The sequence below is a fragment of the Marinospirillum insulare DSM 21763 genome, from assembly GCF_000686905.1.
In the GTDB taxonomy this organism is placed as follows: domain Bacteria; phylum Pseudomonadota; class Gammaproteobacteria; order Pseudomonadales; family Halomonadaceae; genus Marinospirillum; species Marinospirillum insulare.
The window spans coordinates 55,912-111,139 of the sequence record NZ_JMLW01000008.1; the positions used below are offsets into that span (position 1 = coordinate 55,912).

Below are 55,228 nucleotides of genomic sequence, written 5' to 3' on the forward strand. Positions count from 1 at the left end.
TTGCAAACAGGCTAAACAACCCAGCTGCTAACAAGCTAAGCACTTGTTTTTATTGTAGAAAATATACTTATGAACAGTTTTGTGGATAGCTAATAATAGTAATAGTAGTTAAAGATCTTTTAAATACTTATATATAGTTATTTTTTGTGGGACAAAATCATAATACTTCAAGGAACAATTGCGCTTTGGTGAAGAAGGCTTTAAAATCGCCAGTCTTGTAACAAAAAAGTTTCTCTAGGGTCTCCAACCCATGGAGATTCCTTAAAACCTGCAACACCATGTGGAAGTAAATAAAATGAAACGTACTTTTCAGCCCAGCGTTATTAAACGCAAGCGTAATCACGGTTTTCGTGCTCGTATGGCCACTAAAGCTGGTCGTCAAGTTCTGGCTCGTCGTCGTGCCAAAGGTCGTCAGCGTCTGTCTGCTTAAGCACCAGTCGAACGATGAAGAACTTCGGTTATCCCCGGCAGCTTAGACTTCTAAAACCTGGGGATTTCCGTAATGTTTTTGAAAACACTCGTTACAAAGTCTATTGTCCGGGCTTTTTACTGCTTGCGACACCGAGCAAACAAGCCGCAACACGACTAGGTTTTGTAATTGGCAAGAAAAATATCAAACTTGCAGTTAATCGAAATAAAATTAAACGGATATTTCGAGAATCTTTTCGATTAAATCAACACCAACTGCCTAATATCGATATTATTGTTCTTGCTATCAAAGGTGCCAGCCAAGTCACTACTGAAGAGCTCAGTAAAAGTTTGACAGAAGCTTGGCCACAACTCGGTAGGCGCGTTAACAAAGCGACTGCAAAATTATCCTCCTCGATTAAGCGACAATGATCCCATGGACGTAAAACGCATAGTGCTCTTTTCATCCCTGGCGGTAGTCGCCTATCTGCTGATGCTTCAGTGGAATAAAGACTACCAGCAGCAAGATGTACAAGTTCAGGCACCTCAAGTACAACAAACACTATCCAACAATGATTCAGTGACTGAAGAAAACGAAGTCCTGAAGCTAGGTGCACCCGAAAAAACAATTCAAACCGATCCTAGCAGTGCACCGAAGATACAAAACTTAATTAGTGTTAAAACAGATACTTTTGATATCCGAATTAACCCTAAGGGTGGCGATATTGTTTATGCTGCTTTGCTAAACCATAAAACTAAGGTTGATTCAGACCAGCCTTTTGTACTACTACAGGATGACAATTTACGTCATTACGTGGTGCAAAGTGATCTCAGTGGTTTAGGCAACAAGCAGCGTTTAATGCTGTCTAGTCCTAAAAACGCTTATGTGTTATCTAAAGGTCAAGATGAACTAGAGGTTCATTTAACAGCTGAGGTTGAAGGGGTTGAATTAACCAAAACCTTTACCTTCGAACGTTCTAGCCATTTAATCAAGGTTGACTACCAGCTTAACAACCAATCAGATCGCACTCTAGCTACCAGCTTTATAGGTTTGATTAAGCGAGATTCCAGCGCAGACCCTAGTAAAAGTGAGTCTATGGGTATGCAAGCCTACCTAGGTGGTGCCTTTTCAACAGATGAAAAACGCTATCAAAAAATAGATTTTGATGACATTAAAAGCAAAGGTTTCCAAGCAGACTCTGTAGGTGGTTGGGCAGCCATGCTGCAGCACTACTTTATTACTTCGTGGATACCTCCACAAAATGAAAGCAATTTCTTTAGTACTCGTACAGATAGATCTGGTAACCATATCGTTGGCTTTACTGGGTCTGAATACCTAGTTGAACCAGGTAGTAGCACTAACTATTCTGCAGGTCTTTATATTGGCCCAAAAATTCAGAAAGATATGGAAGCTATAGCACCTAACCTAGATTTAACCGTAGATTATGGTTGGCTTTGGTTTATTGCACAGCCTCTATTTTGGTTACTGAATTGGTTCCACAGCTTTATTGGTAATTGGGGTTTTTCGATTATCCTAGTCACTGTGGTTATTAAGATTGCCTTTTATAAGCTCTCAGCTACTGCCTACCGTTCTATGGCTAACATGCGTCGTGTAGCACCTAAGCTAGCGCGTATTAAAGAAGAAGCTGGTGATGACCGTCAAAAACTTTCACAGTCAATGATGGAGCTATATAAGAAAGAAAAAATCAACCCTATGGGGGGTTGCTTACCAATTCTAGTGCAGATGCCTGTATTTATTGCGCTCTACTGGATGCTAATGGAGTCAGTTGAACTGCGTCATGCTCCCTTTGTTTTGTGGATAGCTGACTTATCAATGAAAGACCCCTACTTTGTACTTCCAATCATAATGGGTGCGAGTATGTTTGTTCAGCAGCTACTTAACCCTACGCCTCCAGATCCAATGCAGGCAAAAATTATGAAGATGCTACCTATCATTTTCACCTTCTTCTTCCTCTTCTTCCCAGCAGGACTCGTGCTTTACTGGGTAGTTAACAATATCTTGTCAATTTTACAGCAGTGGTATATTACTCAAAAAATTGAAAAAGAAGATAAAGAAAGAGATAAATTAGCAAAAACTTGATTTAAACAGACCCCCTCCTAGTGAGGGGGTTTTGCTATCTAAGAGTAAAAGCCATGAGCCAGCAAGACACCATAGCCGCAGTTGCCACACCACCTGGTAGAGGAGGTGTAGGAATAGTAAGAGTATCAGGTAGCTTATGCCTAGCTATTGCGAAACAACTATTGGGTAGATCACTCAGTCCTCGACATGCTCACTATTTACCCTTCTATGATGCTCAAGGTGAAGTTATAGATGAGGGGTTAGCTATATATTTTCCAGGACCTAACTCTTTTACAGGTGAAGATGTTTTAGAGTTTCAGGGTCATGGCGGCCCAGTTTTATTAGATAGATTATTAGAAAACCTGTTACAGCTTGGCGTAAGACTTGCTCAGCCTGGTGAGTTTTCACAAAGAGCTTTTTTAAACGACAAGTTAGATTTAGCTCAGGCTGAAGCTATCGCCGATATGATTGATGCTAGTTCACGCCAAGCAGCCGAAAATGCACTGAAATCATTACAGGGTGTTTTTTCGCAAAAAGTACATGGCCTTGTAGATAAGTTAATTCATCTGCGTATGTATGTTGAAGCAGCCATAGACTTTCCTGAAGAAGAAATCGATTTTATAAGTGATGGTAAGGTTAAAGAAGATTTATATTCGATTATTGAGCAGCTAGAGGCTGTGAAAAATGAGGCGCAACAAGGCTTTTTAATGCGCGAAGGCATGAATGTTGTGTTAGCAGGCAAACCTAATGCTGGTAAATCGAGTTTAATGAATGCTCTAGCAGGTTACGATAAAGCTTTAGTGACCGAAATTGCAGGTACCACACGAGACGTTTTGAAAGAACAAATTCATATTGATGGAATGCCCCTGCATTTAATTGATACAGCAGGTTTAAGAGAAACCGATGATCTAGTAGAGCAGCTTGGTGTAGAACGAGCTTGGAAAGAAATAGAGCAAGCAGACCGTATTTTATTAATGGTAGATGCACAAGAGACTAAAAGCCTGAACCCACTAGATATTTGGCCTGAGTTTGTTAAACGCCTACCTCATCCTGAACGCTTAACCTTGGTTAGAAATAAAATAGACTTAACTTCTGAAGTAGCAACGGCTGATTTATCCACAAGCCCTCCGGTTATTCGTATTGCTGCTAAGCAACTAGTTGGTGTGGATAACTTAAGAAAGCACTTAAAAGAAATAATGGGATTTCAAAATACTACGGAAGGTGGGTTTTCTGCTCGACGAAGGCACCTAGATGCCTTACAAAGAGCGAGTCACGTCATTCATAAGGGTAAGTTAGAATTAGAAATAAACGGTGCTGGTGAGCTCTTAGCAGAAGACTTACGCAGCGCACAGGAAAGCTTATCAGAAATCACTGGTCAGTTTTCAGCCGATGATTTACTAGGTAAAATTTTTGGTGAGTTTTGTATCGGAAAATAAGTCGAACTTACCAGTCATTAAATTCGTGCATATAACAAGGTGATGAACTAGGTTCATTACCTTCACTTAACCAATCCTCTCTTTTTAAGCATTGCAACAGCTTGTTTTTTAAAACAGGAAGGTGGGATACTTCAATATCTTTTACACTTGTTAACAAGGTTAATCTACCTTTGCGGGCAGCAATCATTAGCGGCAACAAGTCATCTTCTAGTTGATCCAATTCTTGAGTATAGGCTTGCTCAAACTCCGCAAATTTAAGCTCTCCTGAATGCCAGCTTTTCCTAAGTTGGTTGCTTGGGCATATTTTTGGCAGCCATAAATCTAAATGCAATGCATCCCGCTTAAAACCTCTTGGCCATAACCTATCTGCTAGTAAGCGAAAGCCATCATCTGGATCTATTTCTTGATAAATACGTTTCATGATTAGGTCATAAACCATTATATTTCTCCAAAAAATCAGTTTTGGCTGTGGTTAACTAAAGAGTTTAGCAGTCTATAACTTGGGTTTAACTTAGTGGATAATCTATGCTTGTGGATAAACCTTGCAGTTATCAACAGGCTGTTTATAGCTTTAGTACATCTTCTCCCAAGCATTAACACCAAGTTATCCAGTTCTATAATGCCGATACTAGCTGGCTTTAAGTGAGTTATCCACAGAAACTGTCCACACTAATAATAACAGTAGTAATAGAACTACTTTAATAATATTTATAGTTATTGTCTAAAGTGGATAAAACAGATTTGTGCTGTAGTCCGCTTGTATTCAGGCTATAATCGCCTGCTTAGTTAAAAGAAAATTTTGAGGTGACTTGTGGATTATCCAACCCGCTTTGATGTGCTTGTTATTGGCGGTGGCCACGCAGGAACGGAAGCTGCACTAGCTGCTGCACGTATGGGCTGTAAAACCTTACTGTTAACCCATAACGTGGAAACCCTAGGGCAAATGTCCTGTAATCCTGCGATTGGTGGTATTGGAAAAAGTCATCTCGTTCGTGAAATTGATGCGCTGGGTGGCGCTATGGCTAAAGCAATTGATTTAGCCGGTATTCAGTTTCGTGTATTAAATTCACGCAAAGGACCAGCGGTTAGAGCAACTAGAGCGCAAGCAGACCGTGTACTTTACAAAGCAGCGATTCGTGAAATTTTAGAAAACCAGCCTAATTTACAAATTTTTCAACAGGCTGCAGACGATTTAATTGTTGAGGGAGACAAGGTTTGTGGTGCGGTTACTCAAACTGGCATTAAAATTTATGCAACCAGTGTCGTATTAACCACTGGTACATTTTTAGGTGGTGTAATTCATCTAGGCTTAGAAAATTATTCAGGTGGTCGTGCGGGTGATCCACCTTCAACATCTCTAGCTAAGCGTATGCGCGAATTACCTTTACGTGTTGGTCGCCTAAAAACAGGAACGCCACCTAGAATTGACGCACGTAGTGTTGATTTTTCAGTTATGGAAGCCCAGCCAAGCGATGAAAGACTACCAGTTATGTCATTTATAGGTAAGCCAGAAGATCATCCACAACAAATTAGTTGTTACATTACCCACACCAATGAACGTACTCATGAAATTATTCGTAATAACCTAGATAGGTCACCCATGTATGCGGGTGTGATCGAGGGAGTAGGCCCACGCTACTGCCCTTCTATTGAAGACAAAATACATCGCTTTACGGATAAATCTAGCCATCAAATATTTATGGAGCCAGAAGGGCTAACAACGCCTGAGCTATATCCGAATGGAATATCCACCTCGCTACCTTTTGATGTGCAAATAGAATTAGTGCGCACCATTCGTGGGCTAGAAAGTGCACATATAACGCGCCCTGGCTATGCCATTGAATATGACTTTTTTAACCCACAAGATTTGCAGCCCAGTTTGGAAACTAAAGTTATCCACAACCTGTTTTTTGCTGGACAAATTAATGGAACTACAGGTTATGAAGAAGCTGCAGCTCAAGGTTTATTGGCAGGCATGAACGCTGCACGTCGAGTTCAAGAAAAGGAAAGTTGGAGTCCAAGGCGAGATGAAGCCTACCTTGGGGTGTTGGTAGACGATTTAATTACACTAGGTACCTCTGAACCTTATCGAATGTTTACTTCTCGAGCAGAATATCGCTTATTGCTGCGTGAAGATAATGCAGATTTGCGTTTAACTGAAAAGGGTCGAGAGCTAGGTTTAGTTGATGATTTACGTTGGGCAGCCTTCCAAACTAAGCGGGATGCGATAGAACTTGAAAAGGCACGCCTCAAGGGAACTTATATTCATCCAAACACGCCAGCTTCTACTAGCTTAGCTAGCAAGCTAAGCCAGCCTTTAAATAAAGAGTATCCTTTATTAGATTTACTAAAAAGACCTGAGCTAGACTACTGGGACCTTGCTCATCTAGCACCTGGAGATTTACCGCAAGACCCACAGGTTCAAGAACAGGTACAAATACAGGTTAAGTATGCAGGCTATATTGATAGGCAGGCAGAAGACATACTTAGAGTAAGGCGACAAGAAGATACTAAGCTACCACTAGATTTGGATTACACTCAAGTCAGCGGTTTATCCAATGAAATTAAAAATAAGCTAGCCAATGTAAAACCAGCAACCTTGGCTCAAGCGGGTCGTATTCCAGGTGTAACTCCTGCAGCAGTATCTATGCTTTTGGTGCATTTGAAAAAACGTTCTTTGTTGGTTAACTAGTATGAATACTGATGCAAAACTTGAGCAGTTATTGCGGTCTGGCCTTAAAGAAATGCAAATTGATGCCAGTGAATTGCAGCTAAGCCAGCTGCTAAGTTATTTACAACTGCTGATTAAATGGAATAAAGCTTATAACTTAACTGCAGTTCGTGATCCTATAGAAATGATTTATAGGCACCTGCTAGATAGCCTTTCAATTTTACCCTATGTGCAAGCTGGTGAATTAACCGATGTTGGTTCAGGTGCCGGCTTGCCAGGTATTCCTTTGGCTATAATGAAACCAGATTTACAGGTATTATCTTTAGATTCAAATGGCAAAAAAACACGCTTTCAATTTCAAGTTAAAGCAACATTGAACCTAACAAACTTTGATGTGCAGCAGGTTCGTGCAGAAGCTTTGCAACTTAGTACAAGAAGTAAACAGTTGGTTAGTCGAGCGTTTGCTAGTCTTAAAGACTTTGTAAATTTAACTAAACCTTTAGCAGCTAAAGATGCGCGTTGGTTGGCAATGAAAGGCTTATACCCAGAAGATGAGCTAGCCGAACTACCAGAAGGATATATTTGTGAGCAAGAACATCTGCTCCAAGTACCTAGGGAAGAAGGACAGCGACATTTGCTGGTTTTAGTTAAGCAGATGAAAGGATAAAGCTGTGACAAAAATATTTGCAGTAACTAACCAAAAAGGCGGTGTAGGAAAAACTACTACCTGCGTAAACCTTGCCGCATCCTTGGTGGCGACTAAACGCAGGGTGCTTTTAGTTGATATGGATCCACAGGGGCATGCAACCTTAGGTAGTGGTATAAACAAAAAAGACTTAACGCTCTCGGTTTATGATTTATTAATGGGTGAGGCTTCGGCTGAAGATGTACGGTTAAAAACTGATCCTGCTGGGTATGATCTGTTACCAGCAAATGTTGATTTAGCCGGAGCAGAGGTTAATTTAATTAATGAACCGCATAGAGAAAGACGCCTAGCAGATGCTTTATCTACAATAAAAAAAGACTATGATTTTATTTTAATTGACTGCCCACCTTCCCTAAACCTACTAACCATTAATGCCTTAACTGCAGCACGCGGTGTTTTAGTGCCCGTACAATGTGAATATTATGCCTTGGAAGGTTTAGCCTCTTTGCTAGACACTCTAAAGCGAGTAGCTAGTACTGTTAATCCTGGTCTTGAGGTTATGGGAATACTGCGTACTATGTACGATCCGCGTAATAGCTTAACGCAAGATGTTTCAAACCAATTAACAGAATATTTTAAAGACCAAGTCTTAGGTACCGTTATCCCGCGTAATGTGCGCTTAGCAGAGGCACCCAGTTATGGTATGCCAGTGTTAAGCTACGATGCTAAATCTAAGGGAAGCTTAGCTTACTTAGCCTTAGCGGGTGAAATACTTAGACGTAACTCCCTATAATTTTAATTGTTAGCAAGAGCTTATGATACCTGCGAAAAAAAGAGGTCTTGGTCGAGGGTTAGATGCCCTGCTCAGTGATGCCACCCAAGAGCCTACCCAAGTAAGTGCTAGCCCTTCAACAGAGCAAGGCTTAAAAGAAGGCGAGCTTAAGAAGTTAGCTGTAGAAAGGCTTAGGCCAGGAAAGTATCAGCCACGTCGTGATATGCACCCTGAAGCTTTGGAAGAATTAGCAGCGTCTATACGACAGCAAGGGGTGATGCAGCCGGTTGTTGTACGTCCTATAGCGGGTGGTCAGTATGAAATTATTGCAGGTGAACGTCGCTGGCGAGCTGCTCAGTTAGCTGAGTTAGAGTTTATTCCAGCTTTAGTAAGAGATGCAGAAGATAGAGATGTTATTGCACTAGCATTAATAGAGAATCTTCAGCGTGAAGACTTGAATCCGCTAGAAGAAGCCCTTGCATTGCAACGTTTACAAAAAGAATTTGAGCTAACCCAACAGCAGGTAGCAGAAGCGGTAGGTAAATCACGTAGCTCTGTCACTAACCTATTACGCCTACTGCAATTGCATAAAGATGTACAACGTATGCTTGAGCATGGTGATTTAGAAATGGGTCACGCACGCGCATTACTGGGATTACCAGAAGCTAAACAATTAATTGTAGCTAGACAGTTAGTTGCGAAAGGAATGTCGGTTAGGCAGGCAGAGGCCTTGGTTAGAAAAGAGCAAGAAAACCCAACTGAACAAAAAGCTAAACCAGAGAAAGACCCAGATATAGCAAGGTTGGAAGCACAGCTAGAGGCTAGTCTAGGTGCTAGCGTGAAAATTCAGCACACTAATAAGGGTAAGGGAAAATTAGAAATTGGCTATTCAAGTTTAGCTGAGTTAGATGGGATACTGCGACATCTACGTTAGTGATAAACCTAGACATTGGTCGCATCTATTTAACAAAGCGACCGAGTCTTCTTGAAGCTAAGCAGCTAAGTCTCTATAATCCCGTGGCTTTTAGATAATTTGTAGCAGATTAAAGATGGAAAGCGGTTAACAGGCTTATACAAAATTATGGCAAAACTTCCGCGGCCCCCCTTGTTTAAATTATTTTTTAAACAATTTGTGATTGCCAGTTTAGTCTGTCTACTAGCTGCAGTAATTTGGCCAGGAAGCTTGTTAGATGCATTGCTCGGAGGTTTTATAGGTTTTTTTCCGCAGCTAGTGTTTGGTTATATGGTTTTTATTTATCAGGGTGCTCGGCAGCAACACAATCTGATAAAAATGATGTTTGCAGCCGAAGCTGTTAAGTTTGGTTTGACGGTGGTACTTTTTGTAGCAGTGTTTTTGTTAGTGCAACCCTCAAACCCAATTTCACTTTTAAGCACTTATGCAGCAGTTGTATTACTTCATTGGCTGAACTTCTGGCTAATAAAGTAAAATCAATTGTAAATTACAGTTTGAGGTAGATCATGGCTGGTACACCTGTAGAGTATATTAAGCACCACCTGCAAAACATGACTTATGGGCAACACCCAGAGTTAGGTTGGAAAATGGCAGAAACAGCACAAGAAGCCGCAGAAATGGGCTTTATGGCTATCCATCTAGATACTATGGCTTGGTCCATAGGTATGGGGCTAGTGTTCTTATTCCTTTTCCGCATGGCAGCTAAAAGAGCTACATCAGGTGTGCCAGGTGGCTTACAGAACTTTGTTGAAGTCTGTGTTGAGTTTATTGACGGACTCGTTAAAGAAACCTTTCATGGTAAGAATGCTTTAATTGCTCCTTTAGCTTTAACAATTTTTGTGTGGATTTTCTTAATGAACAGTCTTAAATGGCTGCCAGTAGACTGGATTCCAAGTTTGGCTCAAGCTATGGGCGCAGAATATTTCAAAATAGTACCCACCACCGACCCTAATGCTACCTTTGGCATGTCAATCGGCGTGTTTATCTTAATTGTTCTTTACAGTATTAAGGTGAAAGGTCTAAGCGGCTTTGCAAAAGAACTATCTTTTACCCCTTTCAACCACTGGTTATTGATTCCCGTAAACTTAATTTTAGAGCTAATTGGTCTATTCACTAAACCAGTCAGCTTAGCCTTGCGTCTATTTGGTAATATGTACGCAGGTGAAGTTGTTTTCATTTTGATTGCTCTGATGTACGGTGCAGGCCTATTCTTAGGCGCGCTTGGTATTAGTTTGCAATGGTTGTGGGCAGTTTTCCACGTGCTTGTAATACCTCTGCAGGCCTTTATATTTATGGTGTTGACTGTAGTTTACCTCAGCGCAGCACACGAAGAGCATTAACCAGTAACCAGCCAACTTGCCCTAGGGCAGGTTGGTGAGTTTTAGCAGTAAAACCTTAACCGACCTTTAATCAACCTTTAGTAACCTTAGGAGTAACTCATGGAACTCGTATACATTGCAGCCGCTATTATGATTGGTATGGGTGCACTGGGCACTGGCATTGGCTTCGCACTTTTAGGTGGCAAGCTGCTAGAGTCTACAGCACGTCAGCCTGAGCTTGGCGGTCAGCTACAAGTAAAAACCTTCCTGATGGCTGGTCTACTTGATGCTATTCCAATGATCGGTGTTGGTATGGCGATGTACCTGATTTTTGTTGTTGCTGGTTAAGACAGAGTGCTAGGGCGTTAGTTTACTAACACCCTAAAACACTTTTCGAAACCTTAAAAAATGACAAAAGGTGTATCGCAATGAATATGAATATGACTCTTTTGGGTCAATCTATATCCTTCGCGCTCTTTGTTTGGTTTTGCATGAAGTTCATATGGCCGTTTATTACAACAGCCATGCGCGAACGCCAGAAAAAGATTGCTGAAGGCTTAGACTCAGCAAGTCGTGCACAGCGTGATTTAGAGCTAGCACAAGAAAAGGCGACTCAGCTTTTGCGTGAAGCAAAAGATCAGTCAGCCCAGATTCTGGAACAGACGAACAAGCGTGCCAGTCTGTTAATTGAAGAAGCCAAAGAACAAGCTCGTGCTGAAGGTGTAAGACTAGTTGAAGCAGCTAAGGCTGAAGTTAGTCAAGAAATTAACCGTGCTAAGGATGATTTACGCGCTCAAATGTCTGATTTAATTATTCAAGGCACAGAGCAAATCCTAGAAAGTTCGGTTGATCCTAAAGCACACAGCAAGTTGGTCGGCAAGCTTGCCGAGCAGCTCTAAGCGAGGTGTCTATGGCAGATTACAACACGCTCGCTAGGCCCTATGCGAAGGCCGCTTTTGAGTATGCGTTGAGTGAAGGTAAGCTGGCAGAGTGGTCCACTATGTTGGGTCTAGTTGCTGAAGCGGCTTCTAATAAAGAAGTAACCGCATTTTTACTCAACCCCTCGCTAAACAGTGATGCAAAAGCAGAACTCCTGCTCGAAATTTGCCAAGCAAAAATCGATGATCAGAGTCGTAACTTTATCAAGCTGTTAAGTGAAAAAAGCCGTTTACCATTAATTCCAGTCATAGCTGGAATGTATGAGGCCTTTAAGGCCGAGCAGGAAAAGTCTGTTGAAGCTTTAGTCACTTCAGCTTTTGAGCTAGAAACTGAGCAACAGCAACTGCTAGTAGATGCATTACGCAAGCGTTTAAACCGTGAGGTAACACTCAAGGTAGAAATAGATAAGCGACTCATTGGCGGTGTAGTTATTCGCACCGGTGACCTGGTGATAGATGGCTCGATTCGCGGAAAAATCGCGAAACTAGCCGAGTCATTGAAATCCTGATTTTGAGGGACAAGGCATGCAGCAACTGAATCCATCCGAGATCAGTGACATTATCAAGAAGCGCATCGGTAACTTGGATGTCACTTCGAAAGCCCAAAACGAGGGCACCATAGTAAGCGTTGCTGATGGTATCGTGAAAATTCACGGTCTTGGCGATGTTATGTATGGCGAGATGATCGAATTTGAACAGGGCGCCTTTGGTATGGCCCTGAACTTGGAGCGCGACTCCGTAGGTGTGGTAGTACTAGGTGATTACCTCGGCTTAGCTGAAGGTCAAACCGCTCGTTGTACTGGACGCATTTTAGAAGTACCTGTGGGTGATGAACTCTTAGGTCGTGTAGTCGATGCTCTAGGTAATCCTATCGATGGTAAAGGCCCCATCGAAGCTAAAGAAACAGACGCAGTTGAAAAAGTTGCACCAGGTGTTATTTGGCGTAAAAGTGTAGATGAGCCTCTACAAACTGGTTACAAGGCTATTGATGCCATGGTTCCAGTCGGTCGTGGTCAGCGTGAGTTGATTATCGGTGACCGCCAAATTGGTAAAACGGCAATTGCAGTTGATGCCATCATCAACCAAAAAAACACTGGCGTTAAATGTGTTTACGTTGCGGTAGGTCAGAAACAATCGACCATAGCAAACGTAGTACGCAAACTAGAAGAACACGGTGCATTAGCGCATACAATAGTAGTTGTTGCCTCAGCTTCTGAAGCAGCAGCACTACAGTTTATTGCGCCTTATTCTGGTTGCACCATGGGTGAATACTTCCGCGACCGCGGCCAAGATTCACTCATTGTTTATGATGATTTAACCAAGCAAGCTTGGGCTTATCGTCAAATTTCACTCCTGCTTAAGCGCCCACCTGGCCGTGAAGCTTATCCTGGTGACGTTTTCTACTTACACTCCCGCTTACTTGAGCGTGCATCACGCGTAAGTGAAGAATACGTAGAGAAGTTCACTAACGGTGAAGTAAAAGGTAAAACGGGTTCTTTAACCGCTCTACCTATTATCGAAACCCAAGGTGGTGACGTATCTGCTTTCGTACCAACTAACGTTATCTCCATTACCGATGGTCAGATCTTCGTAGAAACCAACCTGTTTAACTCTGGTATTCGTCCTGCGATGAATGCGGGTGTTTCGGTTTCTCGTGTTGGTGGTGCAGCTCAAACTAAAATCATTAAGAAACTGGGCGGTGGTATTCGTCTAGCTCTTGCTCAGTTCCGTGAGCTAGAAGCTTTCTCACAGTTTGCATCTGATTTAGACGAAGCGACTCGTAAGCAGTTAGAACATGGTCAGCGTGTTACTGAGCTAATGAAGCAAGATCAGTACTCACCTATGACTATTGCACAAATGGGTATTTCTCTATTTGCTGCAGAAAATAATTTCTTAGATGACATCGAAGTTCGTAAGATTCTGCCTTTTGAAAAAGCTTTACACGCCTACATGGCGAGTGAATATGCAGATTTGATCGATCAGATCAACGAAAGCGGTGATTACTCTAAAGATATTGAAGCGGCCCTCAAATCTGCTGTAGAGCAGTTTAAGGCAACCCAGTCCTGGTAAGTTGCTTAGAGTTGGTTGATTTAATTCATCCAACTCAAGCACTTGTTGGCTAAGAAGGCGAAAGCGTATGGCAGTCGGTAAAGAGATCCGCTCCCAAATAGGGAGCATAAAGAATACGCAGAAAATCACCAGCGCTATGCAAATGGTAGCTGCGTCGAAGATGCGTAAAGCTCAGGATCGCATGGCAGCCAGCCACCCTTATGCCACGCAGATCAGAAACGTGGTCAGTCATCTTGCTGAGGCTACCCCTGAGTATCGTCATGTATATATGCAAGAACGTGATGTTAAAAGGGTAGGCTTTATTGTTGTTTCATCCGACCGAGGTCTTTGTGGTGGTTTGAACATTAACTTGTTTAAAGCTGCTGTTAAAGAAATAGTTGAGTGGAAAGACAAGGGCGCAGAAGTAGATATTTGTGCTATCGGCAGTAAGGCTGGCAGTTTTTTCCGCCGTTATGGTGGAAGTCTGGTGGCTGCCAAGAGCGGGCTGGGCGACACTCCTAGTGCTAGTGAGCTAGTGGGTAGTGTTAAAGTCATGCTGGATGCCTATGAAGAAGGCAGAATTGATAGGCTTTTCGTGGTTTATAATGAATTTATTAACACCATGTCACAAAAGCCATTGGTCCAGCAGCTGTTACCCCTGGAAGCTGAAGCAAAACAGGAAAGTGACAAGAGTAAGGTAGCCGGTTGGGATTACCTTTATGAGCCCGACCCAAGAATCCTATTGGATACCTTGTTGGTTAGGTATATAGAGTCCCAGGTTTACCAAGCTGTAGTCGAAAACATTGCTTGTGAGCAGTCTGCGCGTATGGTTGCAATGAAAAGTGCAACAGATAATGCAGGTGACTTTATTGATGAGTTACAGCTTATCTATAACAAAGCGCGTCAGGCAGCAATCACACAAGAAATCGCCGAAATTGTTGGCGGAGCTGCAGCGATCTGATGAGTGCTTCTATATTTAAAATAGAAGTTAAAAGGGTAGCAGATTTTATTTGCAGGTTTGAGAGGAACCAAGATGAGTAGCGGACATATCGTACAGATCATCGGTGCCGTTATCGACGTAGAATTTGATCGGGCAGACGTACCCAAAGTGTACGACGCCCTGACAGTCGACGGCAGCGAAATGATACTCGAAGTTCAGCAACAGCTCGGTGACGGTACCGTGCGTTGTATTGCAATGGGTTCCACCGAAGGTCTTAAGCGTGGCCTGGTGGCGAATAACACTAATGAACCAATTCAAGTGCCAGTGGGCGTTAAAACCCTAGGTCGAATCATGGATGTTCTAGGTCGTCCAATCGATGAAGCAGGTCCAATTGGTGAAGAAGAGCGTTGGGGTATCCACCGTAAAGCACCTTCTTATGATGAACAGTCTAGCTCTGTTGAACTGCTAGAAACTGGTATCAAAGTAATCGATCTAGTTTGCCCCTTTGCTAAGGGTGGTAAAGTAGGTCTGTTTGGTGGTGCGGGTGTTGGTAAAACAGTAAACATGATGGAGCTGATTCGTAATATCGCGATTGAGCACTCAGGTTTCTCTGTATTTGCGGGCGTTGGTGAGCGTACTCGTGAAGGTAACGACTTCTATCACGAAATGAAAGACTCTAACGTACTCGACAAAGTATCCCTAGTTTATGGTCAGATGAACGAACCACCAGGCAACCGTTTACGCGTAGCCTTAACTGGTTTGACCATGGCTGAGAAATTCCGTGATGAAGGCCGTGATGTTCTCTTCTTTGTTGATAACATCTACCGTTATACTCTAGCGGGTACCGAAGTATCTGCACTGCTAGGTCGTATGCCTTCTGCAGTTGGTTATCAGCCTACACTAGCTGAAGAAATGGGTGTTTTACAGGAGCGTATTACCTCCACTAAAACAGGTTCTATCACATCGGTACAAGCCGTTTACGTACCTGCTGATGACTTAACTGACCCTTCTCCAGCAACCACCTTCTCTCACTTGGATGCTACGGTTGTATTATCACGTGATATCGCTTCGCTAGGTATTTACCCAGCAGTTGATCCACTGGATTCTACTTCACGTCAGCTAGACCCTTTAGTGGTTGGTGTAGAACACTACACAGCTGCTCGTGGTGTACAAACAGTTCTTCAGCGTTATAAAGAACTAAAAGACATCATCGCCATTCTGGGTATGGATGAGCTTTCAGAAGAAGATAAATTGTCAGTATCACGCGCTCGTAAAATCCAGCGTTTTCTGTCACAACCTTTCTTCGTAGCAGAAGTATTTACTGGTTCACCTGGTAAATATGTTTCTCTGAAAGATACTATCCGTGGCTTCCAGGGTATTTTGGACGGTGATTACGATCATCTGCCCGAACAAGCTTTCTATATGGTTGGCTCTATCGAAGAAGCAGTCGAAAAAGCTAAGGATATGAAATAAGTTTGTCGGGATAACCCAAGGGGGATAACCCATGGCGATGACAATGCATTGCAATGTTGTCAGTGCTGAGAAAAAACTGTTTGATGGCCGTATAGAGTTTCTTGTGGCCTCAGGTGTAATGGGTGAGCTAGGTATATTGCCTGGCCACGCCCCTTTACTATCTGAGTTAAAACCAGGAACAATAAAGCTGACCAAACAGGGTGGTGCTGAAGAGCTAATTTATGTTTCTAGTGGTTTTTTAGAAGTGCAGTCTTCTACGGTAACCGTTTTAGCAGATACTGCTGAGCGTGCTGGTGACCTAGATGAAGCTGCAGCTAAAGAAGCCTTAGAAGCGGCTAAACGCGCTGTCGATGATGAAAGTGTTGACCTGAGCTATGAACAAGCTGTTGCTCAACTCCGCACTATTCAGCTACTGAAAGGTATACGTAATAAGTAAGTAATTTACTTCTTGTTAGCGTAAGGTGCAGTTTACTGCATATTCAGAAAAGGCGGCTTAGGTCGCCTTTTCTGCTTTTGACTGTTAACTATTATAGGCAGGAGAAGGCAGCTAATGACTGAACAAAATGAATCAAAGCCTCTAGAGCTTAATCTTGTCAATGAATTGCCTTTGCCAAGTGATGTTAGTTGGCGATTTGCACAAGCTAACTTTCAGCCTGTTGATGTAGCGGATCAACTGACTGCCCTTTTAACAGTAGAGGAAATTGCTGCTTGCTTAGAATTACTTCCATTAATTCGCCGCACCGAAATATTTGATTACCTACCCGATGGTATACAAGAAGCAGTGGCTGGAGTCGTTAGTTTAGACTCATTAATGGAGTTGCTAGAAGAGCTACCCTCAGACAGTGCTGCAGATTTATTTAATTACCTTAGTCCAGATCAACAAGCAGATTTATTAAAAGACCTACCCGCTCGTAATCGAGCCACTATTCAACACTTGTCTAGTTACCCCTCAGGAACTGCAGGCGCATTAATGACCTCAGAAATTTCATTGCTGCCAACGGGCATTAATGTTCAGCGTGCTTTAGAAATTTTACGTCGAACCGCGACTGGTTCAGAAACTATTTACCATACTTATATAGTTGACCCTCGTCATAGGCTAGTCGGGGTTGTTTCTCTGCGTGAGCTTATTCTTGCTCCACCTAAAGCCAGTTTAGACAAACTAATGACTGAAGAACTAGTCACTATTTTGCCAGATGAACACCAGCAAGAAGCAGCAAGGTTAGTTAGCCGCTATGACTTACTTGCCCTACCAGTGGTAGATGAAAGCCAACGGTTACTTGGCATTATCACCTATGATGATGCAATGGATGTGGTTGAAGAAGAAGATACTGAAGACATTCATTTAAGTGCCAGTGTTGCCCCTTTAGAAACAGGTTTATTACGTACTAGCTTAGTTAACCTTTATCGTAGTCGGGTTATGTGGCTGATATTACTTATTTTTGCCAACTTGGTTTCTGGTGTAGGCATTGCATTTTTTGAAGACACTATCTCAGCGAAAGTGGCTTTGGTATTTTTCCTTCCTTTGCTGATAGGTAGTGGTGGTAATGCAGGTGCTCAAGCCTCTACTTTAATGGTACGTGGTTTAGCTGTTGGTGATGTAGGCTTGGGTGACTGGACTAGGTTGTTAGGGCGTGAGCTATTAGTAGCAGGTGCTTTAGGTTTAACTATGGCTATCGCAGTATCGCCCATAGGTATGTTTCGAGGTGGAACAGATATAGCCTTGGTTGTGGGTTTAAGTATGGTTGTCATAGTGTTGTTTGGTAGTTTGCTAGGAATGAGCCTGCCTTTTCTGCTACATAGGCTTAAATGGGATCCTGCCACTGCGTCTACACCCTTAGTAACCACCCTGGCTGATGCTGGAGGTGTGGTAACTTATTTTGCTTTGGCAACCTGGTTGCTAGGATTACATTAAGTGATAGTTATTTTAGTAAAGTAAAAGAGAAAAAAATGTTTAAAAAACTCAATCTAATGATGAAACTAGGCTTGCTACTCCTTCTATTCACCCTGACTGCCTGTACAGAGCAGTCAACACAGCAACCGGTACGCCTTCAGGGACAGATCTTTGGTGGCTTTTGGTTAGCAACCCTGCCAGATGAATGGACAGGTGAGCAAGTAAAGGCAATACAGGCAGGAATTCAAGGCGAGTTAGATAAAGTTGATTTAGCTATGTCTACTTATAAGCCTGACTCTGAGCTTAACCGTTTTAATCGTGAACCCTTAAATGAATGGGTGCAAATTTCGCAGCCTTTATTTGAAGTGTTAAACATCAGTCAATCAGTTGCAGTAGCTAGTCAGGGAGCCTTCGATATAACCTTGGGTGGGTTAGTAAACTTATGGAGTTTTGGACCAGAAGCAAGACCAGAAACCATTCCATCCACTCGCTTACTAGAAGAGCGTTTAGCTGAGGTAGGCTATAAAAACTTAGAGCTAGACTCAGCCAACCTAGCAGCACGTCGTTTAACTAATAGCTATGTAGACTTGTCGGGTGTTGCTAAGGGTTATGCTGTAGATAAAGTAGCTAGGTGGTTAGAGCAGCAGGGAGTTAAAAATTTTTTGGTTAACGTAGGTGGTGAAATTATCGTTGCTGGTTACAGAGCAGAGGAACAACCTTGGCGAGTCGGTGTAGAAGTGCCCGATGGTAGCCAGCAAACAGCGCACCATATTCTCCCTTTAATCAATAATTCAATTGCTACCTCAGGTGACTACCGTAATTTTTATGAAGTTGATGGTCAGCGCATGTCGCATACCCTCAGCCCTAAAACTGGTTGGCCTATTAAGCATAACTTAACGTCAGTAACTGTTATTCATCCTAGTAATGCAGTAGCTGATGCTTGGGCAACTGCATTTATGGTGCTAGGAGCAGAGGCTAGTTTAAGCTTGGCTAATCAAGAAAATATCAAAGTTTTATTGATTAGCAAAAAAGCAGAGGGTTGGTCTACGCAAATATCTAACAGTTTAAAACAGACATTAGGTGAAGAGCTAACCAATAAAATACTTCATTAAGCTTTAATGATTGAGTTTAGGAAAAAAGCATGATTAGTGTCGAGCAAGTCGCTAGTTTACATAAAGCCATGGCAGAAGATGACACGCTGGTACTTGAACAGCTGGTCATAGATATTCAGCCAGCAGATTTAGCAGAGTTTGTTCGCAACCAACTACCTGAGCTGGGTCTTAAAATTTTAACCTATCTACCCCTAGAGGCACGAGCTGATGTTTTTGGGTATTTAGGTGTGGCAAGCCAGTGTGCGCTAGCTGAAGAAATGACAGAAAAAGGTCTGTCTCAGCTTTTTGTTCATATGAACTCAGATGAACGAGCAGACTTGTTTAATGGCTTATCAGAAATTAAACGCCAGAGTATTCTTAGGCGACTAGCAAAAGAAGAGCGTGAAGATATACGCCGTTTGGCTAGTTATGAAGAAGGTACAACGGGTTCAGTGATGTCGAGTGACTATGTCACTTTAATGGCAGGTACAGATGTTGCTCAAGCTCTAGAAGTAGTGAGGCATACCGCTCCTAATGCTGAAACTATCTATCAAATATTTATCTTAAATGAAAAAAAACAACTGGTAGGAGTGCTTTCTTTACGCCAGTTAATACTCGCCAAGCCAGAAGCTCTGATAGACAAAGAAATGACTAAAGAGCTGGTTAGTATTCACGCAAATGAAACTCGAGAAGAAGCAGCAAGGCTGATTAGTCGTTATGATTTATTAGCTCTACCAGTGGTTGATGATAACCAATGTTTGGTAGGTATAGTAACCTACGATGATGCTATGGATGTTGCAGAAGCTGAAGCCACTGAAGATATGCACAGGGGTGCATCTATAGGCCCTTCAAATGAAGGTTTCGGACAGGCAAGTATACGTAGCCTTTACACGCGTCGAGTGAATTGGTTAGTACTATTAGTTTTTGCCAATATTTTGTCTGGTGCTGGTATAGCTTTTTATGAAGAAATGATCGAAGCCTATGTAGTACTGGTTTTCTTTTTACCGCTACTGGTTGCTAGTGGCGGCAACGCAGGTTCGCAAGCATCCACTTTAATGATTCGAGGTTTAGCCACCGGTGATATAGCTATAAAAAACTGGGGGCGACTTTTTATCCGCGAGCTAATAGTCGCCTCATTTTTAGGCTTAACTATGGCAGTTGCTATTATTGGAATAGGTTTTTGGCGAGGTGGTATAGAAATAGCTCAAGTAGTGGCTTATAGCATGTTAGCTATAGTTTTGGTGGGCAGTTTAATTGGCTTAACTCTACCCTTTTTATTACTTAAAGTAGGTTGGGATCCAGCCACAGCGAGTGGACCTTTAGTTACCTCTATTGCAGATATTATTGGGGTGCTTATTTATTTTGCTATAGCCACCTCTATATTGGCATTTTAATGATAATCAAATTTGTGGAGTTGTTATGTCGCTTGAAGTCGTAATTCTAGCTGCAGGGCAAGGAACAAGAATGCGCTCTTCCTTGCCTAAAGTGTTACATCCTATTGCTGGCAAACCTATGGTTAGCCATGTAGTTACTAGTGTTCGTAGTTTAAAGGCCAGCAGTATTTACCTAGTGGTAGGGCATGGTGCCGATAAAGTCCGTGATGCATTGGCAGCAGATGACGTAGCTTTTGTTGAGCAACTAGAACAGTTAGGAACAGGCCATGCCGTTACACAGGCTCTGCCTAAATTAAGCGAAAATAGCCAAGTGCTGATTCTTTATGGTGATGTACCGTTAATTAAAGCCGCTACCCTAGAAAAACTACTTACTCATGCCACAGAAACCAGCCTAGGCTTGTTAACGGTTAAGCTAGATAACCCCAGTGGTTATGGACGCATTATTCGTGATGAGCAACAAAAAGTAGCGGCAATTGTTGAGCAAAAAGATGCGAATGAACAAGAGTTAGCTGTACAAGAAATAAACACGGGTATTTTAGCTGTCACCAGTCAACAGCTTAACCGTTGGCTGCCTAAGCTTTCTAATGCTAATGCACAGGGTGAGTACTATTTAACCGATATTATTGCTATGGCTTACCAAGAAGGTACTTTAATAGAAACGGTGCAACCAAGTTCAATAGCAGAGGTTGAAGGCGTTAATAATCGCTTGCAGTTGGCAGAGTTAGAAAGGGTGTATCAGTTAGAGCAAGCCGATAATTTAATGACTGCCGGGGTAAGCCTAGCCGACCCGGCACGCATAGATGTGCGTGGTGAATTAAGTACTGCCCGAGATGTTTTTATCGATGTGGGTTGCGTTTTTGAAGGTCAAGTTGAGCTAGCTGAAGGGGTGGAAATAGGCCCTTATTGTGTCTTAAAAAATGCCCGTTTAGGGCCAGGGGTTAAGTTAGCAGCCTTTACCCACTTAGAAGATGTAACCCTAGATGGTGATAACCAAGTAGGGCCTTTTGCACGCTTACGTCCAGGAACGCACTTAGAAGCCGGTGCCAAAATTGGTAATTTTGTTGAAACCAAAAAAACTTATGTAGCTAACGGCGCTAAAATTAACCACCTAAGTTATATAGGTGACGCAGAAGTTGGAGCCAATGCCAATATAGGAGCAGGTACGATTACTTGTAACTATGATGGTGTGAATAAGCATTCTACCAAAATAGGTTCAGGTGCATTTATTGGCTCTAATAGCAGCCTAGTTGCTCCAGTAGAAGTGGGTGCAGGTGCTACCGTAGGTGCTGGCTCAACCATTACTCGTAATGTTGATGATCATGCACTAGCAGTTACTCGTGCCAAGCAGTTACAAAAAGCTAACTGGCCAAAGCCGGTAAAAAAATAGGAAAACAAATATGTGCGGTATTGTTGGTGCAGTGGCTGAGCGTAACGTTAGTGCTATTTTATTAGAAGGTTTAAAGCGGCTAGAGTATCGGGGCTATGATTCGGCTGGGCTAGCCATTATCAACACCGGTCAACAACTAGAACGCTGCCGTGCCCAAGGTAAGGTCGCTGAAGTTGAAAGAAAACTATTAGAAAAACCCTTGTTAGGTCATTTAGGTGTAGCTCATACTCGTTGGGCTACCCATGGGAAACCTAGTGAAAGCAATGCTCACCCCCACCTTTCTAGTGATGAAATTGCTTTAGTTCATAATGGTATTATCGAAAATCATGAAGCCCTAAAAAACCAGTTACAAGCCGCTGGTTATCTATTTACTTCAGAAACAGATACAGAAGTTATTGCGCACCTAGTCCACCAAACTTATCAGCAAACCCAAGACTTGACCGAAGCGGTTAAGAAAACACTAGCACAGCTCGAAGGCGCTTATGCTCTGGCAGTTATTCATCAACAACACCCTAATGAACTGGTTTGCGCACGTAAGGGCAGCCCTTTAGTTATAGGCGTTGGCCTAGGTGAAACTTTTTGTGCTTCAGATCCGCTGGCTTTGCTGCAAGTCACCGATCGCTTTATTTACCTAGAAGAAGGTGATTTAGCAACCCTGACGTTGAATGAACAACGCATTGTTAACCAGCAAGGTGAACAGATCAAGCGCCCTATTTTACAGTGGGAGCATGGTAATCAGGCAGCAGAAAAGGGTGAATACCGCCACTTTATGCTGAAAGAAACTTATGAACAGCCATCCGTTATAGCGGCTACCCTAGAAGGACGGTTAGCAGATAACCGAGTGTTGCCTCATGCTTTAGGTGCAGCAGCAATGGAGCTATTACCTAAGGTTAAGCAAATACAAATTATTGCCTGCGGAACTAGTTATCATGCTGGCATGGTGGCACGTTACTGGATAGAGCGTTTAGCAGGTTTACCCTGCCAAGTAGAAGTAGCCAGTGAATACCGTTACCGAAAGGTGGTGGTTGCCGAAAACTGTTTGTTTGTAACCCTTTCCCAGTCGGGCGAAACGGCTGACACCCTTGCTGCATTACGCTTTGCTAAAAATGCTGGTTATTTAGGCTCTTTGGCTATTTGCAATGCACCTGGCTCCTCTTTAGTTCGAGAGTCTGATTTAAGCCTAATAACTCAAGCTGGGCCTGAAATAGGTGTCGCTTCAACCAAAGCTTTTACTACCCAGCTAACCGCTCTGTTGTTACTAACTTTGTCTTTACGCCGTGCTCACTTGCCAGATCCTCAAGCTAAAGATGTAGTAGAAGCCGAGCTAGTTGAAGCGCTAAGGTCTTTGCCACGTATTGCTGAGGCAACACTAAAACTAGATACCCAAATAGAAGTGATGGCACAAGACTTTGCCGAGAAAAACCATGCTTTATTTCTAGGTCGTGGCAGCCACTACCCTATAGCAATGGAAGGTGCTTTAAAGCTTAAAGAAATTTCTTATATTCATGCTGAGGCTTATCCAGCGGGTGAGTTAAAGCATGGTCCTCTAGCTCTAGTCGATGACACTATGCCAGTTATTGCTGTAGCACCTAAAGACGACCTAGTGGATAAATTAAAATCAAATTTACAAGAAGTGCGAGCACGTGGTGGCGAGCTGTTTGTTTTTGCAGATCCAGACAGCTTTTTAGAGCCAGAAGATGGCATGAAAGTTATCCACTTACCAGCCATACATGATGTATTAGCACCCATTATTTATACCCTGCCACTACAGCTGCTGGCTTACCATGTAGCTGTATTAAAAGGCACCGATGTTGATCAACCGCGTAATCTAGCTAAATCAGTTACAGTTGAATAAACACTAATAATTACCTAGTTTAAATTTGGAGTTACTGTGTCTCAGTTAAAAATTGCCACGCGTCGTAGTCCACTAGCCCTTTGGCAGGCAGAACACGTTAAAGCTCGTTTAGAAGCTTTACACCCTAACTTAGAGGTGGTGTTAGTTCCCATTAAAACGCAAGGCGATATTATTTTGAACACGCCCTTGTCAAAAATTGGTGGCAAAGGTTTGTTTGTTAAAGAGTTAGAAGCCTGCATGTTAAATGGTGAAGCAGATATAGCCGTTCACTCCATGAAAGATGTACCTATGGAATTTCCAGAAGGTTTAATGCTAGGACCCATTCTTGAGCGACATGCGCCAACTGATGCTTTTGTATCGAATAACTATAACTCTTTTGATGACATGCCAGCAGGCAGTATTGTGGGCACTTCAAGTCTACGCCGTAGTTGTCAAATCTTGGCTAATCGTCCCGATTTAAAAGTGGAGTGGCTACGTGGCAATATTCAAACCCGTATGAGCAAGCTAGATGCGGGTGATTACGATGCGATTTTATTAGCCACTTCTGGTTTGCAGCGCATGGGTTTAGGTGAGCGAGTGCGCTTAGATATTCCAGCAGAAATTTCTTTACCCGCCTGTGGGCAAGGTGCTTTAGGTATTGAGCTGCGAGAAGATGATGAGCGCTGTGCTGCTTTGGTTGCACCCTTAAATGATGAGCTTTCAGCGAGCTGCGTATTAGCAGAACGAGCCATGAATACTCGTTTGCAGGGCGGTTGTCAGGTACCGATTGGTGGCTATGCTATTTTGGAAGGTGATCAGTTGTGGCTACGCGCGCTAGTGGGTGAGCCAGAAGGCACGCTAATTTTACGTGCTGAAGCTAGAGGCCCAGCCAGCGATCCTGTTGCTTTGGGAGTGAAAGTTGCTGAAGACCTTTTAGCTCAAGGTGCAGGTGAAATTTTATCTAAAGTTTATGGTTTTAAGGTAGATTAAACTTTGCCCATTAAAATATTAACTACCCGCCCTGAGGCTATGGCAGAGCGGGTAGTTTTGCCCTTGCAGGCGGCGGGTTATCAAGTCAGTAATGTGCCTCTACTAGCAATAAAGCCACTGACATTACAGCCAGCACAAAAACAATGGTTATTAGATTTAGACCAATTCCACCGTGTCGTGGTTATTAGCCCTAGTGCTGCTGATGTTTTGTTAGAAACACTTGAAGACTATTGGCCACAATGGCCCATAGGTGTGAACTGGTACACTGTGGGTCAAGGTACTAAGCTGAGATTGCATAAAGCCGGTATTGAAGCTGAGTGTCCAGCTAAAGGCGATAAAAGTGAAGACCTTTTGCTCCACCCAGAGTTACAAGCGTTAGCAGGAGAGAAAGTTCTGCTAGTGAAAGGTTTGGGCGGTCGAGACTTGCTAGCTGAAACTTTAACCGCCAGGGATGCTCAAGTTAGTGTTTTATACCTTTATGAAAGGGTTAAGCCAAAACTCAACCCACAGCAAATAGAGCAGTTGCTAACTGGAAACCACCAAGCTCTAGTAGTAACCAGTGGTGATGCTTTAATGCAATATTTAGCTTTTTTAAAAGCTGAGTTTTTAGAGCCTGATAAACTAAATCTACAGCAAAATCGTTGTTGGGTATTAGTACCGAGTTACCGAGTAGAGCAACAGGCCAGAGCCTTAGGCTTTAACAGGGTTACTAATACAGACGGTGCAGGATCAGAAGCTATTTTAGCCGCAATAAAAGCGTTAGCTTTATAAACCAGAGTGCTAGGCATTTAAGGGGATAGGTTATGTCAGCGAAGCAAACAGAAGATGAAAATAAAAAGCAGCCAATAGAAAAAGCTGCCAGTGAAGCTGAGAAAACAAAACAAAAACCCGCTAGTAACTCAACAGCTACTAACCAAAAAAAATCTAATTCAGCACCTAGTTCACCTGCTAGCTCAAATACAAAAAAGACCAGAAACACCAAGCTTTGGTTAGTTTTATTTGTATTGTTTTTATTGGTATTGGTCGCTTTTGCAGCAACGGCAGCATTGGGCTGGTTTGGTTACCAGCAACTCATTCAATTAGAGCAGCAGCTAGCCGATCGCCCCACCAAACAAGCTTTGCAAAAACCCTTACAAGGTTTGGCATCCATTAACGATCTACAAGAACGCCAAGTTTACTTACAAAGAAGTTTTGAAAACCAAGAAGGTCACTTGGCTGATATACAACAGTCTTTGGCTAAATCAAGTGAGCCTAAGCCCCGAGATTGGTTGTTAGCAGAAGTAGAGTACCTACTGCGTTTAGCTAACCAGCGCCTAAAGCTAGAAGAAGACGTTGAGGGTGCTTTAACGCTAATGACAACCGCTGAGCAACGCCTAAAGCAAGCCGAAGTACCAGGTACCTTAGGTGTACGTAGTGATCTGCTAGAAGACATAGAAGAACTTCAAGGCATACCTAAGCTCGATAAAGTGTCTATGGCACTAAGCCTGCAAAAACTTGCGGACCATGCTCTAAGTCTAGAAGTTCAGCCTCTTGCAGAGGCCCCTTCACTTAGTTTAGCTAAAGCCAAACAAGTTGCAGATGAAGCTCGTTGGTATCAACATTTATGGCAAGAAATTAAAAACTTAGTGGTAGTGCGTAAACGTGAACTACCACTAGAAGCTTTGCCCTTTACAGCCGATGAGTTAGAGCTACGTCATCAGTTAAGTGCGCTTTTGCTGCAAGCGTCTTGGGCAGCTTTAAGAGGAGAGCAACAACTCTATGACGCTAGTATTTCGGCGGCGGTTAAGCGTTTTAAAGGGTTTGATGCTAGCCAGCCAGCAGCAAAGGCTTTTAACACTCAGCTTCAAGCCTTAGTCGCGCAAAAAGTAACCCAAAAACTACCCGAAACAGAAACCAGTCTAGATAGCTTGCAAGCATTTATTGCACAACGCTATAGCTTAAAACTACCTCTGCTACCCGAAGAATCCTCTAGTGAAGAAACTGAGAAAGAGGTGCAGCCATGATAAAGCGCGTATTTATATGGCTGTTTTTTCTTGCAGCTGCGGTGTTAGTTGGACAGCAGCTACTCAAAGGTACAGGTTATCTTTTACTGGTATTACCAGATGGACAAACCAGTATAGAAATGTCTTTTTGGACAGCCCTAGTTCTATTGGTTAGTAGTTGGTGGGTTGCTGCTTGGTTATTACATTTTTTAGGTTGGTTGGCTCATCCTTTGCGTGGCCTAAAAAACCATCACCTACGTTTTAAAAATCAGCGAGCGCTTAAACTAACAGTTAAGGGTTTAGTGGAGTTGGCTCAAGGGCGCTGGCGCCGAGCAAGAAAACTCTTATCTAAGTCTGCTAAAGATAGTGGTGCTCCTTTAATTAACTACCTAGCAGCTGCTCAGGCTGCGCACTATGAAGGTAGAAATGCTGATGTTGAAGCCTTTTTAAAACAAGCTGAAAGCTCAACACCTTCAGCGGGTATAGCGGTGGATTTTTTACAAGCACGAATCCAGTTAGACCAAGGGCATTATGAGCAAGCCCTAGCCACCCTAGTACGCTTACATGAGAAAGTACCTTGTCACCCAGTGGTATTACGTCAACTGCGAGATGTACACCTTGCCTTGGCTGATTGGAAGCCATTAATTCAACTTTTACCCGACCTACGCCGCCACCAAATAGGCTCACAAGAAGAAATAAATCAGCTAGAAAGGCAAATTTATTTGCGTAGGCTAGATGAGCTACTAAAAGATGTACGCCTTTCAGACAACTTTATAGCTGTTAAGAACTTATGGGATGGCCTACCTGCAAAAATGAAGTTAGAAGATGACTTGGTGCTTGCTTGGCTAAAAGTGCTGGTTAAACAAAAGGAATTTGGTTTAGCTGAACAATTATTAAACCAAAGTTTAAAAGGTGCTTGGTCGGCTAAGCTAGTTGAGCAGTATGGCCTGCTACCCAAAGAGGCAGAGCCTAAGCGACGCTTATTAGAGGCTGAGCAGTGGCTAAAAGAGCGACCAAATGACTCTGTGCTTTTGCATGCCTTGGCTAGAATAAGTCAACAGCAAGCCTTGTGGGGAAAGGCGCTAGAGTATTATCAAGCCAGTTATCAGCTAGAAGTTAAGGATCAGCTTTGTGCAGAAATGTCACAGCTTTACTTTTCTTTGGGTGAAGAAGTGCAAGGACAATTCTACCAAAAGCTTGCTTTACAAGGCTTACAGAGACAGTTGCCAGCCTTACCACTACCCCTAAAGAAATAAATACGAATTATTCTCAAAAAAGACTTGCCAATAGTAATGAGACTGATTATCATTGTTTAACAGGTCGCGAGATCTCTTTGCCTGAATAGAATTTAAGCTTATAGCTGTGCGGTAGGTTCCCGCTCTTTTCAGGTTCTCCTCATCATCAAGCGAGTCTTTGCCACCCCTCCCCCGGGGTGGCTTTTTTTTGCCTAGTTAATCATCTTGCAAAGTAAATTTACTGGCGGCTTGCTCAAAAACATTGGTTCCAGAAGAATCACCCGCACTGTCACTACCTAGTTTAATCATAAGGCGTAAGTCATTAGGCGAATCAGCATGTAGTAAGGCTTCCTGCTCACTAACTAAACCTTCATTAAAAAGATCAAATAAAGCTTGATCAAAGGTTTGCATACCTAGGTCACGAGACTTTTTCATTAAGCTTTTAAGCTGATGAACCTCACCTTTACGAATAATGTCAGAAACTAAGGGGGTGTTAAGCAATATCTCTATAGCTGCTCGTCGCCCCTTGCCATCAGGCGTAGGTACTAGCTGTTGAGCAATAATGCCCCTTAGGTTAAGTGATAAATCCATAAAAATTTGCGGGTGGCGCTCGGTAGGAAAAAAGTGAATGACCCTTTCTAGTGCTTGGTCGGCATTATTAGCATGAAGTGTAGCTAAACAAAGGTGACCAGTTTCAGCAAAAGCTAGTGCATATTCCATCGTTTCACGATTACGCACTTCACCAATCATAATAACGTCAGGTGCTTGGCGTAGCGTATTTTTAAGGGCTACTTCAAAGCTTTCGGTGTCTATGCCAACTTCCCGTTGAGTAACAATGCTTTGTTTGTGTTGGTGAATAAACTCAATGGGGTCTTCAATACTAATAATATGCCCACGTGAGTTTTCATTACGGTATTGAATCATTGAAGCTAAAGAAGTGGATTTACCAGTACCCGTTGCACCAACAAAAAGAATAAGCCCACGCTTGGTCATGGCGAGGTCTTTAACTTTCTCAGGTAGATTTAATGTATCTAACTGAGGAATATTAAACTCAATACGACGTAAAACCATGCCTACTTGGTTACGCTGATAAAAAGCACTTACTCTAAAACGGCCTATGCCAGCAGCACTAATGGCAAAGTTACACTCTTTATTGGCACGAAAGTCATCACGCTGTTCCTGATTCATTATTCCAAGAACTAGCTCGCGCGCTTGGTCTGGTGAAAGCTTCTGATCTGTCAAAGCTTCTAGCTGCCCATCAACTTTCATTGAAGGTGCCATGCCGGTGGTAATAAATAAGTCAGAGCCTTTACGCTCTGCCATGGTTTTTAAAAAGTCAGTAAATTTCATAAATTAAAAGCTTTCTGGTTGTTTGGCTTTTTCACGCGCAGCTTCTTTTGTTATTAGCCCTTTAGCTACTAGCTGCTTAAGTGACTGATCCATGGTTTGCATGCCGTGTACCGAGCCCGTTTGAATGGCTGAATACATTTGAGCAATTTTATCTTCTCTAATTAAGTTACGAATAGCAGGTGTGCCAATCATTATTTCGTGAGCGGCAATACGGCCACCGCCTTCTTTTTTTAGCAGCATTTGTGAAACAACACCCTGCAAAGATTCAGACAGCATAGAGCGCACCATAGACTTTTCTTCAGCAGGAAAAACATCCACTATACGGTCGATGGTTTTAGCGGCACCCGTGGTATGCAGTGTGCCAAAGACGGTGTGGCCGGTTTCTGCAGCTGTTAAGGCAAGGCGAATGGTTTCTAGGTCGCGCAGCTCGCCCACAAGAATAACATCTGGGTCTTCACGCAAGGCAGAACGCAAAGCTTCTGAAAAACCTAAGGTGTCACGGTGTACTTCTCGCTGGTTGACTAGGCACTTTTTAGACTCATGCACAAACTCTATAGGATCTTCTATAGTGAGGATGTGGGCATTTTTTCGTTCATTCACGTAATCTATCATAGCGGCAAGGGTGGTTGACTTACCCGAACCTGTTGGGCCAGTCACCAGCACTAAGCCACGCTGTAACATAGCTAGGTTACGAAAAACATCACCCATACCTAGCTCATCGAGCGTCAGTACTTGTGATGGAATTAACCGGAAAACAGCGCCAGCCCCTCGGTTATGATTAAAAGCATTAACCCTAAAGCGTGCTAAGCCGGGTAATTCAAAAGAAAAGTCAACTTCTAAAAACTCTTCATAGTCACGCCGCTGCTTGTCATTCATTATGTCGTAAACTAGCGCATGAACTTCCTTATGGCTCATGGCTGGAACATTAACCCGACGTATATCGCCATCAACCCGAATCATGGGTGGTAGATCTGCAGAAAGGTGCAAATCGGAAGCCTTCTGTTTTGCGCAAAAGGCAAGTAGTTCTGTAATATCCATGCATAACCTCTGATGCGTGCACTTGTCAGAGCCCAAATTGAACCCAACAAAGAATAACCTAATGTTGCAATCTGTAATTACTGAGCATATCGCAAAGGTTCGCCAACAGGTAGAGCAAGCCTGTTATAAGTTTGGCCGTAACCCCTCACAAGTCAAAATTTTAGCAGTGAGCAAAACCCAACCAGTAGAAGCAATTAGGAGTGCTGCTTCAACCGGTCAGCTAGCTTTTGGAGAAAACTACTTGCAAGAAGCTTTGCAAAAACAACAGGCTTTGGCTGATTTACCAGAACTAGAGTGGCACTTTATTGGTGCGGTTCAGTCCAATAAAACTCGAGAAATAGCAGAGAATTTTGCTTGGCTACATACTTTGGATAGGCAAAAAATTGCTCAACGCCTTAATAATCAGCGGCCAGAAAGCTTGCCAAAACTGAAGGTGCTTATTCAAGTGAATGTAAGTAATGAAGCAAGTAAGGCTGGGGTATTAGCTACTGAAGTTATAGCTTTTGCTAAGCAACTAGTTAAGCTTCCCCGTTTAGAGCTATGCGGTTTAATGTGCATACCTAAAGCAACAGAAGATATGACTGAGCAACGCCAAGCTTTTGCTCAACTAGCAAGTTTGCAGACAGAACTTAATCAAGCTTTACCAGGCTTGAATTTATCCACCTTATCTATGGGCATGAGTAGTGATTTAGATGCAGCCATTGCAGAAGGTAGTACGCTGGTAAGGATAGGAACTGCAATTTTTGGTGCGCGTAAAACTTAAGTGTGAAGCCTGACTAGAGCTAAACAGGTAAAGTAAGTAAAAGGAACGAAGATGACAGAACCAACGACTAAAACCCAGCCTAACATCGCTTTTATAGGCGCTGGCAATATGGGTGGCGCTATTTTACGCGGCCTAGTAAAACAAGGTTATCCCGCTAGCTCCTTAATGGCTACGGGTCGAGATTTAGCTGGCTTAGAGTTGCTAGCTAAAGAAACAGGTGTAGGCACTACTACTGATAACCAACAAGCAACAGCCTGGGCAGATCTGGTTGTTTTAGGTGTTAAGCCCCAAGTCATGCAGGCTGTTTGTCTAGATTTAACTCAAACAGTGCAAACTACAAAACCTTTGCTACTGAGTATTGCGGCAGGTATAACAAGTGACACCTTGTTGAGCTGGTTAGGCGGCAAGCTGCCTTTGGTACGCTCTATGCCAAATACGCCTTCGCTTTTAGGTGCAGGTGTTGCAGGGCTTTATGCTACACCAGAGGTGAGTCAGCAGCAGCGAGCTTGGGTAGAACAAATTACACAAGCCGTTGGTCAGGCTTACTGGGTAGAAAAAGAACAGCAGTTAGATGCAGTCACAGCGGTATCAGGCTCTGGACCAGCCTATTATTTTTTATTCACCGAAGCCTTAGCTGCTGCGGGTGAAAAGTTAGGCTTAAGCCCAGAGTTAGCCTTAAATTTAGCTAAAGCAACAGCCGCAGGTGCAGGTAAAATGCTGCTAGAGTCACAAGATGAGCCAGCAGAGCTAAGACGTAAAGTGACTTCACCTGGTGGAACAACAGAGCAGGCTATACATACCTTGATAGAAAAGGGTTTGCCTGAACTAGTTGAACTAGCTGCACAGGCTGCAGCGAGCCGAGCCGTAGAGCTAGCAGAAGAACTAAAAGACTGCTAGTTACTAGGTGCTTAAAGTAGAATGATATAAAACTTTGTAATTAAGCTAAGTTAGCGGAGTATTAATATGGGAATGGGTGCAGGTTTGGCTTCTTTTATTCAGCTGTTATTCAGCATGGCAACCTTTGTTGTGGTACTAAGGTTTTTACTGCATCTGAGTAAAGCTGATTACTTTAACCCGATTACTCAGGGGGTAGTAAAGGCAACCAACCCTATTGTATTGCCCTTACAAGCAATTATTAAGCCTCAAGGCCGTTTAGATTTCTCTAGTTTGTTAATTGCTATCGCACTTAAAACTCTGGGTATCTTCATTGCCTTGTATTTGGTTGGTGCTAGTGCAGGTATAACGAATCTTCTAATTGGTGGTTTTGCTGGCGTTGTAAAAACAATTTTAGATCTCTATTTCTTTATGTTGATCATTTCTATTGTACTTAGCTGGGTTGCTCCTCAAGCCAGTCACCCTGGTGCAGTTTTGGTCTATCAGTTAACAGAACCTGTTATGGCTCCGGTTAGAAGAATTATTCCTAGTTTAGGTGGCTTAGATCTATCGCCTATTTTTGTGTTTTTAGGTATTAACCTACTTTCTAGCCTACTAGTAGGCACCCTGGCACAGTTAGCTGGTTTACCTGTTGCAAGGTTTATTGGTTTTTAGCTATGACAACGAGCCATTTTCAATCCGCTCAACAAAGTTTGCAGGCAAGCTTAACTGTTAGCCAACTAAACAGGCGTGCAAAGCAGCTGTTAGAAAAAGGTTTGGCGCAGGTATGGGTTGAAGGCGAGGTGTCTAACTTTACTGCTTCTAGCGCAGGGCATTGGTATTTTATTTTAAAAGACCAGCAAGCACAGTTGCCTTGTGTGATGTTTGCAGGACGAAATGGTTTAGCTGCACGTCGTCCTGTGAATGGTGACCGCCTTCTATTAAAGGGTAACCTTAGTCTTTATGAAGGACGTGGCCAGTATCAGTTGCTTGCTGATGCCTTACGCTTTAGTGGTGAAGGTGATTTGCTGGCGCGTTTAGAGGCTTTAAAACAAAAGTTAGCAGCTGAAGGTTTGTTTGCAGTAGAGCGTAAACGCGCCCTACCAAAAATGCCTTTAACGCTGGGAGTTATTTCTTCTTTACAAGGGGCAGCTTTACAGGATGTTTTGCAAGTATTAAAGCGTCGTTGGCCTTTAGCAAAAGTTTTAGTCTATCCCGCTCAAGTACAGGGTGCAGAAGCACCCGCTAGCTTAAGAAGAGCTCTAGCTTTAGCGCAATACCACGGGCAGCCAGAGGTATTACTCTTAACCAGGGGTGGTGGTAGCCTAGAAGACTTACAAGCCTTTAACGATGAAACCCTGGCACGCATGGTGGCAGCGTCTGCTATGCCAATTATTACTGGTGTAGGCCATGAAACTGATTTTACACTGGTAGATTTTGTTGCCGACCAGCGTGCTGCTACGCCCTCTGTTGCTGCAGAAGCAGCTAGCCCAGATGTCGTAAGCCTTTTAGAGCAATTGGCAGGATTAAAACAGCGCTTAAACTTGGCTGTTAATAGTTGTTTGCCTAGGCATCAACAACGTTTAGATCATTTATCTTTGCGTGCAGAAGCACCCTTGCGCTCTTGGCAGCAAAAAAAACAAGAGCTGCAATATTTAGCTGGGCGCTTAGCTGCACAGCACCCTCAGCAGCGTCTGCAGCGCACCCAAAAGCAGTTGCAACAGCTGACAAACCGCTTAACTGCAGCAAGACCAACCCAGCGTATTAAAAAAACACAGCAGCAGTTACAGCAGCTAAGTTCAAGTTTGCATAACAGCCTAGCTAATCAACAAGAAGTTAGGTATTTAAAACTAAAGCAAATGGTTGCTCGCCTGCACAGTTTAAGCCCGCTTAATACCTTGGCTCGTGGCTATGCTCTGGCTGAAACACAAAAAGGCCAGCTAATCAGTTCGGCTAATCAAGTAGGTAGAGGTGAGCAAATTACCGTCTGGGTGGCTGAAGGTGCTTTAGAGTGCAGGATAGAAAAAACAGACCCTGCTGCCATTAAAAACTAAGGAGTTGGTATGCGTTTAGTTAGGTTGATCATTGTTTTTGGGTGGTTGTTAGCTAGCTCAGTAGTTCAAGCTCAAACCTGGCCAAGAGAAGAGCGGGTGCCTGGCGGCATAGCAATAATTAAAATACCCCAGCAAAGCGAAGCACCACCGCAAGTCGTGTTTAATAAAAAACGAGTTTATACCGCCAAAAAAGACGGGCAATGGTTTGCCTGGGTAGGCATACCTTTAAATCAAAAACTGGGTAAAACTCAAGCTTACTGGCGTACGCGAGACGGCGATTTACCCTTGCCTTTTACAGTAAAAAATAAAGACTATGCTATACAAGAACTTAAAGTTGCACCTAAACACGTTAACTTATCGGCAGAAGACCTTGCCAGAGTAAGGCGAGAAACACCCGAACTCCGTGGTGCAATGAATAATTTTCGTCCTGTTGTTTTACCCTTGCCCAGTATCGTTCTGCCTACAGAAGGTAGGCAATCTGGCTCTTTTGGTTTACGTCGAGTGTTTAATGGTGAGTCAAGAAACCCTCACACGGGTTTAGATATAGCTGCACCACAGGGAACCCCCATCAAGGCAGCTTTACCAGGCCGTGTTGTTGCTCAAAACCATTACTTTTTTAATGGTAAAACCTTAGTGCTAGATCATGGGCAAGGCCTAACCAGCTTATATTGCCATATGAGTCGTTTTGCTGATTTAAAAGTGGGTGATGAAGTTAAAGCGGGACAGTTAATAGGTGAGGTGGGTACAACGGGTCGCTCTACTGGCCCTCACTTGCACTGGACGATGAGCTTAAACACTGCACGAGTTAACCCCTCTTTATTCTTACAAAAAGCAGCAAACTAATCTTCCACTAATAAGAGGTGGATAGCATGTTGAGAAGGTTTACTCTGCCATTAGTCATGCTGTTGCTTGCCTATGTGCTTTGGGTGGGTTCAGAGTTTATGGAACTGGCACTAGGCGTAGCTTTCTTTATTTTTGGAATGATTTGTCTAGAAGATGGCTTTAAAACCTTTGCAGGGGGTGCTTTAGAAGCCTTGTTGCAGCGCTCAACAGACCGTCTATGGAAAAGCCTTACACTAGGCATCACCAGTACCACCTTAATGCAATCTAGTACGCTGGTTTCATTAATTACCATTTCTTTTGTTAGTTCTGAAATGATTAGTCTGGCCGCAGGAATAGGCATTATTTTAGGAGCCAATATAGGTACTAGCACGGGTGCCTGGTTGATAGCAGGCTTAGGTTTAAAAGTAGATATTGCCAGTTATGCTATGCCTATTTTGGTATTTGGTGTGCTGCTCTTAATGCAAAAAAGCAAGCGAGTTAAAGGTCTGGGAAACCTAATACTAGGTGTAGGCTTTTTGTTTTTTGGCATTCATTTTATGAAGGAAGGCTTTACGGTTTTTCAGCTAGGTTTTGATCTTTCTGCTTATAGCATGACAGGTATCTATGGTGTTTTAGTTTTCACCTTAATAGGTACGCTAATCACTTTTATTATGCAGTCGAGTCATGCCACGTTACTTATTGTTATAGCAGCCTTGGCGGCTGGGCAGGTGAGTTATGAGAATGCTTTAGCACTGTCTATTGGTGCTAGTTTAGGCAGTGCCATTAGTGCAGTTATAGCTGGTTTTGCAGCTAACCTAGGTGGTAAAAGGTTGGCTGCTGCTCAGGTAGTGTTTAGCTTAGTGACCAGCCTGTTAGCGATACTGCTAATTAACCCGCTAATTCAGCTAGTTGATTGGATGTCTGGTTATCTAAGCATAGGTTCAGAAGACTATTTATTGAAATTAGCACTCTTCCAAACTTTGTTTAGAGTGTTAGGTGCGCTGGTGTTTATGCCCTTTATTAGTCAAGTAGAAGCTTTGTTAATTAAAGTTCTACGCTTTGTGCCTAAAAGTATTGAGCAACCTATTTATATCTACCCTGAAGTTTTAGAAACACCTTCAACAGTTGTTGTGGCAGTCCGTAAAGAGGTTCAGCACTTATTTGACAATGCTTTTGGCTTGCTTGCTAGAGGCTTAAGTTTAAAGCGAAGCACCTTAGAGTCTGAAGAATCTTTATCTACAGCGGTAAAGACAACAAAGCGAATCTTCCCTTTAGATGTGGAAGATGCTTATGAAGAAAAAATAAAAAGCCTGCACAGTGAAATAGTCGCCTTTATTAGCGAAGCTCAAATGCGTGAGTCTACACGTGAGGCAACAGAGGAACTTTACGTTTTGCGACAAGCTAGTCGCGACATTGTTAGTGCTGTAAAAGGTATGAAACATTTACACAATAACCTGTCTCGCTATGGTTTATCGGCTAACTTAGCGGTAAGGGATAGGTATGATCAAATACGTTTAGATTTAGCAAGGCTATTAAGAGAGCTTCAAGTTTTGCTAGCAGAAGAGCCCTCAAGCACAACAGCTTTATCGCTGGACTCACTTAGATTGGCTGTACAAAAAGCTAGCCGTACTATGACAGATGAACTAGATGAAATGATTCGTTATCGCCGTTTAACTGCCAGTATTGCCACTTCAATAATGAATGATGAGAATTACGTAACAGGTATAGCTAACAACCTGATTTCAGCAGTCAATGCTTTGCTAACCAGGGAAGTAGATGAAACAGCTGAAGCCTTTAATTTAGACGAGGCAGATATTCAGCAGCTAATGAATAAAGAAGTAGATTCTCCTCTTGAAAGCTTAAAAAGCTAGTTAAGGAAAGGCGTATTTTGGGGTATTTAAATGAAAGCTAAAAAACTTATGGAGCTAGTTAGTCAGTTTTTAGACGCTGACAGCAAAACTCAACAGGAAGAAATTAAATCGATTCGTAAGGTTTTAAAAGAGCTAAAGGGTAAAGAGCTAAAGCTGCGGGCTAAGTTGGCAGAAAAAACTCATAGTGACCCTGAAGATGCCGAAGCAATAAAGCTAAAACTAGACGTTATTTATGCACAAAGACGTAAAGGTGTAATGAAGGTTTTTACGTTAAAGCGTAAATCAGTCACTAATAAAAATACAGATAAGGTAGACGATTAGAATGTTAACAAGGAAAAGAAATGCCCAGTACATTTGATTTAAAAAGCCCTGGACTAGCTTGGCTAGTAGGCTTAGCTGCAGTCATAATTATTTTGGCTGGTTTAAAAACTGCAGAAGCCCTAGTCATACCTGTAATGCTGGCTCTTTTTGTTGGTATTATTTGTACGCCTCCCCTGCATTTTTTAACACGCCTTAAAGTGCCCCCTATTTTAGCAATTCTAATTATTGTCAGCTTTTTAGTTGTGTTTGGTGGTTTGTTAGGCATGATCGTCACTACTGCTATAGATAACTTTATTACTCGACTACCTGATTACCAGCAGCGCTTAGAAGCCGAAATGATAGGCTTGCTACCCTTGTTAGAGCGGTTTGGTGCACCGGTAACTAGTAAGCAGCTATTGACTCATTTTAACCCTTCTCAAGTGATGGATTGGGTTGCTAAGGCTCTGTCTAACCTAGGGTCATTATTAACCAACTTGTTTTTAATTATTTTTATTGTGGTTTTTTTGCTTTTAGAAGAGGCAACCTTTCCCTTAAAGCTACGTCAAGCCTTGCCTAATGCAGATAAGTCTTTGCGTAATGCTAGCCAATTTGTGGTGCAGGTTAATAAATACCTGGTTATTAAATCAACCGTTAGCCTAGTGACTGGCAGTGTTATTGCCGCATGGGTTTGGGCTTTAGGTTTAGATTTCCCACTTTTGTGGGGGCTAATTGCTCTGCTTATGAACTTTATACCTAACGTGGGTTCAATTTTAGCGGCCATTCCAGCTATTTTATTGGCCATTGTTCAACTGGGTTTTCCACAGGCAGGTTTAGTGGCTGCAGGCTATGTGGTTGTTAATCTAGTGATGGGTAATTTAGTTGAACCACGCTTTATGGGTAAGGGTTTGGGTTTGTCGCCCCTAGTGGTTTTCTTATCACTTATTTTATGGGGCTGGTTATTTGGTGCTGCGGGTATGTTTCTTTCTATACCACTAACCATGATTGCTAAAATAGCCTTAGAACAATCCTCTTCGACTCAATGGGTTGCGGTGATGCTAGGTAATGGCGCAGCAGAAACAGACAGCAACAGTGAAGATGAAAGTAAAGATCTAGAAGAGAGTAAGGCATTAGCTGCAGAGCAAAAATAGCTGGAATTAGAAATAAAAGCTGGTAGCAGAAAATAACTTCTGCTATCTTTGCCGCTTGATTGTTATGTTATAACATTTGGTGGCAAGTATGAAACTCTGGAATTTTTCTCTTTTACAGCTAGGCAGCTTAACGCGCTTATTGGTCGTTCTGCCTCTTATCGCTGTTTTATGGTTACTCACTGGCTGGGCTATTAGCTAATTTTATGATGAAAGTTAACCCGGCTAAACCTCTAATAGAGTTCAACAACCTAACTCTAGGTTATGAAATGCACCCAGCGGTTCACCATTTAGATGGCCAAATTTTGGCTGGTGACCTGCTTGCGGTAGTTGGTCCAAACGGTGGTGGTAAATCAACGCTTTTAAAAGGCTTAATGGAAGAAATACGTCCACTAGGTGGCAAAATCACCTGGCCACAAGGTCGGCCTCAGCTAGCTTACTTACCCCAAAGAGCTCGCCTAGATTTAGACTTTCCTTTACGCGTTGCAGACTTTGTAAGCCTAGGGCACTGGCCAAGACGAGGTGCTTTTTCGACTATTAGAGCAGTGGATAAACAAGCGGTGGATCAGGCTCTAAATGAGGTAGGTTTAGCTGGCTTTGGTAAACGATCATTAGATTCTTTGTCTGGTGGTCAGTTACAGAGGGTGCTTTTTGCACGTTTACTATTAGAAGATGCCCCGCTAATTTTACTTGATGAACCTTTTGCAGCGGTAGATGCGGCAACCACAGAAGACTTATTAAAGCTAATTAAACACTGGCAAAAAGAAGGCCGAACCTTGATTGCAGTTCTGCACGACCTGCATCAAGTACGCAATCATTTCCCTAAATGCCTGTTACTTGCAAGGGATGTATTAGGCATGGGAAAAACAGAGAGCGTCCTAACCTCTGCTAATTTAGCTAAAGCAAGAAAAGTGCAGGTTTTAGCTGACCCTTTAGCACCTATTTGTGATTTTGATGAAGCAGAGGAGCAAGCATGATTGATTGGGCTTATCAGGCTTTATTAGCTCCTTTTATAGATTTTGGCTTTATGCGAAGAGCTTTAGTGGGTTGCATAGCCTTAAGTGTTAGTGCTACGCCTGTGGGTGTTTTTTTAATGCTAAGGCGTATGAGCTTAACAGGTGATGCTATTGCGCATGCTCTTTTACCCGGTGCTGCTATAGGTTATATGGTTGCAGGCTTGTCTTTAGGAGCGATGACCTTGGGTGGCTTAATTGCTGGCTGGATAGTCGCTTTATTATCGGGTGGCCTTGCACGTATTACCGTGCTTAAAGAAGATGCCAACTTAGCCGTTTTCTATCTGCTTTCTTTGTCTTTGGGTGTGTTGTTGGTTTCTACACAAAGCCGCAATATCGACTTACTGCACCTCTTGTTTGGTAGCGTGCTGGCGCTCAATAACGAAGCTTTAATACTCTTGGCAGGCATAGCTACGATTACGTTAATTTTGTTGGCAGTGTTTTTGCGACCTCTAATTTTAGAATGCCTAGACCCTGATTTTTTACGTCGTCATAGCAAAGTAGGCACAACAACTCACTTGGTGTTCTTGGCTTTAGTGGTGCTTAATCTAGTGGCAGGTTTTCAGGCCTTAGGCACGCTAATGGCGGTAGGCATTATGATTTTACCAGCTACTGCGGCACGCTTTTGGGCAAGGCAGTTAGACCAGCTTTTGTTAGTGGCTTTAAGCCTGGCTTTACTTGGTTGCTGGCTAGGTTTGTTGATGTCTTGGCATTTAGACTTACCCACTGGCCCAGCCATTATTTTAGTGCTGGGTAGTTTGCATATCTTTTCACTTTTTGTAGGCCGCGATGGATTGCTAAAGCGCTGGCTGCATCCTAATAAACACCTTAAATCTTAATTTGGAGTTGTTAAAATGGCGTTAATTTCCAAAAAAATGGGCAGAGTTTGTTTAGTGCTTTTGCTTGGTCTAGGTGCATACCTGCTTCAGGTTAAAGATCTGCAAGCTAAAGATAAGCTGTTAGTAGTCACTAGTTTTAGTATTTTACAAGATATGACCCAGCAGCTAGCAGGTGATAAGGCAGAGGTGGTAAGCCTAGTGGGTGTTAATGAAGACTCTCATACCTATCAACCTAAACCTTCTGATTCTCGTAAGTTAACTAAGGCTGATTTAGTCATAGAAAATGGCTTAGAGTTTGAAGGGTGGATGGATAGGTTAGTTGCGGCAAGTGGATATAAAGGATTAAGGGTTATTGCTGCTCAGGGCATTGACCTTCATCAAAAAGAATCCAAAGCTAGCCACGACCACGACCACGACCACGACCACGACCACGACCACGACCACGACCACGACCACGACCACGACCAAGCTAGGCATCAGCATGGAAAATATGATCCCCATGCATGGCAAAGTTTGATTGCTGCACAACAGTATGTGAGCAATATTCGTGATGGCTTAGTTAAGGCAGATCCCAAAAATCAAGCCTATTATAAGGCTCAGGCAGCTGCTTACCTTGAGCGTTTGCAGGCCTTGCATCAGGCAATGCTAGTGCGTTTTGAGAAGCTACCAGCTGACCGGCGTACAGTTATGACTGCTCATGCTGCCTTTGGTTATTTAGCTGCCGATTATGGATTAAACTTTGTTTCACCCCAAGGCATCAGCACTGCATCTGAGCCTTCAGCCTCTGAAATGGCAAGACTAATAACGCAAATTCAAGATCAGCAGGTGAGTGCTATTTTTATTGAAAATATGGCAAACCCTCGTTTAGTTGAACAGCTAAGACGTGAAACTCAAATTAAGCTAGGTGGCACCCTCTACTCAGATGCCTTGTCTGATGCTTCAGGAAACGCAGCAAGCTATTTAAAAATGATGGAACATAACTTAGAAACCCTGTTAAGTGCTTTGGAGTAAGAATCAAAGTTTAAGGAGTCAGGAGGTAGAAAGCGTTGCTTAAATTTCTAAGGCAAAAAACAAGCCTGCTAACCACCTTGGTTTTACTAACTCTAGCAGGCCAACTCAATGCACACCCGCATGTATGGATAGACTTACGCACTAAGCCGGTCATAAATGATCGGGGTGAACTACTGGGTTTAGAGCAGGCTTGGCGCTTCGATCCTTTTTATAGTTTGGTGTTAATAGAAGAGCTTGAAAAAGGTGGTGCAGCTGAAGAATTAGAAGAACGCTATGACCAGCTTGCTTGGGAAATAGTTAAAAACTTAAATTCAGTCAACTTCTTTACGCAAGGGAAAGCAGAGTTAATGGCGAGTCAGTGGGCCGAGGTGACTGAATCTACCCTATTAAAAGTAGGTGCGCGTATTGAGCTAAGGTTTTTTTTACCCCTAGTGGAACCCTTACTAGTGAAGGAAGCCACGTTTAGCTACCAAGTTTATGATCCTAGTTACTACATTGAAATGCTGCATGCAAAAGAGGGTGGCCTAGACAGAACAGGCTTAAAGCCCACTTGTGAGCTAAGCCTTGAAGTTGCAACGCCCTCACCTGATTTAATTCAACAAGCCTTAGCTTTAGATAAAACTCAAGTGGCTGATGACCCACAGCTAGGAAAATACTTTGCCGAGCGGGTTAACTTGGATTGCTTAGAATGAAATACCTATTAATTACCCTAGTCTTTTATAGTGCTTTTTTAGCTGCTTCCCCTTTACCTGGTATTCCACCTACCGACTCCCAGCATGAGCCGGTTACTCAAAACTTATCTAACCCTAGTGCAAGTGAAAGCCAAAATACTTGGCAAAAATTAACCTTTTGGATAATGCAAAAGCAGCGTGAATATCATCGAAGCCTGTCTGCAAAAGTCGAAGCCTTAAGTGAAGAAAAAACTTGGCAAAACACTGGGTTGTTATTACTACTGAGTTTTTTGTACGGTGTATTTCACGCGGCTGGCCCAGGGCATGGTAAGGCAGTTTTAACTACTTATTTATTAACTCAGCCAAAAAAACTACGACAAGGTGTCCAGCTTTCTTTTTTAGCAGCAATGCTCCAAGGGGTAACGGCCATAACGCTAGTCGGTTTTTTAGTGCATGGGCTAGGTTGGTTAGCAAAAGAGGCCCTGACAAGTGTGTCTTATATAGAGGCTGCTAGTTTTTTACTGGTTGCTTTATTGGGTTTAGTGCTTATTTTTAGAGGTGTTCGGCAACTTTTACAGGCTAGAAAAAAACTAAAATTTACGCCTTTAAGTTCAGCCAGTAGCCCATTAGGTTTACAGCTTTCTTCAAGTGCTTTAGCTTCAAGTGCTTGCACTAGCTGTGGTAAAGCACATCACATTACACCAGAACAGTTAAGCGGTCGCAGTCGCTTACAAAATTTAAACCTGGTTTTATCTATAGGTTTGCGACCTTGTTCCGGTGCGGTACTAGTCTTGGTTGCAACTAATTTGCTAGGGCTTTGGTGGTTGGGTGTGCTAGCTACCCTAGCCATGGCATTAGGAACATCGTTAACCGTGGCCAGCTTAGCAATTTTGGCAGTAGAGGCTCGCAAACTAGCTCAGCGCTTAGTGCAACTACAAAGCAACGCTCTAAGCAAACTGAGTGGGCTGCTAGTTATTGCTGGGGGTGCTTTTATTTTAGTTTTAGGAACTAGCCTACTAATAGGTAACTTAACAACCACTGACTCTTTAAACCTTTTTTAACCCATCAAGCTGGTGAAACCCTTCTTGTCAGCTCATTTCTTCTGTTGAACTAACCTAGGGCGCATTCTCCTTCCAATCTTGATTGGTGGGAGTCAAGCCCCTTTTTGGCTTTCGATGTATTGCTTTACCATTGCTAGCGGTGCGCCGCCGCAGGTTACGATGCAGTACGACCTCGACCAGAACACTGGCTTCCTATAGTGTCGCTTTAGATCTTCTGCAAACTCCGCTCTAATCCTTCGGCTTGTGCCTGTTTTTAGCGCATTCACAAAATCTGCTACAGCATGCTTTGGTGGCAACTCAAAAAGAATGTGGATGTGGTCAGGTTTCCCGTTTATCTCTAACAAGCAGCCGCCCCATGCCTCTATACGCTCTTTTATCAGTTCTGATAGGCGCGAAAGGATTGCTGGGGTAATCGCCTTGTTTCGATATTTAGTTACCATAACCAAGTGGTAATTTATGTTGTAAACACAGTGATTGAGGGGTTTTAACGTTGTTTTATTCATAGTAACCAATTATAGTCAATAGTATGATTATGCGCAAATATACTTATAAGCTTTACCCTAAACCTAAGCAGGCCGAAGCCTTGCTTGGGCAATTGCGCTTACATCAGCAACTTTACAATGCCGCACTGCAAGAGCGCATAGAGGCTTATCAAAAGTGCGGGATTTCTATTACCTATAATAATCAGCAAGCCAGCCTGACTCAGATTCGAGCAGAGCACCCTGAGTACAAAGCGCTGTCATGCACATCAGAGCGTATGACACTGAGGCGCTTGGATAAAGCATTTAGCGCTTTCTTTGCACGCGTTAAACGTGGCCACACTGCCGGATTTCCTCGTTTTAAATCGTTAAGCCGTTTTCACAGTTTTGATCTGTTGGACACTAAATTTCAGCATGGCGAGCGTAAGCATGGCTGCTTGTTTATTAAAGGCGTGGGTCACATTCAGGCGCGGGGCAAGTCTCGACTCCTTGGCAAAATCAAAACCTCTCAGGTGCAGCACAAGCACGGCTCTTGGTGGCTATCACTGACTGTAGAAGCAGAGCCAGACCGCGAGTGTATAGAGAAAAAGGCTTGCGGTATCGACTGGGGTATAGAAAAGCTCATCACGTTAACTCAACCCGGTGGTGAGTATTTCTCTATCAAAAATCCTCGCTACTACAAAACTGGCGAAGCTCAGCAAACCGCTTTAGAACAAAGCATCACTAAAAAGAAACGTGGCTCAAATAACTGGAAGAGGGCTTGCAAAGCACTCTCTTGCTTCAAGAGAAAACAGGCAAATCAACGCAAAGACGCACAGCACAAACTTACCAGTGCAATAGCTAACCGCTATACACTGGTAGCAATGGAAGAACTAAGCATCAAAAACATGAGCCGTTCAGCCACAGGTACTTGTGAGCAGCACGGTAAAAACGTAAAACAAAAAGCAGGACTCAATCGGGAAATACTCGACACAGCGCCAGCCGCGCTCATGTCAATGATTCGCTACAAAGTGGAAGAAACTGGTGGCGAATTAGTAAGCACCCCAACTAGAAAAATAAAACCCTCGCAGCGTTGCCCACGCTGTCATCATACGCATAAAGGAAACCGCACAACACAGGCTAATTTCACCTGCACTGCTTGTGGCTTTCACCAAAATGCAGATGTGGTGTCAGCTTATAACAGTGCTGCTTGGGCATTAGGTTTGGGGCGGGAACACGTCCCAGAGGTATTTGCCTCGAAACCGCTTCTAAGCACAGCTTAGTGGCGGTAATTTCATTAGCTTAAATACTGAGCCTGTGAATATCTCTGTGTACAAATGGGGATAAGTCGTGTGTATAACTTGTGTGGCTAGGTTTTAGGCTTATTGATCTAAATTAAGCTTTCATTCGATTTTTAGGCATTCATGCTTGCGCTCCACTAGTATCCTAAAGAATCGATTGAGTTGGGAGTAAGCTAATGGATCGTGGGCGTGAAGTTAAGCTCAGTGAAAGCGACATAATAGTCAGTAAAACGGATCCTAAAGGTCGAATTACTTACGCTAACAGGCGGTTTATGCAAATAGCTGGTTATGCTGAACCAGAGCTATTAGGTAAGCCACATAACTTAATTCGTCATAAAGATATGCCAAGAGGTGTTTTCCGTCTTTTATGGTACACCCTGCAGCAAAAGCAGGAATTTTTTGGTTATGTAAAAAACCTCACCTCCGATGGCGGGTTTTATTGGGTTTTTGCCAATATAACCCCAGACTTGAGAGCCGACTCTAGTTTAGCTGGCTATTTTTCTGTGCGTCGCCGACCTAATTATGCAGCAGTAAAGCAGGTGAGCGAATGGTATAAAAAAATGCTTGAAATTGAATCTAAAGAGTCTGCCAGTCGTGCACCTGAGGCTTCTTACTTGTGGCTTAAAGAAAAAATAGTGCAGCAGGGGTGTAGCTACAATGACTTACTGACACGACTTGAAGCCCTAGAGGAGTAGCCTATGTTTCAAGCAGCTAAAAGCCCTCATGTTTCAAAAGGTATTCCCTTTTTAGGTAGTAAATTTTTAATTGTTTGTATTATTTTTAACTTTTTAACACTCGTTACAGCTTTGGCAGCTTACTTTAGCTCTAGCTGGGTTTGGATAGTGGTTCCTTCAGTGCTGGCTTTGTTGTTTACTGTCTATGTAGCGCGTTATTCCCATAAACCTTTAATGACCTTGTCACTTATTTATTCAGCCTTACAGAAAGCAAGAGTAGGTGAAATGCATCACCGAATAACGCGTACTAAAGGTTTAGGAGAAGTGGGGCAGGTTAGTTGGGATCTTAATGACTTTTTAGACCTAATTGAAACCTACTTTAAAGAAGTAAACTCTGCATTTGCTGCAGTAGCAGAAAAAAACTATTCACGCAAAGCTATGCCAAAGGGTTTACCAGGAGAGTTTGCTTTATCCCTAAAAAGTGTCAATCAATCTATACAGGCCATGCAAGAAAATGAAACTTTTACAGAGCAAAACCGCTTAGCGACTCAGTTACATAAATTAAATACGCATAATTTACGCGAAAACTTACAGCTAAGTCAGCAAGACTTAAAAGAAATTAGCGAACTAATGAATAGCATTGCTTGGTCTTCTGAAAAAAATACTGAAAATGCTTTAACCAGCCAGGCAAGCGCCGCAAAACTAGGTGGGTTACTACAAAAAATTACTGCCAGCGTTATTTTGGTGGGAAATACAGTTGAAGAGCTTAACCAACAAAGCGAGGCAGTAACTAGCACCCTGCAAGCAATCACAGATATTTCGGATCAAACCAGCTTGTTGGCGCTCAATGCATCCATTGAAGCTGCTAGGGCTGGTGAACAAGGCAGAGGTTTTGCTGTGGTGGCCGATGAGGTAAAGCAGCTTTCAAACAAAACAAAAGAGGCAGCTTTAAGTATTGGGGCAACATTACAGGGCTTTAATGAACAGGTTGGTACTTCTTTAGAAGGCGCTAGAGAAAGCAAAGAACTAGCTGAGCAAATTATGAGTGAAGTAGAAGGTTTTCAGCAGCGTTTTGCTGAAGTAGCAGAAGATGCTAGCCAAACTTTACTTCAGGTAGAATACATTAAAGATTTAAGCTTCGCTTCTTTGTTAAAAGTAGATCATGTTATTAACAAACAGCGCAACTACGCAACTTTTAACCAGTCTGAAAACTTAACTGCTCAAACAGCAGAGGCGGTGACTAGTCGTTTACACAAGTGGCTAAACCAGTCTTTAGAAAATAATAGCTCGAGTTTATATGGCTTAGAACAACTAAAAGAAAACCATAGCTTAATGCAGCAAAAGGTTGCAGAAGCTACAGCACTTTACCATCAATCTAGTGCTATAAAACACGAGCAACTAGTGGCAATCATGAGTGAAGCAGAAAACCTAAGCCAGGATCTACTCAAGGGTCTAAGTAACTTAGTTCACCAGCGTTACAATAAACAAAAGCTAACTAGCTAGCTTGTTGAGTTTTTAGTTTTCTTAGTCTAAGGCCAGTTTGCTCTGTATCCACAGGTCGACCATAAAAGTAGCCTTGAATAAAGTCACAACCTTCTTGGCGCAAGTAATCGGCTTGTTCTTTATTTTCCACACCTTCAGCAACTACGCTCATTTTTAAACCACGGCAAAGTGCCAAGGTAGATTCAACGATAGCTTTATCTGCTTGGTTTTTTGGTAAGCCTTTAACAAAAGCTCTATCAATTTTTAACTGGTTAACTGGCAGGTGCTTTAAATAAGCTAAAGAAGAGTAGCCGGTTCCAAAGTCATCAATAGCAAGGTTAACGCCTCTAGATGATAGTTCATTTAGCTTTTCTAGGTTGGCGGAGTTTTGTTCTACAAACACTCCTTCCGTCAGCTCTAGCTCTAAACAACTGGGTTCTATTTGATTGTCTTCCAAAGCCTTAAGAAGGTTACCTACAAAATACTCACTCTGAAATTCAATAGGCGATACGTTAATAGCTATACAGGCAGGAGCAACTCCTTCTTTTTGCCATTGAGCATATTGTTTTAATGCTTGCTGCATTACCCAATGGCCAAGAGACTCCATTAAGCCATGACGTTCTGCTAAGGGGATAAAGTGGTCGGGTGGAATAGTCCCTAAGGTTGGATGAATCCAGCGAAGCAAAACTTCTAATGCGTGAATTTCTTCAGTATTTGCGGCAATAAGAGGCTGATAAAAAAGACTCAACTCATTTTTACTTAAGGCTTCACGTAGCCCTTGTAAGTAAGCTAAAGGATTCTTTTCTGACCGTAAATCTTCACTAAAAAAGCGTGTTTTTCCTGCGCCTTTGCTTTTAGCTGCATGCAAGGCTAGTTCAGCTTCTTGTAAAACAGAACTACTTGTAAGGCTAGCATCTTCCCAAATTGTAACGCCTATAGAGATACTGAACTCCATTAGACGACCTAATATAGAAAAGGGTTTACTTAGGCACTTTCTTAACCCTGTAATTTCTGCCAGTTGATCGGCTTCACTGCTGTTAGCTATTGGTGCTGCAAGAATAAACACATCAGCTGAGTGGCGAGCGACCAAACCTTGACTGCTACATTTTTGTAAGCGCTTAGCGATGTTATTTAAAAGCTGGTCTCCAACAGTAAAGCCATAACTAGAGTTAACGAGTTTAAAATTATTTATATCAAGTAAAAGTACGCACCACTGCCTTTGAAGATTAGGCAGGTTCTTAGACAGTTTTCTTAAAAGGCTGGCAGTATTAGGTAAGCCAGTTAGGCGGTCGTTTTCTGTTGCTTGTGCTAGTCGCGCCTCTTGTCGGCGGTGCTCTGTAATGTCGCTAAAAATGGCAACAAAGTGGGTTATTTTACCTTGGTTGTTTTTTACAGCCTTGCAGGTTAACCATTCAAGGTAGACTTCACCGTCTTTACGACGATTCCATATTTCACCTTGCCAAATTCCTTTAGTGGTTAAGGCTTGCCAGTAGTCTTTATAGAAGTTTTTATCGTGATAGCCAGAGCTTAGAATACGTGGGTTTTCACCTAAGACTTCTTTTTCACTGTAGCCGGTTACCTGAGTAAATGTACGGTTAACAGCTATAATAGTGCCTGTAGTATCGGTAATGGTTACACCATCGTGGGTGTAGTCAAAAACCTCTGTCATTAAAGTTAGGGCTATCTTTTTTGAACGATTACGGTAGTTTTTAAACCACTGCCCTAGAAAAAAACTAAAAACCAGCAAAAAAACTAACAGAAGGAGCAAGCCACTTATTGAAACAGACAGGTTGCTCATCTAGCTATTTACTCGAAAAGGCTTTAGCTAAAGAGTGCATTTGCCTAATTTGCTCAGTTAAGTTGTCTGTACTTTGCGAAGTGGTAGCAGCCTGCGCGCGCGTACTTTCTGCAACTTCACGCAATTGTTGTAAGCTTTCTATAACACTACTGCTAGCCTGAGATTGTTGATGAACAGCTGTAGCAACACGCTGACTGGAATTAAGTACCTGGTCAGCAGCAGTAGTCATTTCACTGAGCACTTGTCCGGCTTTTACTATTTGTTCAACTGTGTTCTGGCTTTCTTGATGGCTTTCATCCATCTGTTTTACTGCTTGGCTGATATTTTGCTGAATAACTTTTATACGGTTAGTAATGGTTTCAGTTACGTCTTGCGTACTGCTAGCTAGTTGTCGAACTGCATCAGCTACTACCGCAAACCCACGCCCAGACTCGCCAGCTCTAGCCGCTTCAATGGCAGCATTTAAGGCAAGGAGGTTGGTTTGGTCTGCTATGTCTGTGATGGCACTAATGCTATCGCTAATGGAGTCAGCGTCTTCTCTTAGGTTTTCAATACTGCTTGTTGCTAAGTCATAACTATCTGCCATGCGTTGTACACTAGCTACACTAGCCTCAACACTTGTTTGACCTCTATGAGTTTCTTGGTCCATGTGTTGGCTGGCTTGGTTGATGCCCTCAATGCTTTGATCTATTTCTCTAATGCTAATGTCGAGTTGCTCTATCATGCTTGCTAGATCGTTTAAGTGAGCTTCTTGGTTGCCTACACTTTGTTCTGATTGTTGCATCGCTTTATCTGTGCTGGTGGCAACTTCATCTAAAGAGCTGGTAGCGTCTTGAACTCGGCCTATCACAGTTCTTAATTGTGCTTCTTGCATGCGTAGTGCTAAATCAAGTGCACCAAACTCATTCATGCTACCGCTATAAACTTGTTGGGCAACTGGGTTATCAACAAGGTTAAGGGCTTTCTGGTAGATGTTTTTAAGGGGGTTAAGAAACACTGCAGCAGAGCCCAAGATGATGAGCCCAAAAAAACCAACAGTTAAACCTGCCAAGCTTCGACTATCAACTAGGTAAAGTGTGGTTAGGGTAGAAAGAATTTGTAGTAAAATTAAACCTAAAAGCAAGCCATAAGCAGACCAGCGTTTGCGTGGTGCTTTTTGTTTTCCTGTGCGTATAGCTGTGTAGGTTTTTTCAGCACGCTCTACTAAGCTTTCTTCTGGTTTTACCCTGACAGATTGATAACCAACATGCTGGTTGTTTTCAAAAATGGGTGAAACGTAAGCATCTACCCAATAGGTATCACCATTTTTACAGCGGTTTTTTACTACGCCCATCCATGAATCGCCTGCCTTAATACGGGACCAGAGGTCAGCAAAAGCTAAAGGAGGCATGTCTGGGTGGCGTACGATATTGTGGTTTTTGCCTACTAGCTCTTCGCTAGAAAAGCCACTAATACGCTGAAAATCATCATTGGCGTAGGTGGTAGTGCCTTTGAGATTAGTAGTAGAAACCAATCGGTCTTGGTTGGTTAAATCGATTGCTTTGTCAGTAACTGGCAGGTTTATTTTCATGGTAACTTGGGTCGCTAGTGCTGCCGTATTTAATGGAATATTAGATTTGTATATTGTAACAGGTTAAGGGCTTGGATGTAGATTAAGTGTTATAACTTGATATCAATTAAGTGGGAGCGGATGCAAATTAGTAACTTTGTCAGTAAACTAAGCTCGTCAGTAAACTTAATTCTAATACCCCTAAACAAGAATCTAAAAACGGAAATATCTAGTGACCCAACAAAACTCTTATACTTACGAAGAACTTTTAGCTTGCGGCCGTGGTGAACTTTTTGGTCCTGGCAACGCCCAACTACCCATGCCTAACATGCTAATGCTAGACCGTATTCTTACTATTGATAAAGATGGCGGGTCTTATGGTAAAGGACAGATTATTGCAGAGTTAGATATCAAGCCTGATCTGTGGTTTTTTGATTGCCACTTTCCTGGTGACCCAGTTATGCCTGGCTGCTTAGGTTTAGATGCTATGTGGCAACTGGTTGGCTTTTATTTAGGCTGGCAGGGTAACCCAGGTCGTGGACGTGCCCTAGGTAGTGGAGAGGTTAAATTTACAGGCCAAGTATTACCCTCTGCCAAACTAGTTACCTACCGTATCGACATTAAACGCACCATGAGCCGCAGACTAATTTTAGGTATTGCTGATGGCGTAATGGAAGTGGACGGTCGTAAAATTTATGAAGCAAAGGATTTGCGTGTTGGTTTATTTTCCAGTACTAGTGGCTTCTAACGAGAGGATAAATTAATGAAACGAGTCGTCGTTACTGGGCTAGGTATTGTTTCATGCCTGGGGTCAGACAAAGCAAGTGTTCTTGATTCACTACGTCAGGGGCGCTCTGGTATTAAGTTTAAGCAAGAATATGCAGATATGGGCTTCCGTAGCCAGGTTGCAGGCAGTATAGATTTAAACTTAGATGAACTGATTGATCGTAAGCTAAAGCGCTTTATGGGTGATGCAGCTGCCTTTGCTTATTTGTCTATGCAGCAAGCAGTAGAAGATTCCGGTTTAACGGAAGACCAGGTGTCTAATGTGCGCACTGGGCTTATTGCTGGCTCGGGTGGTGCCTCTTCAGCTAACCAAGTTGAAGCAGCTGATGTATTGCGTGAAAAGGGTTTGCGTCGTGTAGGGCCTTATCGCGTTACTCGCACCATGGGCAGTACGGTTTCTGCTTGCTTAGCTACGCCTTTTAAAATTAAGGGTGTGAACTACTCTATTTCTTCTGCCTGTGCTACTTCGGCTCACTGTATTGGTAATGCAATGGAGATGATTCAGCTAGGTAAGCAAGACGTGGTATTTGCTGGTGGCGGTGAAGAAGAGCATTGGACCATGTCTTCTTTATTTGATGCCATGGGTGCTCTTTCAACCAGCTACAATGAAACGCCTGAAAAAGCATCGCGAGCTTACGATGCAGATCGTGATGGTTTTGTTATTGCTGGCGGTGGCGGCATGCTAGTGCTGGAAGAGTTAGAGCATGCTAAAGCCCGTGGAGCCAAAATTTATGGTGAGCTGGTTGGTTATGGTGCAACCTCTGATGGTTACGATATGGTCGCACCATCAGGCGAAGGCGCTGTACGCTGTATGCAACAAGCCATGGCTGGCTTAGAAGGCGAGAAGATTGACTATATTAATACTCACGGCACCTCTACACCTGTAGGTGATATGGCGGAATTAACCGCTATACGTGAAGTGTTTGGTGATGCTTGCCCAGCCTTGAGTTCTACTAAGTCTTTAACGGGTCACTCATTAGGTGCAACGAGTGTTCAAGAAGCTATTTACTCATTAATAATGATGGAAAATAACTTTATTGCAGCTTCTGCAAATGTAGACAAGCTAGATGAAGCCGCAGAAGGTTTAGACATTGTTATTGGTAAGGCGCGTGAAAATGTAACCTTGAACACTGTGCTTTCTAACAGTTTTGGGTTTGGCGGAACCAACGCTTGTTTAGTGTTTAAGCGTTATCAGTAGGTTAAGTTTTTAACTTATAGCATGAAAACCACCCCAACTTTTATAGGTTTGGGGTGGTTTTTTTATTGAGGCGGGCGAGGAATAGCGGATATTTCTACTAGCTGTTTTTCGACCCAAGCTTCAGCTTCTGCAATTACCTCGTCGGCTCTACGGTCAATCGTTGAGATGGGTTTGCCTATTCGCAGGGTTAATCTACCAGACATTTTAATCCAGCTTTTAGGGTTCCAATGCTCACCAGCATTATGTGCAACAGGCACTAAAGGTACTTTTGCTTTGCAAGCTATCATGGCTGCACTTTTACTAAATGGTTTGCGTTTACCCGGTGCAACACGCGTACCTTCAGGAAAAATAAGTACTGATAAACCCTCATCAAGCCTTTCACCACCTACCTTTAAAACTTTACGCAACATTTTAGCCGGCTGGCTTCTATCTAGCGGAATGGGCTTGATTAAACGTAGCCCCCAACCAAAAATAGGTATGTTTAGTAGCTCTTGCTTCAAAACGGTACAAAGTGGTGGCTTAAGTGTGTGAAGAATAATGGTTTCCCATTCACTTTGGTGGTTAGCAATCATTACATGGTTGCCGCTGGGTATATTTTCTAAACCTTCAAAGCGGTATTCAATACCACAAGTTATTCTAAGCCAAAAGAGTACAAAGCGATTGTAGATGTTGAGTAATGAGAAACGCTGCCTTAGAGGTAGAGGAATAGACAAAATAGCCATGGGTGCCCCGATCACCAGCAAGGCAACTAGGTAGCCAAAGTAGAATAAAATACTGCCTAAAGGGCGAGGTTTACGAGGTTTTGGCTGGCTCATTCAGCTGCTCCACTAATTTAGGTAGTTTTTCTCGCCATGCGCGAGGGTGCACACCAAAGGTATCTAACAAATGTTGGCTCGACATGCTTTTATGGCTGCTAGAGGATGCCTTTGGGTAGTCTTCAATATTTAGATAGCCAGCTAAGGTAGAACAAAGCTCGTCTTGAGTAACGGCTTCGTTACCTGCGTAATGATAAAGCCCCCAAGCTTTTGCTCCAGCATCTATTTGCAAAATAATGCCGAGTAGAACCCTGGCTAAATCATCTAATGGTTGCAAACCTCGGTAGGCAAGGGTTTCAGCAGGTTTGTAAGCTTTACATCTAGCAATGAGCTGGGCAAGGCCGCCTGTACAAGAAGCGCTAAGGCTGGGAGCTGTACGCAAAATAATAGATTTAGGCAGCTCTGCTACTTTGCTTTCTATATCTAAGAGGCTTTTTGCTAGTAAAGAGGTGTTGCTTGGTGAGTCTAGCTCACTAATATTTAACTGCTCAGGAGAGAAAACCAAGTCTGACGAAATAAGTATAATTTGTGCCTGTCTTAGACTACAAAGCTCAACCAGTGCAGAAACTTTTTCTTGCCATAAATCTAGTTGGTTAGAGGTGCAGCTTGGTGCGCCCGCCTCGGCAGTGGTGCCAAGAGGAGCTAGAAGCATAAATTGAAAGTCAGGAAGGGTTAATGCCTCAGTTTCTGGGTGTGCTTGAATGATCTCTAGCCCTGAGTAGCGACGAGACTCATTTTGTAATGCTTCTAACAAAGCTGGGTAATCTGAATAGAGCAGAATACGCATACAGCACCTATGGTTTATTTAACTAAAGATAAAAAAGCCCCAACCTATAAAGGTGGGGGCTAAAACAATTTAAGTTTTCTTAGTAGCGCTAGTGAGTAGTTTACTCTTTTTTTTAGTTGCTTGTCCAAACTGCCCTGTTTGGAGCTATTTGGAGCTAGTAGTGCATGCTGATACCTAAACTAAACTCTATGGATTTTTCCATACTGGTTTGCTTACTAGCTTGCAGCTTAACTGCTAGCTCTTTACTAACAGGAATATCTAACCCTGCCAAATACCTAACCACTAGTTTGTCACGACTAAATTCGCTGCTAGAGGCAAACTTATGTGTTTTAGTTTTAAGCTTTTCGTGGTAGCGCTCATGATAACCTAAACCTAGCTCAGCGCCTGCATAAGGTACAAAAGACCAACCATAAATGCTCAGTGGGTGACCACCAAATTCTGGCAACTGTAAGGCAGCCTGAGCATAAATTTCGTACTCCTGAGAATCTGTAGAGCTACCATACATAACACCCAAACCATAACGTATAGCACTAAAGTTTTTAATGGCTTCTAGTCTTAGGCGGTGAGTATTTTCATATTTACTAGCCACTGAGTAGCCATAAATTAATTGCAGTGCGTTTAAGTCTGTATAGGCATTAGTATAATTGGCAGTTCTTTCCTGCCTTGCTTTTAACTTGGCTTCTGCAGCTTCTTTACGCTGCTTTATTTTAGCCGCTTCCTGTTCAGTTAAAAGCCGCTGGTTAACTTCTTTACTTAGATTGGGCTTAAGCCTAATTTTATCTGTTTTAGAATCATAGTCATTGCTAATAGAATAAGTAATCATGCCATGACATTCTTCTAGCTCATGTACTTCACCTAAGGTGGCATCCTTACCATTCACTGTAAGGTAGGCATCTAAGTTTGGGCTTAAAAAGGTGATTTGCGGTGTTCTACCTAGCTTAGGATTGAAGCTTATTTCTTCACCTGCTTTAATAGTAAATGTTTCTTGGTGTTTACAGTAACCTTGATCCTGCCAAATAATGGTATGTTCACCACTGTTTACACGATGACTGCTACCATTACTAAAGGTTTTTCCATCTAGGCTATAACCAACTTCGGGTGTGCTAGCTATTACAACAAGTGCCTTATTGTACTCGTTATAAATGTTGGTTCTTAGCTCGCTAAGCTGGTTTATCTCAGATTTTTTACCTACCACCCTAGCCATACTAATGGCTGCATCTACATCTTGAACACACTGGGTTAGCACTTGGCGTCTTGGTTGCCAAGCTTCAGGGAGCTGGGTTTTACAGGCAGCAATGACTTTGTTTAAGGTTAAGGCTGCATCTTTTCTAAACTGGGCTTTATTTAAGGTAGCTAAATATTGGCCATCGTCTGTTTGCTTAACCTTAACGCCAGTTAAAATTACATTAGAAGATTGCTTGGAGGATTGACTAACATTTTTTGTAAAAGCACCTTCTTCAATTTGAATATCAGACTCAAACTGGCTTTTTACGGTGGTTAAAATTTGTTGAGCTAAATCTTCTCTGGCTTGTTCACGAGTAGAGCCCTGCCCTTGGTAGTTTTCTGCCCAAGCAAAACCAGAGCATAATAATGAAAAAACTAGAACCCAACTTATTCTACTTAATATAACCCTGATGCTTTGGATCATTAACAGCCCCCCCCTTAAAAATTTTATTGAGTATATAGAAAACATGATTCTTTACAAATAAATAGCTGTAAAAGTGGCTCTTCGCATTTAAGGGTGTAGAAAAGATCTGGCTCACTAGAAAAGGAGTCGGGTTTCTTAGAGAATGTAAGTTCCAACACAAACAAAACTAAGTCCCCCGACATGAGCAATCTTACCTTTTCTACCCCTGACCTTTCCACCTTTTGCCAATTAAATAAACTCGGCCTTGTTGCCACTGGACAGCATATTACTGAAAAACACGCTGTTATTGAGTGCCGTTTCGCTCAATCGCCAGAGCCTTGCCCTGAGTGCGCTGCTTGTGGCAATTCACGTGGCACTATTGATAGGCGTCTTGCCCACGTGCCTTATGGTCAGCGAACGACCACGTTACTGC

General features: G+C 42.7%; 53 protein-coding genes and 1 pseudogene. 45 read left to right on the forward strand and 9 right to left on the reverse strand.

Annotated features, from left to right (window positions below; all coding sequences use genetic code 11):
- The first annotated feature begins 295 nt into the window (after nucleotides 1-295).
- The 4 genes from rpmH to mnmE are packed head-to-tail and all read left to right on the forward strand — an operon-like array spanning nucleotide 296 to nucleotide 3,924.
- Nucleotides 296-430 (forward strand): 50S ribosomal protein L34, encoded by a 135-nt coding sequence (gene rpmH / locus BP27_RS0104535; protein ID WP_027850542.1) that lies wholly within the window; start codon nucleotides 296-298, stop codon nucleotides 428-430.
- A 14-nt stretch (nucleotides 431-444) separates the two neighbouring features.
- A complete protein-coding gene (gene rnpA, locus BP27_RS0104540) occupies nucleotides 445-840 on the forward strand; it encodes a ribonuclease P protein component (RefSeq protein ID WP_027850543.1) in 396 nt (131 codons plus the stop codon).
- Nucleotides 841-844: 4 nt separating this feature from the next.
- On the forward strand, nucleotides 845-2,509 hold the full coding sequence (gene yidC, locus BP27_RS15215) for a membrane protein insertase YidC (RefSeq protein ID WP_036239389.1): 1,665 nt from the start codon (nucleotides 845-847) through the stop codon (nucleotides 2,507-2,509).
- Nucleotides 2,510-2,562: 53 nt separating this feature from the next.
- Entirely contained in the window at nucleotides 2,563-3,924 is a 1,362-nt protein-coding gene (gene mnmE, locus BP27_RS0104550; RefSeq protein ID WP_027850544.1) for a tRNA uridine-5-carboxymethylaminomethyl(34) synthesis GTPase MnmE, read from the forward strand.
- 7 nt (nucleotides 3,925-3,931) lie between these two features.
- Here mnmE and BP27_RS0104555 read toward each other — a convergent pair whose 3' ends face one another.
- Entirely contained in the window at nucleotides 3,932-4,363 is a 432-nt protein-coding gene (locus BP27_RS0104555) for a DUF488 domain-containing protein (protein WP_027850545.1), read from the reverse strand.
- A 372-nt stretch (nucleotides 4,364-4,735) separates the two neighbouring features.
- Between BP27_RS0104555 and mnmG the strand changes: the two genes are divergently transcribed.
- The 22 genes from mnmG to BP27_RS0104665 all read left to right on the forward strand — a co-directional run bounded on the left by mnmG (nucleotide 4,736) and on the right by BP27_RS0104665 (nucleotide 27,530).
- Nucleotides 4,736-6,616 (forward strand): tRNA uridine-5-carboxymethylaminomethyl(34) synthesis enzyme MnmG, encoded by a 1,881-nt coding sequence (mnmG, locus tag BP27_RS0104560; RefSeq protein WP_027850546.1) that lies wholly within the window; start codon nucleotides 4,736-4,738, stop codon nucleotides 6,614-6,616.
- A 1-nt stretch (nucleotide 6,617) separates the two neighbouring features.
- A complete protein-coding gene (rsmG, locus tag BP27_RS0104565) occupies nucleotides 6,618-7,262 on the forward strand; it encodes a 16S rRNA (guanine(527)-N(7))-methyltransferase RsmG (RefSeq protein ID WP_027850547.1) in 645 nt (214 codons plus the stop codon).
- 4 nt (nucleotides 7,263-7,266) lie between these two features.
- Nucleotides 7,267-8,034 (forward strand): ParA family protein, encoded by a 768-nt coding sequence (locus tag BP27_RS0104570; protein WP_027850548.1) that lies wholly within the window; start codon nucleotides 7,267-7,269, stop codon nucleotides 8,032-8,034.
- A 22-nt stretch (nucleotides 8,035-8,056) separates the two neighbouring features.
- The gene (locus BP27_RS0104575; RefSeq protein ID WP_036239391.1) at nucleotides 8,057-8,947 is read left to right on the forward strand and encodes a ParB/RepB/Spo0J family partition protein; all 891 of its coding nucleotides are present in this window, start codon (nucleotides 8,057-8,059) and stop codon (nucleotides 8,945-8,947) included.
- A 147-nt stretch (nucleotides 8,948-9,094) separates the two neighbouring features.
- The gene (locus tag BP27_RS15220) at nucleotides 9,095-9,460 is read left to right on the forward strand and encodes an ATP synthase subunit I (RefSeq protein WP_051610300.1); all 366 of its coding nucleotides are present in this window, start codon (nucleotides 9,095-9,097) and stop codon (nucleotides 9,458-9,460) included.
- Nucleotides 9,461-9,492: 32 nt separating this feature from the next.
- A complete protein-coding gene (gene atpB, locus BP27_RS0104585; RefSeq protein WP_027850550.1) occupies nucleotides 9,493-10,326 on the forward strand; it encodes a F0F1 ATP synthase subunit A in 834 nt (277 codons plus the stop codon).
- A gap of 99 nt (nucleotides 10,327-10,425) precedes the next feature.
- Entirely contained in the window at nucleotides 10,426-10,653 is a 228-nt protein-coding gene (gene atpE, locus BP27_RS0104590; protein WP_027848325.1) for a F0F1 ATP synthase subunit C, read from the forward strand.
- An 80-nt stretch (nucleotides 10,654-10,733) separates the two neighbouring features.
- Nucleotides 10,734-11,204 carry a F0F1 ATP synthase subunit B gene (locus BP27_RS0104595; protein WP_027850551.1) on the forward strand — a complete coding sequence of 157 codons (471 nt, stop codon included), beginning with the start codon at nucleotides 10,734-10,736 and terminating at the stop codon, nucleotides 11,202-11,204.
- 11 nt (nucleotides 11,205-11,215) lie between these two features.
- Entirely contained in the window at nucleotides 11,216-11,752 is a 537-nt protein-coding gene (locus BP27_RS0104600; RefSeq protein WP_027850552.1) for a F0F1 ATP synthase subunit delta, read from the forward strand.
- Between the two features lie 16 nt (nucleotides 11,753-11,768).
- The gene (gene atpA / locus BP27_RS0104605) at nucleotides 11,769-13,313 is read left to right on the forward strand and encodes a F0F1 ATP synthase subunit alpha (RefSeq protein WP_027850553.1); all 1,545 of its coding nucleotides are present in this window, start codon (nucleotides 11,769-11,771) and stop codon (nucleotides 13,311-13,313) included.
- Nucleotides 13,314-13,380: 67 nt separating this feature from the next.
- Nucleotides 13,381-14,253, forward strand: a complete 873-nt coding sequence (atpG, locus tag BP27_RS0104610; RefSeq protein WP_027850554.1) for a F0F1 ATP synthase subunit gamma — start codon at nucleotides 13,381-13,383, stop codon at nucleotides 14,251-14,253.
- A gap of 72 nt (nucleotides 14,254-14,325) precedes the next feature.
- Nucleotides 14,326-15,705 carry a F0F1 ATP synthase subunit beta gene (atpD, locus tag BP27_RS0104615; protein WP_027850555.1) on the forward strand — a complete coding sequence of 460 codons (1,380 nt, stop codon included), beginning with the start codon at nucleotides 14,326-14,328 and terminating at the stop codon, nucleotides 15,703-15,705.
- Nucleotides 15,706-15,736: 31 nt separating this feature from the next.
- Nucleotides 15,737-16,141 carry a F0F1 ATP synthase subunit epsilon gene (locus BP27_RS0104620; RefSeq protein WP_027850556.1) on the forward strand — a complete coding sequence of 135 codons (405 nt, stop codon included), beginning with the start codon at nucleotides 15,737-15,739 and terminating at the stop codon, nucleotides 16,139-16,141.
- Nucleotides 16,142-16,255: 114 nt separating this feature from the next.
- A complete protein-coding gene (mgtE, locus tag BP27_RS0104625) occupies nucleotides 16,256-17,617 on the forward strand; it encodes a magnesium transporter (RefSeq protein WP_027850557.1) in 1,362 nt (453 codons plus the stop codon).
- Nucleotides 17,618-17,652: 35 nt separating this feature from the next.
- The gene (locus tag BP27_RS15225; RefSeq protein ID WP_084324511.1) at nucleotides 17,653-18,708 is read left to right on the forward strand and encodes an FAD:protein FMN transferase; all 1,056 of its coding nucleotides are present in this window, start codon (nucleotides 17,653-17,655) and stop codon (nucleotides 18,706-18,708) included.
- Nucleotides 18,709-18,737: 29 nt separating this feature from the next.
- On the forward strand, nucleotides 18,738-20,081 hold the full coding sequence (gene mgtE / locus BP27_RS0104635; RefSeq protein WP_027850558.1) for a magnesium transporter: 1,344 nt from the start codon (nucleotides 18,738-18,740) through the stop codon (nucleotides 20,079-20,081).
- Between the two features lie 25 nt (nucleotides 20,082-20,106).
- Nucleotides 20,107-21,468 carry a bifunctional UDP-N-acetylglucosamine diphosphorylase/glucosamine-1-phosphate N-acetyltransferase GlmU gene (glmU, locus tag BP27_RS0104640; protein ID WP_027850559.1) on the forward strand — a complete coding sequence of 454 codons (1,362 nt, stop codon included), beginning with the start codon at nucleotides 20,107-20,109 and terminating at the stop codon, nucleotides 21,466-21,468.
- Nucleotides 21,469-21,478: 10 nt separating this feature from the next.
- Nucleotides 21,479-23,323 carry a glutamine--fructose-6-phosphate transaminase (isomerizing) gene (gene glmS / locus BP27_RS0104645; RefSeq protein ID WP_027850560.1) on the forward strand — a complete coding sequence of 615 codons (1,845 nt, stop codon included), beginning with the start codon at nucleotides 21,479-21,481 and terminating at the stop codon, nucleotides 23,321-23,323.
- A gap of 36 nt (nucleotides 23,324-23,359) precedes the next feature.
- Nucleotides 23,360-24,292 carry a hydroxymethylbilane synthase gene (hemC, locus tag BP27_RS0104650; protein WP_027850561.1) on the forward strand — a complete coding sequence of 311 codons (933 nt, stop codon included), beginning with the start codon at nucleotides 23,360-23,362 and terminating at the stop codon, nucleotides 24,290-24,292.
- A gap of 3 nt (nucleotides 24,293-24,295) precedes the next feature.
- On the forward strand, nucleotides 24,296-25,063 hold the full coding sequence (locus tag BP27_RS0104655) for a uroporphyrinogen-III synthase (RefSeq protein WP_027850562.1): 768 nt from the start codon (nucleotides 24,296-24,298) through the stop codon (nucleotides 25,061-25,063).
- Nucleotides 25,064-25,095: 32 nt separating this feature from the next.
- A complete protein-coding gene (locus BP27_RS0104660; protein WP_027850563.1) occupies nucleotides 25,096-26,295 on the forward strand; it encodes a uroporphyrinogen-III C-methyltransferase in 1,200 nt (399 codons plus the stop codon).
- Nucleotides 26,292-27,530, forward strand: a complete 1,239-nt coding sequence (locus BP27_RS0104665) for a heme biosynthesis HemY N-terminal domain-containing protein (protein WP_027850564.1) — start codon at nucleotides 26,292-26,294, stop codon at nucleotides 27,528-27,530. The genes BP27_RS0104660 and BP27_RS0104665 overlap by 4 nt, the downstream gene beginning before the upstream one ends.
- A 195-nt stretch (nucleotides 27,531-27,725) precedes the next feature.
- Here BP27_RS0104665 and BP27_RS0104670 read toward each other — a convergent pair whose 3' ends face one another.
- Nucleotides 27,726-28,859, reverse strand: a complete 1,134-nt coding sequence (locus BP27_RS0104670; RefSeq protein ID WP_027850565.1) for a PilT/PilU family type 4a pilus ATPase — start codon at nucleotides 28,857-28,859, stop codon at nucleotides 27,726-27,728.
- 3 nt (nucleotides 28,860-28,862) lie between these two features.
- Nucleotides 28,863-29,897: a type IV pilus twitching motility protein PilT gene (locus BP27_RS0104675; protein ID WP_027850566.1), complete on the reverse strand. Its 1,035-nt coding sequence runs from the start codon at nucleotides 29,895-29,897 to the stop codon at nucleotides 28,863-28,865.
- Nucleotides 29,898-29,958: 61 nt separating this feature from the next.
- On the opposite strand from BP27_RS0104675, the gene BP27_RS0104680 reads away from it, so the two are divergent.
- From BP27_RS0104680 to BP27_RS0104745, 13 genes are all read left to right on the forward strand, one after another.
- Complete coding sequence (locus BP27_RS0104680) at nucleotides 29,959-30,660, forward strand: YggS family pyridoxal phosphate-dependent enzyme (RefSeq protein WP_027850567.1); 702 nt, start codon at nucleotides 29,959-29,961, stop codon at nucleotides 30,658-30,660.
- A gap of 51 nt (nucleotides 30,661-30,711) precedes the next feature.
- Nucleotides 30,712-31,557, forward strand: coding sequence for a pyrroline-5-carboxylate reductase (gene proC, locus BP27_RS0104685; RefSeq protein WP_027850568.1), 846 nt, complete (start codon nucleotides 30,712-30,714; stop codon nucleotides 31,555-31,557).
- A gap of 66 nt (nucleotides 31,558-31,623) precedes the next feature.
- Nucleotides 31,624-32,208 carry a YggT family protein gene (locus BP27_RS0104690; protein WP_027850569.1) on the forward strand — a complete coding sequence of 195 codons (585 nt, stop codon included), beginning with the start codon at nucleotides 31,624-31,626 and terminating at the stop codon, nucleotides 32,206-32,208.
- A gap of 2 nt (nucleotides 32,209-32,210) precedes the next feature.
- On the forward strand, nucleotides 32,211-33,587 hold the full coding sequence (gene xseA / locus BP27_RS0104695) for an exodeoxyribonuclease VII large subunit (protein ID WP_051610302.1): 1,377 nt from the start codon (nucleotides 32,211-32,213) through the stop codon (nucleotides 33,585-33,587).
- Nucleotides 33,588-33,596: 9 nt separating this feature from the next.
- Complete coding sequence (locus BP27_RS0104700; RefSeq protein WP_051610304.1) at nucleotides 33,597-34,430, forward strand: M23 family metallopeptidase; 834 nt, start codon at nucleotides 33,597-33,599, stop codon at nucleotides 34,428-34,430.
- A gap of 26 nt (nucleotides 34,431-34,456) precedes the next feature.
- Nucleotides 34,457-36,280 carry a Na/Pi cotransporter family protein gene (locus BP27_RS15230; RefSeq protein WP_036239394.1) on the forward strand — a complete coding sequence of 608 codons (1,824 nt, stop codon included), beginning with the start codon at nucleotides 34,457-34,459 and terminating at the stop codon, nucleotides 36,278-36,280.
- A gap of 30 nt (nucleotides 36,281-36,310) precedes the next feature.
- Entirely contained in the window at nucleotides 36,311-36,601 is a 291-nt protein-coding gene (locus BP27_RS0104710) for a hypothetical protein (RefSeq protein ID WP_027850572.1), read from the forward strand.
- Nucleotides 36,602-36,621: 20 nt separating this feature from the next.
- Nucleotides 36,622-37,728 (forward strand): AI-2E family transporter, encoded by a 1,107-nt coding sequence (locus tag BP27_RS15235; RefSeq protein ID WP_084324512.1) that lies wholly within the window; start codon nucleotides 36,622-36,624, stop codon nucleotides 37,726-37,728.
- Between the two features lie 203 nt (nucleotides 37,729-37,931).
- Nucleotides 37,932-38,702, forward strand: coding sequence for a metal ABC transporter ATP-binding protein (locus BP27_RS0104725; RefSeq protein ID WP_027850573.1), 771 nt, complete (start codon nucleotides 37,932-37,934; stop codon nucleotides 38,700-38,702).
- Nucleotides 38,699-39,577: a metal ABC transporter permease gene (locus BP27_RS0104730; RefSeq protein WP_027850574.1), complete on the forward strand. Its 879-nt coding sequence runs from the start codon at nucleotides 38,699-38,701 to the stop codon at nucleotides 39,575-39,577. The genes BP27_RS0104725 and BP27_RS0104730 overlap by 4 nt, the downstream gene beginning before the upstream one ends.
- Before the next feature lie 15 nt (nucleotides 39,578-39,592).
- The gene (locus BP27_RS0104735) at nucleotides 39,593-40,588 is read left to right on the forward strand and encodes a metal ABC transporter solute-binding protein, Zn/Mn family (RefSeq protein WP_027850575.1); all 996 of its coding nucleotides are present in this window, start codon (nucleotides 39,593-39,595) and stop codon (nucleotides 40,586-40,588) included.
- Nucleotides 40,589-40,623: 35 nt separating this feature from the next.
- The gene (locus BP27_RS0104740; RefSeq protein ID WP_027850576.1) at nucleotides 40,624-41,280 is read left to right on the forward strand and encodes a DUF1007 family protein; all 657 of its coding nucleotides are present in this window, start codon (nucleotides 40,624-40,626) and stop codon (nucleotides 41,278-41,280) included.
- The gene (locus tag BP27_RS0104745; RefSeq protein ID WP_051610306.1) at nucleotides 41,277-42,320 is read left to right on the forward strand and encodes a nickel/cobalt transporter; all 1,044 of its coding nucleotides are present in this window, start codon (nucleotides 41,277-41,279) and stop codon (nucleotides 42,318-42,320) included. The genes BP27_RS0104740 and BP27_RS0104745 overlap by 4 nt, the downstream gene beginning before the upstream one ends.
- Nucleotides 42,321-42,412: 92 nt before the next feature.
- Here BP27_RS0104745 and tnpA read toward each other — a convergent pair whose 3' ends face one another.
- Nucleotides 42,413-42,823: an IS200/IS605 family transposase gene (gene tnpA, locus BP27_RS17570; protein WP_027850578.1), complete on the reverse strand. Its 411-nt coding sequence runs from the start codon at nucleotides 42,821-42,823 to the stop codon at nucleotides 42,413-42,415.
- A 23-nt stretch (nucleotides 42,824-42,846) separates the two neighbouring features.
- Here tnpA and BP27_RS15240 point away from each other — a divergent pair, with 23 nt between their 5' ends.
- From BP27_RS15240 to BP27_RS0104765, 3 genes are all read left to right on the forward strand, one after another.
- The gene (locus BP27_RS15240) at nucleotides 42,847-44,061 is read left to right on the forward strand and encodes an RNA-guided endonuclease InsQ/TnpB family protein (RefSeq protein ID WP_051610308.1); all 1,215 of its coding nucleotides are present in this window, start codon (nucleotides 42,847-42,849) and stop codon (nucleotides 44,059-44,061) included.
- A gap of 194 nt (nucleotides 44,062-44,255) precedes the next feature.
- On the forward strand, nucleotides 44,256-44,774 hold the full coding sequence (locus tag BP27_RS0104760; protein ID WP_027850579.1) for a PAS domain-containing protein: 519 nt from the start codon (nucleotides 44,256-44,258) through the stop codon (nucleotides 44,772-44,774).
- Nucleotides 44,775-44,777: 3 nt separating this feature from the next.
- Nucleotides 44,778-46,256 carry a methyl-accepting chemotaxis protein gene (locus tag BP27_RS0104765; RefSeq protein WP_027850580.1) on the forward strand — a complete coding sequence of 493 codons (1,479 nt, stop codon included), beginning with the start codon at nucleotides 44,778-44,780 and terminating at the stop codon, nucleotides 46,254-46,256.
- Here BP27_RS0104765 and BP27_RS15245 read toward each other — a convergent pair.
- Together BP27_RS15245 and BP27_RS0104775 are read right to left on the reverse strand one after the other, a co-directional pair.
- Nucleotides 46,249-47,904: a putative bifunctional diguanylate cyclase/phosphodiesterase gene (locus BP27_RS15245; RefSeq protein WP_160169817.1), complete on the reverse strand. Its 1,656-nt coding sequence runs from the start codon at nucleotides 47,902-47,904 to the stop codon at nucleotides 46,249-46,251. The genes BP27_RS0104765 and BP27_RS15245 overlap by 8 nt on opposite strands.
- Before the next feature lie 133 nt (nucleotides 47,905-48,037).
- Entirely contained in the window at nucleotides 48,038-49,603 is a 1,566-nt protein-coding gene (locus BP27_RS0104775) for a methyl-accepting chemotaxis protein (protein WP_027850581.1), read from the reverse strand.
- Between the two features lie 211 nt (nucleotides 49,604-49,814).
- Between BP27_RS0104775 and fabA the strand changes: the two genes are divergently transcribed.
- Nucleotides 49,815-50,330, forward strand: coding sequence for a 3-hydroxyacyl-[acyl-carrier-protein] dehydratase FabA (gene fabA / locus BP27_RS0104780; RefSeq protein ID WP_027850582.1), 516 nt, complete (start codon nucleotides 49,815-49,817; stop codon nucleotides 50,328-50,330).
- Nucleotides 50,331-50,345: 15 nt separating this feature from the next.
- Nucleotides 50,346-51,566: a beta-ketoacyl-ACP synthase I gene (fabB, locus tag BP27_RS0104785; protein ID WP_027850583.1), complete on the forward strand. Its 1,221-nt coding sequence runs from the start codon at nucleotides 50,346-50,348 to the stop codon at nucleotides 51,564-51,566.
- A 62-nt stretch (nucleotides 51,567-51,628) separates the two neighbouring features.
- On the opposite strand, the gene BP27_RS0104790 is transcribed toward fabB, so the two are convergent.
- The 3 genes from BP27_RS0104790 to BP27_RS0104800 form a co-directional block, all read right to left on the reverse strand.
- Complete coding sequence (locus BP27_RS0104790; RefSeq protein ID WP_027850584.1) at nucleotides 51,629-52,381, reverse strand: lysophospholipid acyltransferase family protein; 753 nt, start codon at nucleotides 52,379-52,381, stop codon at nucleotides 51,629-51,631.
- On the reverse strand, nucleotides 52,359-53,168 hold the full coding sequence (locus BP27_RS0104795; RefSeq protein ID WP_027850585.1) for a sugar nucleotide-binding protein: 810 nt from the start codon (nucleotides 53,166-53,168) through the stop codon (nucleotides 52,359-52,361). The genes BP27_RS0104790 and BP27_RS0104795 overlap by 23 nt, the downstream gene beginning before the upstream one ends.
- A gap of 154 nt (nucleotides 53,169-53,322) precedes the next feature.
- Nucleotides 53,323-54,816: a hypothetical protein gene (locus BP27_RS0104800; RefSeq protein WP_027850586.1), complete on the reverse strand. Its 1,494-nt coding sequence runs from the start codon at nucleotides 54,814-54,816 to the stop codon at nucleotides 53,323-53,325.
- A gap of 180 nt (nucleotides 54,817-54,996) precedes the next feature.
- Here BP27_RS0104800 and BP27_RS16935 point away from each other — a divergent pair.
- Nucleotides 54,997-55,228: pseudogene (locus BP27_RS16935) on the forward strand (ISL3 family transposase); the annotation flags it as partial.

Excerpts from the sequence above, each read along its gene's own strand:
- rpmH (WP_027850542.1), top strand. The coding sequence starts at position 296 with ATGAAACGTACTTTTCAGCCCAGCGTTATTAAACGCAAGCGTAATCAC.
- rnpA (WP_027850543.1), top strand. The coding sequence starts at position 445 with ATGAAGAACTTCGGTTATCCCCGGCAGCTTAGACTTCTAAAACCTGGG.
- yidC (WP_036239389.1), top strand. The coding sequence starts at position 845 with ATGGACGTAAAACGCATAGTGCTCTTTTCATCCCTGGCGGTAGTCGCC.
- mnmE (WP_027850544.1), top strand. The coding sequence starts at position 2,563 with ATGAGCCAGCAAGACACCATAGCCGCAGTTGCCACACCACCTGGTAGA.
- BP27_RS0104555 (WP_027850545.1), bottom strand. The coding sequence starts at position 4,363 with ATGGTTTATGACCTAATCATGAAACGTATTTATCAAGAAATAGATCCA.
- rsmG (WP_027850547.1), top strand. The coding sequence starts at position 6,618 with ATGAATACTGATGCAAAACTTGAGCAGTTATTGCGGTCTGGCCTTAAA.
- BP27_RS0104575 (WP_036239391.1), top strand. The coding sequence starts at position 8,057 with ATGATACCTGCGAAAAAAAGAGGTCTTGGTCGAGGGTTAGATGCCCTG.
- BP27_RS15220 (WP_051610300.1), top strand. The coding sequence starts at position 9,095 with ATGGCAAAACTTCCGCGGCCCCCCTTGTTTAAATTATTTTTTAAACAA.
- atpB (WP_027850550.1), top strand. The coding sequence starts at position 9,493 with ATGGCTGGTACACCTGTAGAGTATATTAAGCACCACCTGCAAAACATG.
- atpE (WP_027848325.1), top strand. The coding sequence starts at position 10,426 with ATGGAACTCGTATACATTGCAGCCGCTATTATGATTGGTATGGGTGCA.
- BP27_RS0104595 (WP_027850551.1), top strand. The coding sequence starts at position 10,734 with ATGAATATGAATATGACTCTTTTGGGTCAATCTATATCCTTCGCGCTC.
- BP27_RS0104600 (WP_027850552.1), top strand. The coding sequence starts at position 11,216 with ATGGCAGATTACAACACGCTCGCTAGGCCCTATGCGAAGGCCGCTTTT.
- atpA (WP_027850553.1), top strand. The coding sequence starts at position 11,769 with ATGCAGCAACTGAATCCATCCGAGATCAGTGACATTATCAAGAAGCGC.
- atpG (WP_027850554.1), top strand. The coding sequence starts at position 13,381 with ATGGCAGTCGGTAAAGAGATCCGCTCCCAAATAGGGAGCATAAAGAAT.
- atpD (WP_027850555.1), top strand. The coding sequence starts at position 14,326 with ATGAGTAGCGGACATATCGTACAGATCATCGGTGCCGTTATCGACGTA.
- BP27_RS0104620 (WP_027850556.1), top strand. The coding sequence starts at position 15,737 with ATGGCGATGACAATGCATTGCAATGTTGTCAGTGCTGAGAAAAAACTG.
- mgtE (WP_027850557.1), top strand. The coding sequence starts at position 16,256 with ATGACTGAACAAAATGAATCAAAGCCTCTAGAGCTTAATCTTGTCAAT.
- BP27_RS15225 (WP_084324511.1), top strand. The coding sequence starts at position 17,653 with ATGTTTAAAAAACTCAATCTAATGATGAAACTAGGCTTGCTACTCCTT.
- mgtE (WP_027850558.1), top strand. The coding sequence starts at position 18,738 with ATGATTAGTGTCGAGCAAGTCGCTAGTTTACATAAAGCCATGGCAGAA.
- glmU (WP_027850559.1), top strand. The coding sequence starts at position 20,107 with ATGTCGCTTGAAGTCGTAATTCTAGCTGCAGGGCAAGGAACAAGAATG.
- glmS (WP_027850560.1), top strand. The coding sequence starts at position 21,479 with ATGTGCGGTATTGTTGGTGCAGTGGCTGAGCGTAACGTTAGTGCTATT.
- BP27_RS0104660 (WP_027850563.1), top strand. The coding sequence starts at position 25,096 with ATGTCAGCGAAGCAAACAGAAGATGAAAATAAAAAGCAGCCAATAGAA.
- BP27_RS0104665 (WP_027850564.1), top strand. The coding sequence starts at position 26,292 with ATGATAAAGCGCGTATTTATATGGCTGTTTTTTCTTGCAGCTGCGGTG.
- BP27_RS0104670 (WP_027850565.1), bottom strand. The coding sequence starts at position 28,859 with ATGAAATTTACTGACTTTTTAAAAACCATGGCAGAGCGTAAAGGCTCT.
- BP27_RS0104675 (WP_027850566.1), bottom strand. The coding sequence starts at position 29,897 with ATGGATATTACAGAACTACTTGCCTTTTGCGCAAAACAGAAGGCTTCC.
- BP27_RS0104680 (WP_027850567.1), top strand. The coding sequence starts at position 29,959 with ATGTTGCAATCTGTAATTACTGAGCATATCGCAAAGGTTCGCCAACAG.
- proC (WP_027850568.1), top strand. The coding sequence starts at position 30,712 with ATGACAGAACCAACGACTAAAACCCAGCCTAACATCGCTTTTATAGGC.
- BP27_RS0104690 (WP_027850569.1), top strand. The coding sequence starts at position 31,624 with ATGGGAATGGGTGCAGGTTTGGCTTCTTTTATTCAGCTGTTATTCAGC.
- xseA (WP_051610302.1), top strand. The coding sequence starts at position 32,211 with ATGACAACGAGCCATTTTCAATCCGCTCAACAAAGTTTGCAGGCAAGC.
- BP27_RS0104700 (WP_051610304.1), top strand. The coding sequence starts at position 33,597 with ATGCGTTTAGTTAGGTTGATCATTGTTTTTGGGTGGTTGTTAGCTAGC.
- BP27_RS15230 (WP_036239394.1), top strand. The coding sequence starts at position 34,457 with ATGTTGAGAAGGTTTACTCTGCCATTAGTCATGCTGTTGCTTGCCTAT.
- BP27_RS0104710 (WP_027850572.1), top strand. The coding sequence starts at position 36,311 with ATGAAAGCTAAAAAACTTATGGAGCTAGTTAGTCAGTTTTTAGACGCT.
- BP27_RS15235 (WP_084324512.1), top strand. The coding sequence starts at position 36,622 with ATGCCCAGTACATTTGATTTAAAAAGCCCTGGACTAGCTTGGCTAGTA.
- BP27_RS0104725 (WP_027850573.1), top strand. The coding sequence starts at position 37,932 with ATGATGAAAGTTAACCCGGCTAAACCTCTAATAGAGTTCAACAACCTA.
- BP27_RS0104730 (WP_027850574.1), top strand. The coding sequence starts at position 38,699 with ATGATTGATTGGGCTTATCAGGCTTTATTAGCTCCTTTTATAGATTTT.
- BP27_RS0104735 (WP_027850575.1), top strand. The coding sequence starts at position 39,593 with ATGGCGTTAATTTCCAAAAAAATGGGCAGAGTTTGTTTAGTGCTTTTG.
- BP27_RS0104745 (WP_051610306.1), top strand. The coding sequence starts at position 41,277 with ATGAAATACCTATTAATTACCCTAGTCTTTTATAGTGCTTTTTTAGCT.
- tnpA (WP_027850578.1), bottom strand. The coding sequence starts at position 42,823 with ATGAATAAAACAACGTTAAAACCCCTCAATCACTGTGTTTACAACATA.
- BP27_RS15240 (WP_051610308.1), top strand. The coding sequence starts at position 42,847 with ATGATTATGCGCAAATATACTTATAAGCTTTACCCTAAACCTAAGCAG.
- BP27_RS0104760 (WP_027850579.1), top strand. The coding sequence starts at position 44,256 with ATGGATCGTGGGCGTGAAGTTAAGCTCAGTGAAAGCGACATAATAGTC.
- BP27_RS0104765 (WP_027850580.1), top strand. The coding sequence starts at position 44,778 with ATGTTTCAAGCAGCTAAAAGCCCTCATGTTTCAAAAGGTATTCCCTTT.
- BP27_RS15245 (WP_160169817.1), bottom strand. The coding sequence starts at position 47,904 with ATGACAGAGGTTTTTGACTACACCCACGATGGTGTAACCATTACCGAT.
- BP27_RS0104775 (WP_027850581.1), bottom strand. The coding sequence starts at position 49,603 with ATGAAAATAAACCTGCCAGTTACTGACAAAGCAATCGATTTAACCAAC.
- fabB (WP_027850583.1), top strand. The coding sequence starts at position 50,346 with ATGAAACGAGTCGTCGTTACTGGGCTAGGTATTGTTTCATGCCTGGGG.
- BP27_RS0104790 (WP_027850584.1), bottom strand. The coding sequence starts at position 52,381 with ATGAGCCAGCCAAAACCTCGTAAACCTCGCCCTTTAGGCAGTATTTTA.
- BP27_RS0104795 (WP_027850585.1), bottom strand. The coding sequence starts at position 53,168 with ATGCGTATTCTGCTCTATTCAGATTACCCAGCTTTGTTAGAAGCATTA.
- BP27_RS0104800 (WP_027850586.1), bottom strand. The coding sequence starts at position 54,816 with ATGATCCAAAGCATCAGGGTTATATTAAGTAGAATAAGTTGGGTTCTA.